The 57,671-nt window shown below is 73.9% G+C and carries 43 protein-coding genes (2 of these 43 cut by a window edge); 18 read left to right on the top strand and 25 right to left on the bottom strand.

What is annotated here, in order from left to right; genetic code table 11:
• A protein-coding gene (locus PT931_RS09295; protein WP_456245292.1) for a cellulase family glycosylhydrolase crosses the window boundary here: on the top strand, positions 1–1,316 show its 3' portion. 316 nt of this gene lie to the left of the window's left edge; the window shows 1,316 of its 1,632 coding nt (coding positions 317–1,632); its start codon lies beyond the left edge, outside the window; its stop codon occupies positions 1,314–1,316.
• Positions 1,317–1,386: 70 nt separating this feature from the next.
• Here PT931_RS09295 and PT931_RS09290 read toward each other — a convergent pair whose 3' ends face one another.
• From PT931_RS09290 to PT931_RS09265, 6 genes are all read right to left on the bottom strand, one after another.
• A complete protein-coding gene (locus tag PT931_RS09290; RefSeq protein WP_456245291.1) occupies positions 1,387–1,563 on the bottom strand; it encodes a hypothetical protein in 177 nt (58 codons plus the stop codon).
• Between the two features lie 49 nt (positions 1,564–1,612).
• The gene (locus PT931_RS09285; protein WP_456245290.1) at positions 1,613–2,218 is read right to left on the bottom strand and encodes a hypothetical protein; all 606 of its coding nucleotides are present in this window, start codon (positions 2,216–2,218) and stop codon (positions 1,613–1,615) included.
• A gap of 117 nt (positions 2,219–2,335) precedes the next feature.
• Complete coding sequence (locus PT931_RS09280) at positions 2,336–3,388, bottom strand: hypothetical protein (protein ID WP_456245289.1); 1,053 nt, start codon at positions 3,386–3,388, stop codon at positions 2,336–2,338.
• A gap of 58 nt (positions 3,389–3,446) precedes the next feature.
• A complete protein-coding gene (locus PT931_RS09275; protein ID WP_456245288.1) occupies positions 3,447–4,625 on the bottom strand; it encodes a sensor histidine kinase in 1,179 nt (392 codons plus the stop codon).
• A gap of 89 nt (positions 4,626–4,714) precedes the next feature.
• The gene (locus PT931_RS09270; protein WP_456245287.1) at positions 4,715–5,341 is read right to left on the bottom strand and encodes a LuxR C-terminal-related transcriptional regulator; all 627 of its coding nucleotides are present in this window, start codon (positions 5,339–5,341) and stop codon (positions 4,715–4,717) included.
• A gap of 283 nt (positions 5,342–5,624) precedes the next feature.
• Positions 5,625–6,308: a DUF998 domain-containing protein gene (locus PT931_RS09265; RefSeq protein ID WP_456245286.1), complete on the bottom strand. Its 684-nt coding sequence runs from the start codon at positions 6,306–6,308 to the stop codon at positions 5,625–5,627.
• 144 nt (positions 6,309–6,452) lie between these two features.
• On the opposite strand from PT931_RS09265, the gene PT931_RS09260 reads away from it, so the two are divergent.
• Positions 6,453–6,773 carry a YciI family protein gene (locus PT931_RS09260; RefSeq protein WP_456245285.1) on the top strand — a complete coding sequence of 107 codons (321 nt, stop codon included), beginning with the start codon at positions 6,453–6,455 and terminating at the stop codon, positions 6,771–6,773.
• Between the two features lie 108 nt (positions 6,774–6,881).
• Positions 6,882–8,900, top strand: coding sequence for a sigma-70 family RNA polymerase sigma factor (locus PT931_RS09255; RefSeq protein WP_456245284.1), 2,019 nt, complete (start codon positions 6,882–6,884; stop codon positions 8,898–8,900).
• Between the two features lie 93 nt (positions 8,901–8,993).
• On the opposite strand, the gene PT931_RS09250 is transcribed toward PT931_RS09255, so the two are convergent.
• On the bottom strand, positions 8,994–10,343 hold the full coding sequence (locus PT931_RS09250) for an acyltransferase family protein (protein WP_456245283.1): 1,350 nt from the start codon (positions 10,341–10,343) through the stop codon (positions 8,994–8,996).
• 162 nt (positions 10,344–10,505) lie between these two features.
• Here PT931_RS09250 and PT931_RS09245 point away from each other — a divergent pair, with 162 nt between their 5' ends.
• Positions 10,506–11,348, top strand: coding sequence for an LLM class flavin-dependent oxidoreductase (locus PT931_RS09245; RefSeq protein WP_456245282.1), 843 nt, complete (start codon positions 10,506–10,508; stop codon positions 11,346–11,348).
• A gap of 50 nt (positions 11,349–11,398) precedes the next feature.
• On the top strand, positions 11,399–12,181 hold the full coding sequence (locus PT931_RS09240; RefSeq protein WP_456245281.1) for a GNAT family N-acetyltransferase: 783 nt from the start codon (positions 11,399–11,401) through the stop codon (positions 12,179–12,181).
• A gap of 156 nt (positions 12,182–12,337) precedes the next feature.
• On the opposite strand, the gene PT931_RS09235 is transcribed toward PT931_RS09240, so the two are convergent.
• Positions 12,338–13,207, bottom strand: a complete 870-nt coding sequence (locus PT931_RS09235; protein ID WP_456245280.1) for a hypothetical protein — start codon at positions 13,205–13,207, stop codon at positions 12,338–12,340.
• A 193-nt stretch (positions 13,208–13,400) separates the two neighbouring features.
• Here PT931_RS09235 and PT931_RS09230 point away from each other — a divergent pair, with 193 nt between their 5' ends.
• Complete coding sequence (locus PT931_RS09230; protein WP_456245279.1) at positions 13,401–14,642, top strand: hypothetical protein; 1,242 nt, start codon at positions 13,401–13,403, stop codon at positions 14,640–14,642.
• Positions 14,643–14,730: 88 nt separating this feature from the next.
• Here the strand turns inward: PT931_RS09230 and PT931_RS09225 are convergent, their stop codons facing one another.
• The 3 genes from PT931_RS09225 to PT931_RS09215 form a co-directional block, all read right to left on the bottom strand.
• Positions 14,731–16,026: a hypothetical protein gene (locus tag PT931_RS09225; protein ID WP_456245278.1), complete on the bottom strand. Its 1,296-nt coding sequence runs from the start codon at positions 16,024–16,026 to the stop codon at positions 14,731–14,733.
• A gap of 154 nt (positions 16,027–16,180) precedes the next feature.
• Complete coding sequence (locus tag PT931_RS09220) at positions 16,181–17,071, bottom strand: SMP-30/gluconolactonase/LRE family protein (RefSeq protein WP_456245277.1); 891 nt, start codon at positions 17,069–17,071, stop codon at positions 16,181–16,183.
• A 137-nt stretch (positions 17,072–17,208) separates the two neighbouring features.
• Entirely contained in the window at positions 17,209–18,021 is an 813-nt protein-coding gene (locus tag PT931_RS09215) for a S1 family peptidase (protein ID WP_456245276.1), read from the bottom strand.
• 314 nt (positions 18,022–18,335) lie between these two features.
• On the opposite strand from PT931_RS09215, the gene PT931_RS09210 reads away from it, so the two are divergent.
• Together PT931_RS09210 and PT931_RS09205 are read left to right on the top strand one after the other, a co-directional pair.
• Positions 18,336–18,611 carry a hypothetical protein gene (locus PT931_RS09210; protein WP_456245275.1) on the top strand — a complete coding sequence of 92 codons (276 nt, stop codon included), beginning with the start codon at positions 18,336–18,338 and terminating at the stop codon, positions 18,609–18,611.
• A gap of 72 nt (positions 18,612–18,683) precedes the next feature.
• Positions 18,684–18,992 carry a hypothetical protein gene (locus tag PT931_RS09205; RefSeq protein WP_456245274.1) on the top strand — a complete coding sequence of 103 codons (309 nt, stop codon included), beginning with the start codon at positions 18,684–18,686 and terminating at the stop codon, positions 18,990–18,992.
• A 59-nt stretch (positions 18,993–19,051) separates the two neighbouring features.
• Here PT931_RS09205 and PT931_RS09200 read toward each other — a convergent pair whose 3' ends face one another.
• The 3 genes from PT931_RS09200 to PT931_RS09190 are packed head-to-tail and all read right to left on the bottom strand — an operon-like array spanning position 19,052 to position 22,424.
• A complete protein-coding gene (locus PT931_RS09200; protein WP_456245273.1) occupies positions 19,052–21,487 on the bottom strand; it encodes an FtsX-like permease family protein in 2,436 nt (811 codons plus the stop codon).
• Positions 21,484–22,182, bottom strand: coding sequence for an ABC transporter ATP-binding protein (locus PT931_RS09195; protein WP_456245272.1), 699 nt, complete (start codon positions 22,180–22,182; stop codon positions 21,484–21,486). Before PT931_RS09195 ends, PT931_RS09200 begins: the two co-directional genes overlap by 4 nt.
• Positions 22,179–22,424, bottom strand: coding sequence for a hypothetical protein (locus PT931_RS09190; RefSeq protein ID WP_456245271.1), 246 nt, complete (start codon positions 22,422–22,424; stop codon positions 22,179–22,181). The genes PT931_RS09195 and PT931_RS09190 overlap by 4 nt, the downstream gene beginning before the upstream one ends.
• Before the next feature lie 174 nt (positions 22,425–22,598).
• Between PT931_RS09190 and PT931_RS09185 the strand changes: the two genes are divergently transcribed.
• The 3 genes from PT931_RS09185 (at position 22,599) to PT931_RS09175 (ending at position 25,502) form a co-directional block, all read left to right on the top strand.
• On the top strand, positions 22,599–23,846 hold the full coding sequence (locus PT931_RS09185; protein ID WP_456245270.1) for a sensor histidine kinase: 1,248 nt from the start codon (positions 22,599–22,601) through the stop codon (positions 23,844–23,846).
• The gene (locus PT931_RS09180; RefSeq protein ID WP_456245269.1) at positions 23,834–24,487 is read left to right on the top strand and encodes a response regulator; all 654 of its coding nucleotides are present in this window, start codon (positions 23,834–23,836) and stop codon (positions 24,485–24,487) included. The genes PT931_RS09185 and PT931_RS09180 overlap by 13 nt, the downstream gene beginning before the upstream one ends.
• A gap of 103 nt (positions 24,488–24,590) precedes the next feature.
• Positions 24,591–25,502: a hypothetical protein gene (locus PT931_RS09175; protein ID WP_456245268.1), complete on the top strand. Its 912-nt coding sequence runs from the start codon at positions 24,591–24,593 to the stop codon at positions 25,500–25,502.
• Positions 25,503–25,651: 149 nt separating this feature from the next.
• Here PT931_RS09175 and PT931_RS09170 read toward each other — a convergent pair whose 3' ends face one another.
• On the bottom strand, positions 25,652–27,994 hold the full coding sequence (locus tag PT931_RS09170) for an immune inhibitor A domain-containing protein (RefSeq protein ID WP_456245267.1): 2,343 nt from the start codon (positions 27,992–27,994) through the stop codon (positions 25,652–25,654).
• Between the two features lie 101 nt (positions 27,995–28,095).
• A complete protein-coding gene (locus PT931_RS09165) occupies positions 28,096–28,962 on the bottom strand; it encodes a hypothetical protein (RefSeq protein WP_456245266.1) in 867 nt (288 codons plus the stop codon).
• A gap of 289 nt (positions 28,963–29,251) precedes the next feature.
• Here PT931_RS09165 and PT931_RS09160 point away from each other — a divergent pair, with 289 nt between their 5' ends.
• Positions 29,252–31,390 (top strand): hypothetical protein, encoded by a 2,139-nt coding sequence (locus tag PT931_RS09160; protein WP_456245265.1) that lies wholly within the window; start codon positions 29,252–29,254, stop codon positions 31,388–31,390.
• 141 nt (positions 31,391–31,531) lie between these two features.
• Here PT931_RS09160 and PT931_RS09155 read toward each other — a convergent pair whose 3' ends face one another.
• On the bottom strand, positions 31,532–34,234 hold the full coding sequence (locus PT931_RS09155; RefSeq protein WP_456245264.1) for an ATP-binding protein: 2,703 nt from the start codon (positions 34,232–34,234) through the stop codon (positions 31,532–31,534).
• 177 nt (positions 34,235–34,411) lie between these two features.
• Here PT931_RS09155 and PT931_RS09150 point away from each other — a divergent pair, with 177 nt between their 5' ends.
• Positions 34,412–38,095: a M28 family peptidase gene (locus PT931_RS09150; protein ID WP_456245263.1), complete on the top strand. Its 3,684-nt coding sequence runs from the start codon at positions 34,412–34,414 to the stop codon at positions 38,093–38,095.
• A 120-nt stretch (positions 38,096–38,215) separates the two neighbouring features.
• On the opposite strand, the gene PT931_RS09145 is transcribed toward PT931_RS09150, so the two are convergent.
• From PT931_RS09145 to PT931_RS09130, 4 genes are all read right to left on the bottom strand, one after another.
• Positions 38,216–38,458, bottom strand: a complete 243-nt coding sequence (locus PT931_RS09145; protein WP_456245262.1) for a hypothetical protein — start codon at positions 38,456–38,458, stop codon at positions 38,216–38,218.
• Positions 38,459–38,622: 164 nt separating this feature from the next.
• A complete protein-coding gene (locus PT931_RS09140) occupies positions 38,623–38,835 on the bottom strand; it encodes a DUF4287 domain-containing protein (RefSeq protein ID WP_456245261.1) in 213 nt (70 codons plus the stop codon).
• Between the two features lie 29 nt (positions 38,836–38,864).
• On the bottom strand, positions 38,865–40,037 hold the full coding sequence (locus PT931_RS09135) for a hypothetical protein (protein ID WP_456245260.1): 1,173 nt from the start codon (positions 40,035–40,037) through the stop codon (positions 38,865–38,867).
• Positions 40,034–41,110 (bottom strand): HesA/MoeB/ThiF family protein, encoded by a 1,077-nt coding sequence (locus tag PT931_RS09130; RefSeq protein WP_456245259.1) that lies wholly within the window; start codon positions 41,108–41,110, stop codon positions 40,034–40,036. The genes PT931_RS09135 and PT931_RS09130 overlap by 4 nt, the downstream gene beginning before the upstream one ends.
• Before the next feature lie 342 nt (positions 41,111–41,452).
• On the opposite strand from PT931_RS09130, the gene PT931_RS09125 reads away from it, so the two are divergent.
• Positions 41,453–45,115: an AfsR/SARP family transcriptional regulator gene (locus tag PT931_RS09125; protein WP_456245258.1), complete on the top strand. Its 3,663-nt coding sequence runs from the start codon at positions 41,453–41,455 to the stop codon at positions 45,113–45,115.
• A gap of 334 nt (positions 45,116–45,449) precedes the next feature.
• On the opposite strand, the gene PT931_RS09120 is transcribed toward PT931_RS09125, so the two are convergent.
• Positions 45,450–46,025, bottom strand: coding sequence for a hypothetical protein (locus PT931_RS09120; protein ID WP_456245257.1), 576 nt, complete (start codon positions 46,023–46,025; stop codon positions 45,450–45,452).
• Positions 46,026–46,452: 427 nt separating this feature from the next.
• Positions 46,453–47,817 carry an alpha/beta hydrolase family protein gene (locus PT931_RS09115; protein WP_456245256.1) on the bottom strand — a complete coding sequence of 455 codons (1,365 nt, stop codon included), beginning with the start codon at positions 47,815–47,817 and terminating at the stop codon, positions 46,453–46,455.
• Between the two features lie 171 nt (positions 47,818–47,988).
• On the opposite strand from PT931_RS09115, the gene PT931_RS09110 reads away from it, so the two are divergent.
• The 3 genes from PT931_RS09110 to PT931_RS09100 all read left to right on the top strand — a co-directional run bounded on the left by PT931_RS09110 (position 47,989) and on the right by PT931_RS09100 (position 50,922).
• Positions 47,989–49,485 (top strand): sensor histidine kinase, encoded by a 1,497-nt coding sequence (locus tag PT931_RS09110; RefSeq protein WP_456245255.1) that lies wholly within the window; start codon positions 47,989–47,991, stop codon positions 49,483–49,485.
• Positions 49,482–50,243 carry a response regulator transcription factor gene (locus tag PT931_RS09105; protein ID WP_456245254.1) on the top strand — a complete coding sequence of 254 codons (762 nt, stop codon included), beginning with the start codon at positions 49,482–49,484 and terminating at the stop codon, positions 50,241–50,243. The genes PT931_RS09110 and PT931_RS09105 overlap by 4 nt, the downstream gene beginning before the upstream one ends.
• Positions 50,244–50,481: 238 nt before the next feature.
• On the top strand, positions 50,482–50,922 hold the full coding sequence (locus tag PT931_RS09100; protein ID WP_456245253.1) for a hypothetical protein: 441 nt from the start codon (positions 50,482–50,484) through the stop codon (positions 50,920–50,922).
• Positions 50,923–51,009: 87 nt separating this feature from the next.
• On the opposite strand, the gene PT931_RS09095 is transcribed toward PT931_RS09100, so the two are convergent.
• The gene (locus PT931_RS09095) at positions 51,010–53,544 is read right to left on the bottom strand and encodes a serine/threonine-protein kinase (protein ID WP_456245252.1); all 2,535 of its coding nucleotides are present in this window, start codon (positions 53,542–53,544) and stop codon (positions 51,010–51,012) included.
• Between the two features lie 287 nt (positions 53,545–53,831).
• On the opposite strand from PT931_RS09095, the gene PT931_RS09090 reads away from it, so the two are divergent.
• Positions 53,832–57,320, top strand: coding sequence for a hypothetical protein (locus PT931_RS09090; protein ID WP_456245251.1), 3,489 nt, complete (start codon positions 53,832–53,834; stop codon positions 57,318–57,320).
• A 54-nt stretch (positions 57,321–57,374) separates the two neighbouring features.
• Here PT931_RS09090 and PT931_RS09085 read toward each other — a convergent pair whose 3' ends face one another.
• A protein-coding gene (locus PT931_RS09085; RefSeq protein ID WP_456245250.1) for a hypothetical protein crosses the window boundary here: on the bottom strand, positions 57,375–57,671 show its end. Its footprint extends 597 nt past the window's final position; 297 of the gene's 894 nt are visible here — the last part of the coding sequence; its start codon lies off the right edge, out of view — the gene reads right to left on this strand; it ends in the stop codon at positions 57,375–57,377.

Raw genomic sequence — 57,671 nt, 5'->3', positions numbered from 1 at the left:
CCGTCCGGATCGCCGGGATCAACTGGTTCGGCTTCGAGACTTCCAACAAGGTCGCGCACGGGCTGTGGATCCGGGACTACCGGTCCATGATCGACCAGATCCGGGCGACCGGGTACACCACGATCCGGCTGCCCTACAGCGACGACATCTTCACCGGTACCCCCGATGGCATCGACTTCTCGAACGGCCGCAACGCCGACCTGGCCGGGCTGACCTCGCTCGGCGTGCTGGACCGGATCGTGTCCCACGCCGGGGCGGTCGGCCTGCGGGTCATCCTGGACCGGCACCGGCCGGACTCCGGCGGCCAGTCCGCGCTCTGGTACACCGCCGGGGTGCCCGAATCGACCTGGCTGGCGCACCTGCGGGACCTGGCGGCCCGGTACCGGGGGAATCCGACGGTCGTCGGCATCGACCTGCACAACGAGCCGCACGACCCGGCCTGCTGGGGCTGCGGCGACCCGGCGACCGACTGGCGGCTGGCCGCCGAACGGGGCGGCGACGCGGTGCTCGGCGCGAACCCCGAGCTGCTGGTCTTCGTGGAGGGGGTCCAGTCCTACAACGGCGACGCGTACTGGTGGGGCGGCAACCTCCAGGGCGCCGGCGCGCACCCGGTCCGGCTGCCGGTGGCCCACCGGCTCGTCTACTCCGCGCACGACTACGCGACCAGCGTGTTCGCGCAACCGTGGTTCAGCGACCCGTCGTTCCCGGCCAACATGCCGGCGCTGTGGACGAAGAACTGGGGCTACCTGTTCCAGCAGGGCACGGCCCCGGTGTGGCTCGGCGAGTTCGGCACCACCCTCGCGTCGACCACGGACCAGACCTGGCTGCGCGCCCTGGTCGGGTACCTGCGCCCCACGGCACAGTACGGCGGGGACAGCTACGGCTGGACGTTCTGGTCCTGGAACCCGAACTCGGGCGACACGGGCGGCATCCTCAACGACGACTGGACCACGGTCGACACGACCAAGGACGCCTACCTGGCCCCGATCAAGACGGTCACCGGGGGCGGTGGGGGCGGCTGCGCGGCGGCGTACCGGATCGACAGCCAGTGGGGCACCGGCTTCACGGCCACGGTGACGGTGACCAACACCGGCGCGGCGCCGACCCGTGGCTGGCGGGTCACCTGGACCTGGCCCGGTGACCAGCGGATCACCGGCATCTGGAACGCGGCGGAGCAGCACGCGGACCGGGCGCAGACGGCGACGAACGCCCCCTACAACGGGGTCCTCGCGCCCGGGGCGGCCACGAGCTTCGGCTTCCAGGCCGGCCACTCCGGCGCGAACGCGGTCCCGACGCTCGTCTGCGCGGTGACCTGAGCGGCCGCTGACCGCGCGGTGACCTGAGCGGTGGTCGCCCGCGCGGCGACGGGGGCACCCGGGTGGCCGGTCAGTGGCCGGCCACCCGGGTCCACCGGTCGGCTCCGGCCAGCAGGAGCCAGCCCCGGGGGCCGGGCAGGTAGCGGGCCGCCTTGCGCCCGGCGGACGACCAGGGCGCGACCCCGGCGACGAGCAGTCGCACCGTCCCCGTCACGACGGGGCGGGCGAGCAGAACGGTCGGACCCACCGGATTCCTCCATCCTCGACAGCCGGTCCACCCGGGCACGCCCGGGTGCTCAGCCTGCGATGGCCTTGGCCGCGACCACGCCCAGGACCTGTTCGGCGGCCTTCTCCAGCGCCACGTTCGAGGTGTCGTCCTTCGCCTTGGACACCTGGAGGGCGTAGTACCGGCCGTCGACCGCGAAGAGCAGCATCGGCGTGGTGCCGTCCGGGCGCCCGCCGATGTACGCCCGCGATCCGATGCCGTCGACCCGGGTGAACTTCCACGTCGACTCGCTCGTGAACCCCAGGTACAGGCTGAACTCGAGCTCACGGAGGGACGCGTAGGACTTGCCCGTGACCCAGATGCAGCCCCAGTCCTTGAAACCCTCGATCGGTTCCGTGGCCACGCCCTTGAACGGTCCCGGGCTGTCGAGGGCCGCGCTGATGATGTCCGAGGTCAGCACCGTGCACCCGTCCATGGGCCGGCGGTCGACCGGACTGGGGGACGGGGAGGGGGCCGTGGTGCGCGGGGCCGCCACGGTGGTGGGACCGCCGGACCCGCGCGCCGGTGGCCGCCCGACCGGGCCGAGGCAGCCCGAGGCCAGGACCACCGCCAGGGCCGCGACCACCGTGCGGGACAGGATCCTCAGGGTGGTTCGAGGAGCGGGGGCAGGCGGCATGCTGGTCCCTCCCGGGAAGCCGAGGCGGCTGGGCGACGTCGACGGAACCCCGGCCGCGCGCACGGCCGGGGATGAATCGAGGTTGTCAGCCACCGGCCCCGTTGGCATGTCGGGTGTTTACCGGACGGGAGCCCACAGCTCCAGACACTCCGGCTCGGACACCAGCCGCCCGCCGGCCCCGGCCAGCAGCCGGCCGGCGTGCCCCGGGGCGCCGATCCCCTCGCCGACCACGGTGATCCGGACGCCGCCGTCGCGGGGCGTGGCCCGGACGGTCACCGGTCCCGTGCCACCGTCGAGGACGGCCGCGACCGCCGCCACCAGCTCGGGCGGCGCGGTCACGGGGCCCGCGCGCAGGGCGGCGTCGTGCAGCCGGACCGGCCGGCCGGCCCCGTCGGCGAGGGTCCGCAGCGTCGACAGCAGGTCCGGCTCGGCCCGGCCGGTGTCCACGAAGTCGCGCAGCCACGCCGCCACCCGCCGGACCCGCGCCGCCTGACCCGGTTCGGTGACCACGCCGTCCGCCGCCAACAGCTCCATGATCTGCAACGCCCGGTCGTGCAGCGCCGCAGCGTACGCCTCGCGCTCGGTGGCTCCCGCGAGGTCGGCGATCCGGGTGACGGCCTGGCGCTGGGCGGCCCGCAGCGCCCGGGTCGACGTGAGCAGGTACCGGGCCGCCGCCCAGCCGACCAGCGGATTGACCAGGAAACCCGCCGTACCCGCCAGCTCGGCCGCCCACGGCTGGTGGCGCACCAGTACCCCGACGGCCACCACCGTCGCCGCCCACGCCGCGCCGACGCCGAGCGCCCGCCACAACTCGCCGGCCGTCAACCCGACGGCGAAGCTCAGCAACTGGGTGTACGCGGCGGCGAAGTACAGCCAGCCCGTCCCGCCCGGCGGCAGGATCAGGCCGCCCACGACGAGCATCGCCACACCCAGCGGCAGGTCCACGGCCAGCCCGCCGAGCCGGGCCCGCCCCGCCCGCCACCACCACGCGGCCACCACCGCGCTGACCGCCGTGACGCCCGCCAGCAGCGCCACCGGCTGCCACGGCCGCTCGAACAGGGGCGCGATCCACGGCAGGGTCAGCCACATGACCAGCAGCGCCGACCCCCGCACGGTCAGGCTGGACGTCAGCAGCAGCGGGAGCGGCTCGGGGGTGTCCGGCCGGCTCACCGGGCGGCTCCGGGGCCGAGGGCGGACCCACCGGGCGCCTGCGGGGTCCGCGGCCGGCTCACCGGGGTGCCCACAGTCGCACCACGGTGCCCCGGCCAGGGGCGGAGAGCACGCGGGACCGGCCGCCGGCCCGCGCCATCCGGTCCCGCACCGACCGGGTCAGCCCCAGCCGGGCCGGCACCGCGTCCAGGTCGAAGCCGCGGCCGTCGTCGGCGACCTCGACCAGCCAACCGTCGTCCTCGGGGCGCAGCGTGAGCCGGGCGGAGTCGACCCCGGCGTGTTTGCGCACGTTGGTCAGCGCCTCGCGGGCGGCCTGGACGAGGGCGGCCGTCCCGCGCCCGCCGGGCGGCAGGACCCCGGACGGCAGGTCCAGCAGGACGAGGAGGCCGTCGTCGGCCCGTTCGGCGGCCAGCGCGCGCAGCAAGTCCGGCAGGTCGCCGTCCGGCGCGTGCGGGCCGTGGCTGAGGAGGCCGCGCAGCCAGGACAGTTCGCGGCGGGACTGCTCGGCGAGCCGGGGGTCGGTGATCGCGCCGGACTCCACCACTTCCGCGAGGGTCACCAGTACCCGCCGTCGCAGCGGTTCGGCGTGCCGTTGGCGCTCGGCGGCGGCGGAGATGGCGGCGGCGCGTTCGGCGGCCTCCCGGTGGTACGCGTCGGTCGTCCGGGCCACCGCGCGCACCTGGTGGGCGACCGCGAACGCGATCGTCGCCGAGCCGTAGAAGGCCGAGGCGTCGGGCAGCGCGTTCCACGCCGGGTTGCCCAGCGCCAGCTCCCCGACGGCGGACGTGGCCACGAGCAGGGTCACCGAGGCCAGCACGGCCTGCAGCCGCCACGGGGCCAGGCCCGGGACCAGGGAGGACATCAGCAGGTAGCCGTACAGCGGGCTGTTGTCCCGGCCGGTGGTGACCGCCAGGCCGCCCTCCTGCCAGATGATCAGGTCGGACGCGGCGAGCAGCGCCGGGCGGACCAGGCAGTCGGCGGCGACCCAGACCCGCGACAGCCGGCCCCGCCGCCAGGTCACCGCGGCCAGCAGCCCGGCCGACAGGGCGGCGAGCACGCACACGACGAGCAGCGGGCCGCGCGCGGGTGAGGCCGGCAGCGCGGCGGCCTGCCCGGCGACGAGGAGCACCCCGGCCACCGGGCCCGAGAACACCCCGACCGACAGGGTGCGCTCGGCCCGGTCCCCGGCACTGGTCGCGGGCCCGACCGCGGCCTCGCGGAGCGGCTCCGGGCCCACGGACCTCCGGAGGCGCCCCCGGGCGGGGGTCGTTCCGCGGCGGCGCTCCGGCCCAACGGCCGGTTCCCGGCGGCCCCCCGGACCGGCGGTCACCGGACGTCGGACGGCGGGAAGTCCGGGTACTGGTGCCGCAGCGCCTCCAACGCGAGGACGACCCTGTTCCCGCGTACCCCCAACTTGCGTTTGACCCTGTCGATGTAGGTGTCGACCGTGGACGTGTCGATCGACAGCCGGGCGGCGATCTGCTTGTTGGCGAGGCCGCTGGCGATCAGCTCCACCACCTCCAGCTCGCGCGGGGACAGCCGGGGGTCGGTGTTCTCGGCGGCGGCGAGCAGGTCGGCGAGCTCGCCGGTGAGGTAGACGTCCCCGGCCGCGACGGTGCGCACGGCCGGCAGGAACTCCGCCAGCGGCGCGCGTTTGGTCAGGTAGCCGCGCGCGCCCCGGGCCAGCGCCGAGCGCACGTCCAGCGGGCGGCCGGAGCGGGACACGACGAGGACGTGCGCGCGGGCGGCCAGCCGTTCGATGACGTCGAGGGAGGGCTGCTGCCCGCCGTCGAGGTACAGGTCGCACAGCACGACGTCGAACGCGTCGCCCGCCGGCAGGTCGTCGGGGTCGGTGACGCCCGCGACCACCTCGACGTCGGGGGCCGCCACGAACGTCTGCTCGAAGCCGAGCACGTTCATCGGGAAGTCGTCGACCACCGCCAGCCGGATCATTCACACATTATGGTCCGGACCGGCCGCACTGTCCTGTTCGGACAGCTGTCATGAGCCTCATGACGGACATCCGACGGGTACCGGGGGCCCGCGGCCGTTCAGGGGGCGCACCGTCCGGGCCGCGCGGCCCGCTGGGACACCGGTGAGCCCCGTGCGTCGTTCGCACGGGGCTCACCGGAGGGTCGGGACCGGGGCCGGCCTCGGGCCGCCGGGCCGTCGGGCTGAGGGGCCGCCGGGCCGTCGGGCTGAAGGACTGCCGGGCTGCGGAGCCCGCCGGTCCGCGTCAGGCGGTGCGCCGGAACCGGGCGGTGGCCGCCGCGACCCACAGCATCGCGGAGATCGCGCCGACCGCCAGCGTCAGCGACCCGGCCTTCCCGCCGGCCATCGCCCACAGGTCCCCGACGAGCAGCGCCGAGCCGGCGACCCGGGAGGCGACGGCCAGCCCCCGGTTCCCGGCGCGGCGGTAGTGCCGGCCCAGGACGTAGCAGGCGGCGATCAGGGTCGCGAACGTCAGCGTCCCGGCGATCATGTGGCCGAAGCTGTGCCAGTGCAGCACACCCATCCCTTCGGGGGTACCGACCGGGAAGCCGTCCGCCGCGTCCATCACGAACACCCCGGCGCCGACCAGCCCGACCCCGGCGGCCCGTACCAGCCGGGGCGCCCACGTACCGCCCGGGGTGCCGCGCATCGCCCGGTGCAGGCCGGACGCGCCGAGCAGGGTCAGTACCCCGGCGAGGACGAAGTTGGTGATCTGGAGCCAGCCGAGGGAACCGTTGCTCAGGGCGCTCAGCGGGTGCCGGGTGATGTCGAAGCCCTCGCGGGTGGCGGCCTGGGTCAGGGAGACGACTGCCCAGAGGGGCGCGGCGACGACCCCGCAGGTGAGCAGGGCCCGGGTGGTCGAACGCGACGTCCGTGCCGACGCGATCCTGCCGGCGGCGGAGGTGGTGGGGAGCTGGGTGGCGGTCATGGCGGGTGCCTCATTCCGGTGTGCTGCGGGGCGGTGTCGCTGACGCGTCGTCCGGGAGATGTGACAGGGAACGCCACCGTTCCCTGTCGGATAGGCTGGACGACGCGTGGGCAGTACACCGGAAGACGTTGAAGGAGAGTTCCCATGCGGTACCTGATGATGTCCAAGCCGTCCGACTCCGTCCCCGACGAGAAGCTGTTCGCCGAGATGGGCGCGTTCATCGAGGAGCTCACGGCGGCGGGCGTGCTCCTGGCCACCGGCGGCCTCGAGGCGGGCGGCGTCCGGATCACCTCGGTCGGCGACCAGATCACCGTCACCGACGGGCCGTTCGCCGAGGCCAAGGAGGCCGTGGCCGGCTTCGCGCTGGTCGAGGTCCGGTCGAAGGAGGAGGCGGTCGAGCTGGGCCGCCGGTTCCGCCGGATCGTCGGCGACGGCGAGAGCGTGATCCAGCAGGTCTTCTCGTAGCCGCGCCGTGTCCCGCGACGGAGCGCCACGGACCAGGTCCGGTCCCGGAACCTGGGGGACGACCGTGGACCGGGGCGCCCGGCCCCCGACGGTCGCGGTAGCCGAGCCATGTCCGTAGCGGAGACCCGCCGCACGGTCGACGCGGTCTGGAAACTCGAGTCGGCCCGGATCATCGCCGGGCTGACCCGGGTGGTCCGCGACGTCGGCCTCGCGGAGGAACTCGCCCAGGACGCCCTCGTCGCGGCCCTCGAACAGTGGCCCGACGAGGGCGTCCCGGACAATCCCGGCGCCTGGCTGATGGCGATCGCCAAGCGCCGGGCCGTCGACCACGTCCGCCGCGCCCAGCGGCTCGAACGCCGGCACGAGCAGCTCGCCCACGAGCTCGACCACCCGCCCGAGGCGGAACCCGACGACGTGCTGCGGCTGATGTTCCTGTCCTGCCACCCGGTGCTGCCCGCCGAGTCCCGGGCCGCGCTGACCCTCCGGCTGCTCGGCGGCCTGACCGCCGGGGAGATCGCCCGCGCGTTCCTGGTCCCCGAACCGACCGTCACCCGCCGGATCGCCGACGCCAAGCGCACCCTCGCGGCCGAACGGGTCCCGTTCGAACTCCCCGCCGGGGCGGCGCTGGCCGACCGGCTGACCTCCGTGCTGGAGGTCGTCTACCTGATCTTCAACGAGGGGTACTCGGCCACGTCCGGCGACGACCTCATCCGCGCCGACCTGTGCCTGGAGGCCCTCCGCCTGGGTCGCCTGCTCGCCGAACTCGCCCCGGACGAACCGGAGGCGCACGGCCTCGTCGCCCTGATGGAGATCCAGGCGTCCCGCTCGGCGGCCCGCACCGGCCCGTCCGGGGAACCCGTCCCGCTGCACGAGCAGAACCGGGGCCGGTGGGACCAGCTCCTGATCCGGCGCGGGTTCACCGCCATGCTGCGCGCCCGCGCACTCGGCGGCCCGCCCGGCCCGTACGTGCTCCAGGCCGCCATCGCCGTCTGTCACGCCCAGTCCCGCTCCGCGGCGGACACCGACTGGGCCCAGATCGCCGCCCTGTACGAGGCCCTGTCCCGCCTGCTGCCCACCCCGATCGTGCAGCTCAACCGGGCGGTGGCCCTCGGCATGGCGCGCGGGCCGCGGGCCGGGCTGGCCCTGGTGGACTCCCTGACGTCGGAGCCGGCGCTGCGCGACTACCACCTGCTGCCCGGTGTCCGGGGCGACCTGCTCGAACGCCTCGGCCGGTACGGGGAGGCGCGCCGCGAGTTCGAACGGGCCGCCGCGCTGACCCGCAACGCCGCCGAACGCGCGTTCCTCCTCCGCCGCGCGGCCGCGACCGGCACCGGGCCGACCCCCGTGGCCCCTGACGCGGGGACTGCCGCCGCCGGCGAGGATCCCGGTACCGGGACGGGAGCCGGGTCGACGCTCGCGGCCGCCGCCCGGGACTTCCTGGCCCGCGACGACCTGGACCCCGCCACCCTGCGCTCCTACACCCAGACCCTCCGCCGCCTGCGCCTCGCCCTCGGCGACAGCGTCCCCCTCGCGGACCTCACCGCCGCCGACGTGGCCCGCGCCTGCGCCACGGCCTGGGGGAGCGCGGCCGCGAGGACCTGGAACCGGCACCGTTCGACCGTGCGCTCGTTCGGCGCCTGGGCCGGCACGGACACCCTGGCCGACGGCCTGGAACGCCGCGCCGAGAGCCGCCCCCCGACCCCACCTGCGGACCCGGACCGGCTGGCGGCACTGTGGACCCGGCCCGACATCGCGCTGCGGGAACGCACCCTGTGGCTGCTCCTGCACGAGTCGGCGGCCCCCGTGACCGCCGTCCTCGCCCTGGACGTGACCGACCTGGACCTCGACGACCGCCGCGCCCGGGTGGGCGGAAAATGGGTCACCTGGCGCTCCGGTACGGCCCGGCTGCTGCCCGAACTCCTGGCCGGCCGGACCCGGGGCCCGCTGTTCCTCGCCGACCGCCGGCCGGGGCCCGCACGGACCCCGCCGGCCGCGGACGTGTGCCCGGAGACGGGGCGCACCCGGCTGTCGTACCCCCGTGCGGAGTTTCTCTTCAAACGGGCGACCAGGGAACTGGACCCGACCGGCGGGGGCTACACCCTCCGTCAGTTGCGCCCCGGCACCTGAGCCCGACGGGCCCGGGTGCGACCCGCGACCGCCGGGCACGGACCGGCCGCCCGACGCGGTCCCCCGGGGACCTTCGCCGGGCGGGGCCGGGACTCACCGTCCGGCGCCGACCGGCTCCCGTGGGGCCAGCAGCACGGGCGCCGCCACCTGGCCGGTCACCGTCGGGGCCGGGCCCGCGACCTGGGCCGACGCGGGGGTCGGGCGGCGGGCCAGCACTCCGAGGGCCACCCCGAGCGCCCCCAGCAACACCGCCAACGCCTGGTCGCTCCGCACCACCGCGTCCACCCCCCGGTCCAGTGGCGGCAGCGTCCCCCCGGTCACCACCAGCAGCAACGCGACCAGCAGACACGCCAGCCCGGCGTACCCGAGCAGCCCGACCCGGGGGCGCGGCAGCCGCACGTCGCGCTGCTCGGCCCACCGGAACGCGAACACGAACACCGCGAGGAGCACGGCCAGGCCGGCGAGCCACAGCGGGCGGGTCAGCCACCACGCGGTGCCGCCCGGCGCGGGCGGCGTCCAGCCCAGACCCAGCAGGAGCACGCCGAACACGAGGAACGCGGCGGTGAGGTGCCACAGGTAGACGGTCATGCTGTGCCGCTGGATCCAGTCGACCGGGCGGCGCGGGAGCCGGAGGATCAAGGGCTTCAGGAGCAGGACGAGCGCTATCTGGTACCCCGTGAGCGCCACCAGGCACACGGTCGGCGGGTTCATGTTCGACATGGCGGCCCCGGGCATCCCGATCATGCTCGCCGGGTACGGCCCGAGCACGACGAGCCCCGTCAGGACCGCGATCCCGCCCCCGGCCACCGCCGCGAGCCGGCCCCGGGACCAGCGGCTCAGCGTGCCGTCGGCGTAGAAGAAGCCGAGCTGGTGCGGGATCAGCCAGACGAGGACGGCGTTGAGGTAGCCGAGTTCGGTGACCCCGGTGCCGAACCGGGCGACGTCGACGGCGACCGCGCAGGCCGCGAGCCCGACGAGCACGCCCCACCGGTACTTCTCGTGCAGCCGGCCGAACACGGGGGCCAGGGCGAGCACCAGCAGGTACACGGCGATGAACCACAGCAGCTGCGGGGCGGTGCCGGCCGCCCGGCGCACGGCGGACCACGGCACCCCGGCGGCGACCAGGGCCGGTCCGGCCACGGCCCACACGGCGAGGAACACCCCGATCGGCCACAGCAGCCGGCCGAGTCGGCGGCGCAGGAAGGACCAGCCGTCGGTGGCCCGGCGCAGGGACCCGTACGTGGCGCAGCCCGCCGCGAAGAACATCATGGGCATGATCTGGGCCACCCAGGTGACGGCCCAGCCGCCCTCCCCGGACAGCGCGTTGCCGATCTCCAGCCGGTGGCCGTCCCAGGTCACGACGGGCATCAGCCAGTGCAGCAGTACCACCGCCACGGTGCCCAGTGCCCGCAGCGCGTCGACGAACCGGTCCCTCGTTTGCATACCCCGAGCCTCGTCGAACCGGGTGGCCGTCGCGATCCAGCAGCCACGACTCTTCGTGGTACCGCTAGCCCTACCCGTAGGGGGCCGCACGGAGCGGCGGCGGTGCGCTCCCCGGCCGTTCCGGCGATCCTCGCGGCCACGGGGGTCGGATAGTCTGCGCGGATGCGGATTGGCGTGATCGTTCCGATGACCCGGCTCGACGACACCGGGAAGCTGTCCACCTGGGCCGAGGTGCGCGGGTACGCCCGGCACGCCGAGGCCGTGGGCGTGGACTCGCTCTGGGTGTTCGACCACCTGTACAGCGGCCACGGCGACGTCCCGCCGGACGACATCCACGAGGCGTGGACGATGCAGGCGGCCCTCGCGGCGGTCACCGACCGGGTCGAACTCGGCCAGCTGGTCACCTGCATGGCGTTCAGGCCCCCGGCCCTGCTGGCGAAGATGGCGGTGACGGTCGACGAGATCAGCGCCGGCCGCCTGACCCTCGGGGTGGGCGCGGGCTGGTACGACCGGGAGTACGAGGACTTCGGGTACCCCACCGACCAGCGGGGCGGCCGGTTCGCGGAGGCGCTGGAGCTCCTCGTGCCGCTGCTGCGCGGGGAGTCCGTGACGTTCGAGGGCCGCCACCACCGGGCCGCCGGCGCGACCCTGATGCCCGCGCCGGCCCGCCGGATCCCGCTGCTCATCGGAGGGTTCCGGCCCCGGATGCTGCGCCTGACCGCCCGGTACGCCGACGCGTGGAACACCGCCTGGTACCCGGGCCCCAACGAACGCCTCGCCGAGCGCCTCGCGGACCTGCGCGCCGCGCTCGACGCGGAGGGCCGCGACCCGGAGACCCTGCGCGTCACGGTGGGCATGCTGGCCCCGCAGACCGACGCCGGCGAACTGGCCACGACGATCGACGCGTTCGCCGCGCTCGGGGTCGTCGACGACCTGATCGTGATGCAGACCCAGCAGAACCCGGCGGCCCTGGACCTGCTGGCCGGGGCCCTGCGCCTCCGCTAGCCGGCCGGAAACCGGGTGCGGGGCCGGGGCGGCGGACGTAGCCTGCGGGGATGAGTACCCCGGAGCTGGACCGGTCCCTGGCCTTTCTGCGCGCGTTCGCCCGGCGCCAGGCCGAACGGGTGGTGGACCTGCCCTACGGCTTCGGCGCCTTCGACGACACGTTCGCGCACTCCTACGCGCACAACAAGCTGTACCTCGATGGCCCGGCCGATCCGGGGGCGGTGGACGCGGTGTTCGCCGACGCGGGCCGGGCGCACCGGCTGGTGCAGGTGTGGGACGGGGACCTGGCCGCCAGGGTGGGTCCGGCGTTCCTCGGCGCCGGGTACGAGCACAGCGCCACCGTCGTCATGCGGCACACCGGCGCGGAACCGGACCGTCCCGCCGACCCGGGCGTCGTCGTGGAGGTCGTGGACGTGGCCACCCGCACGGAGGCCGCCCGCCGGGAGTGGCGGGGCGAGATGCCCGACGCGGCGGACGAGGTGATCGAGCAGCTGGCCGGGCGCGGGGCGGCCACGGTGCGCGGCGCGGACCAGGTGCTGTTCCTCGCGGTGCGCGCCCCCGACGGCGAGGCGGCCTCCCGGGGGGACCTGTACCTGGACCCGGCCACCGGGGTCGCGCAGATCGAGGACCTGATGACGCTGCCGGCGCACACCGGACGCGGGTACGCCCGGGCGCTGCTGGCCGACGGGCTCTCGCGGGCGCGCGCGGCGGGCTGCGACCTGGTGCTGGTGCAGGCGGAGGAGGACGACTGGCCGCGCGAGCTGTACGCCCGCCTCGGGTACGCGACGATCGGCCGCACGCACAGCTACCTGCGGATGCCGGCCGACTCGTAGCCGGCCGCCCCGGGGGCGCGCTCGGCGGACCTGGCGCCCCGGCGGGTCCGGCCAGGCTCGACCCATGACGATCATGGCTGCCGACATCGCCGCCGGGTCCCTGCTCCGGTCGGACCGGCCCGACGCCACGGTCGCGCCGCCCGCCTGACCGCCGGGTCACCCCGGGCCGCCGCCCCACTCCCACCGCGCCCCCGCCCGCCCTGCCGGCAGGTCCCGCGTCACCACCTGCACCGTCCGGGTGCCGTCCACCACGAGCCCGCGGTGCTCCTCCACGCCCGTGCCGTCGTCCGTGAACCACGTGCAGTAGACCGGCACCGCGCCAGGATCGAAGGCGATCTCCAGGGTGTACTGCCGCACCGGCCGGCCGAACCCGCGCTCCCAGGACGTCGCCGCCGGCCCCGGTCCCGGGCGGGTCAGGCTGTAGTCGACGATGGTCGTCTCGCCCCGGGCCAGGGGCCGGTCCAGCACCAGCTCGATCCCGCGGCGGCCCGCCCGGTCGGTGTGCGTCGCGCCCGGCCGGCACCTCCACAGCGGCCCCAGCGCGGGCGGCCCGTCCCCGCCGGCGGGCGCGAGGACCACGAACCGGTCCACCCCGTCCTCGTCGGCGCGCAGCAGGAACCGGGTCTGGACGAGGCGCTCGTGCCGGGTGCCGCTGAGGAGGACCCGGTCGTGGGCGTCGACGAGCGTGAACCGGTCGTTGACGGCGGGGTCCACGCGACCGGGGGCGGCTGGCTCGGGGGCGGCCGGCTGGTCGGCGGCCGGCTGGTCCGCCCGGCCCTTGGGCGTGGGCGCGGTCAGCAGGTCGTACAGGGCGCCGGAGGTGAGGCCGAGGATGCTCTCCAGGTGCCGGAGGGCGACCAGGGACGCGCGGCGTTCGGGGCGGCTGCGGCCGTTCTGCCAGTAGCTGAGCGTGGCGACACTGACGGGGGCCCCGCGCTGGGCGAGGCGGGCCTGGATGCGTTCCAGGCTGATGCCCCGGGAGTCGATGGCGGCGCGCAGCGTACCGGCGAAGGATTGTTCTTGCACGGTTCACTGTCGCACTCACACCTTTAAGGAGGGATTAAGCGGATCCTAATCGTCCATAAAGCGGGGGCCGTCCGGAGTGGAGAAGAGGGGATCCGCAAGGGTTTTCCCTCGAAGTCGCCGTTCGCCGGCAAACGACAGGCAATTCCGGTGCTCCCGTATTGACCCCGGCCGCGACTTCGCTGAGGATCGGCACATGTTGAGACCATTAGCGCGCGGCGTCGCGCTGCTCACCCTGTTCGGTGGAATCCTGGTCGCGGCGCACCCCGCCGCGGCGGCCCCCTCCTGCCGGGACGCCCAGGTCCCGCTCACCGTCGAGGAACAGCGCCTGACCCGCACCCTGGGTTCCGATCCCGCACCCGTGCCGGCCCGGCTGATCGCCCGGGGCGGCCTGACCGGGCACGTCACCGCCTTCGAGCGCTCGTTGTGCGCCCTGCGGAACGTCGCGGCCGCCGAACGCTCCCTCGACGCGCAGGGCCGGTCGCTCTGGGAGGCGGCCGTGGCCCGGGGCGGCGACGACCGGCCCCTGTACTGGGCCCGGGTCACCATGACCCGCGCGCTCCGCCAGTGGACCCCCGGCTTCACCGTGGACCGCGCGGCCCTCGAACGCCGCCTCGAACGCGCCTCCCGGGGCATCACCAGCACCGACTTCGCCGACGTACCCGGCGTGAAGAAGCTCTTCGTCTCCGGCTTCGACCCGTTCGTCCTCGACGCCGAGATCCGGCGGAGCAACCCGTCCGGGGTCAACGCCCTCGCCCTCGACGGCAAGTGGCTCACCGTCGGCGGCGAACGGGTCCAGATCCAGGCCGCCATGTTCCCGGTCCGGTACGCCGACTTCGACAACGGCATGGTCGAGGAGGCGTTCCGGCCGCACATCTGGGTACAGGGGCCGCAGCGCGCCCACCTCGTGGCCACGGTCAGCCAGGGCCGGCCGGGACAGTTCGACCTGGAGGTGTCCAACGGCCGGCGGCGCTCGGTCACCTCGATCGGCGACAACAACAACATCTGGGGCGGCGGCAGCCTCACCGAGCCGAGAACGTTCCCCGGTGTGATGCGGGGTAACGAGTTCGTGCCCTCGACCCTGCCGGTGGACCAGATGAAGACCGCCGCCGGCCGGTTCCCGGTCCTGGTCAACCGGTCCGTCACCGAGATCCCCGCCGGCCAGACGGCCCCGGTGTTCCGGCCCGACGGCCCGACCCCGGGCTCCATCGCCGTCAACGGCGGCGGGGGCGGCTACCTCTCCAACGAGATCGCGTACCGGGCCACCCTGCTGCGCAGCACCTTCAGCGGCCCGCCCGGCGGCCACGTGCACACCCCGGTGCTCGACTTCGCCGCCGACAACACCACGGAGCTGAGCGACCCGACGTTCGAGCGGAACCGGGCCGACATCATCGCCCAGCTGCGGGCGATCCTGCTGGCGGGCGTGGCGGCCGTCTAGTCTCCCGGTCCCGGGCGGGCCCCGGGCAGCCGCCGCCGGCCGTGCGTCACCACAGCGCACGGCCGGCGCGGCCCGTCGGGTCACCCGGTCAGGGCTTCTTCTCGTCCGCCAGGTACGCCGGCCCCGCCAGGCAGTCGCGGTACTCGTGCCGCGGCGTCGCCCCGCCCACGGTCCACCCCAGGATGCCCGCCGAACGGTTCGCGAACCGGGCGCCGTCGTAGAACACCTTGCCGGCCGTCGTCGGAGTGGTCGACGTCGTGACCTCGTGCTTGCCCATCAGTGCGCAGTCGACGTAGCGCACCATCGGCCCGCGTGAACCGCTGGCCGTGAAGTCGTAGACGTGCGTGACGGCGTCGCCCGCGAACCCCTGGAACGCCCGGGCCGTGTCGTCGCAGGACACGAAGCTGATGTGCCCCTTGTACCAGGCCGAGTCGATCACCTTGTGCTGGTTGCAGCGCAGCTCGAAGCGGATGCCCTGGGCGTACAGCCGCATCACCGAGTCGGCCCGGCTGGCCACGGCGCGTTCCAGCTTGAAGAACGTGCCCGGCTTGTTCTCGTCGATCAGGATGTAGGAACCGCCGATGAAGTTCATCGACCCGCCCCGGTTGTTGCGGACGAACACCCCGGACTGGAACTCGACCTTGCAGTCCCGGAACCAGTAGTTCAGGAACTGGTCCTGCTGGCTGATGCCCGGCGTCATCCCGATCACGAGGAACGCGTCGGAGTAGGTGCCGCCGACCTGGCAGTGGTCCCAGCCCATCTCGCTGTTCAGGTTCGATGTCGGCGCGGGGCCGTCGAGCCCGATGCCCCGGGTCCAGTCGCCCCGCCACTCCACATCCGTGTACCAGGTGTCCTGCACGCCCAGGCCACCCGCGTCGGAGTAGGCGTAGTTGAAGCTCGACGTCGGGTTGGTGCTGACGAAGGTCAGCCCCGAGATCCGGATGTTCTTGTACCGGCGCCGGTTCGTCCACAGTGTCGTGTCGTTGGCGGCGGGGGAGTAGGTGATCCGGCTCAGGCGCTTGCCGTACCCGGTGATGCTGATCCCGTCGACGATGCCGCCGTTGCCGGCCACCCCGCCGTCGACGTTGGGCAGCAGTGAGTCCGGCTGGGTGAGCAGGTAGTTGCCCGGCGGGATGACCAGGACCTTCTTCGGTACCGCGCCGCTGATCGGGGCGCCCTGGAAGCTCGCCAGCACCTCGGCCGCAGCGGCCCGGAACGCGGCGTCGCTCGGCCGGGCGCCGGTCGGGTCGGCCCCGTGGTTCATGACGTCCACGCTGTACGGGTCGTCGCCCCCGCCGGCCGCTGAGGCGGGCACCCCGCCCAGCACGCCGGCCACCGCGCCGACCCCGACGGCCCCGACCAGGAACGCACGCCTGTTGTCCACCACTGCTGCTCCAGCCACCACGAGGGATAAGTTGATCAATAGTAGATGATCATGAAAACCCGTGCTCCGGGTACCGTGCCCGGGGGTGTCCGCCCAGGTGGAGGTGCTGGAACGGCACCGGTCCGGGCGGAGGCTGGCGTGTGGAGCGGCCCGGTCAGGCGTCCGGCCCCAGCTTCCCGGCGTAGGCGACGCCGGCCGGTCCCGTGACCCCCGGGTCGCAGGCGAACACGGCGCCGGCCAGCGGGTGCGGGGTGTCGGAGCGCGCGGTGGTCACCAACAGCACGCCGCCGGCGAAGCAGCAGCTCGTGGGCCGGGCGACCGGCAGCTCCACCACCGCGTCGAGCAGACCTCCCGGGGTGTACCGGTGCACGGCCGCCCCCTCCCACAACGCGACCCAGATCCCGCCCTCGTGGTCGACGGCCAGCCCGTCCGGCTCGACCGGGGCGGGAAACTCCACCAGCACGCGGCGCGCGGTCGGAACCCCGGAGCCGGGGTCGAAGTCGAGCACGTCGAGGGTGCGGCGGGTGCTGTCGACGTAGTACATCCGGGTGCCGTCGGGGCTCCAGCCGAGGCCGTTGGAGATGCCGATCCCGTCGAGGACCCGGTGCACCGTGCCGTCGAGGTCCGTCCGGTACAGGGAGCCGGCGGCGGTGTCCGAGTCCCCGCAGCTGCCGGCCCAGAACCGGCCGGCCGGATCGCACTTGCCGTCGTTCATCCGGACGCCCGGGTTGCCCGCCTCGGGCTGCGCGAGGTCCGTGACCGTGCCGTCGGGGGCGAGGTGGACGAAGCCGTCGCCGGCCGCGCACAGCCAGCCGCCGGCCAGGGCGGGCACGGCGGAGCCGAGCGGGCGTCCGACGGCGAGGGATCCGAGCCGTTCGAGGCGGACGGGTGCGGCCCCCGGCCCGCGGTCGGCCCCGAGGGTCGCCCGGTGCAGGAGGCCGGCGGGGATGTCCACCCAGGTGAACTCTCCGTCGGCGTGCACCGGCCCCTCGGCCAGCTCGCTGTCGGCGTCGGTCACGGGGTACGGGGTGAGGGTGCGCATCATGCTGGCCAATCGGGTGGATTCGGTTCGGGGTGCTCCCCGGCCACCACTGTGCCTGGCGACACCGGATCCGACCCCGGCACCTTTCCGCCCCACGGGAAGGGCCGGCGACGGTGTGACCCGCCGCCGGCCCGTACCCGTCAGAGGTTGTTGCTGATCCAGCCCGAGTAGCTGGTCAGGCGGGTGTAGATCCCGGGGACGCCCGGGTCGGCGCACCCGTCGCCCCAGCTCACGACGCCCGCGAGCTTGCCGTTGATCACGAACGGACCGCCGGAGTCACCCTGGCAGGTGTCCACGCCACCCTCGGGGTACCCGGCGCAGACCATCTTCGCCTTGAGGTACCTGCGGCCGTACGCGTCGGTGCAGTCCGCGTTGGACGTCACCGGCACGGTCGCCGCGAGCAGGGTCGGCGAGCCGCCGCCCTGACCGGCGTACGTGTCGCCCCAGCCCATGATCGCGGCCGCGGTGCCGGCGGCGTACAGGTTGGTGTCCGTCGAGGCCACCACGGGCAGGGTGCGCCGGTTGAGCGCCTGGGACAGGGTGAGGACGGCGACGTCGTCGCCCTTCTCCACCGAGCGGTAGCTCGCGTGCACGGCGATCGCGGACACCTGGCGGACGTCGCCGGCCTGGGTGCGCAGGTCGGTCCGCCCCGCCACCACCTGGACGTACTTCGCCTGCAGGCCGCTCACGCAGTGCGCGGCGGTGACGATCTTCGTGGGCGTGACCAGGGTGCCGCCGCAGAACTGGTGGCTGACGTTGGCGCGGTTCGGGTAGTACTTCGCGCTGACCAGGGCCACCAGCCACGGGCGGTCGGCGGTGCTGGCCTCCTCGCCGCCGACGATGTTCGCCGGGGGCGCGGCGAACGCCGTCGCGGGGGCGGCGAGGGTCGCCGTGGCCGCCGCGAGCACGAGAAGGGTACGGCGGAGGCGGGCCCAGCCGGGGTTCGGGGACATGAGGGGTTCCCTTCGGATTCCGCCCGGAGGCGGAGTGGACGGACGCGGCCACCGGTTCTCCCGAGCGGCGGCCGCCCGGCGGTACCTGTGTGGAGCGTGTCCGCCGGTCCCCAGAGCATTGTCAGTGTTGCGTTAAGGGCACCGTTGCAAATCCTTAAATTGCCGTCAAGGTTCCCGATTGCCTCACCACCACCGCAGATCCATGGAAATGCCATTCCCCCACCGGGCGGGGGCGCCCGGGTAGCTGGCCGCCGCCGCCCCGGGGCCTGAGCCTGCAACGGCTCCGCCAACACCTCGCCGAACGCGGCGTCCGGGTGAGCGTGTCGACCCTGAGCAACTGGCAGCGCGGCGTGAACCGGCCCGACAGACCGGACTCCCGACGGGTACTGGGCGCCCTGGAGGACATCCTGCGCGTCGACGGCCTGGGCACCCTCGTGGAACCCGAGCCGCGCCGGCACTACCCGGGCCCCGGCATGTCCCGCCGCCGGGGCAACGCGCTCCGCGCCGAGCTGCGGCTGATCGGCGGGCACCTGGTGCATCTCGCCGACTTCGACCTGCCGCCGGGGTTCCACGGGGTCCGCTGGGAGTGATGCCCTCCCGGAATATCCACCAGGGGCGATGCGTTCCGGCACACGTACCACCGTTGTGACATAGGGGGAGAAATGCGTGACTTCGGCGCGTCCGAGCAGATCACCATCCTGATGGGCGGCGAGGCGGGCGCCGACTGGGCGGACGTCGCGGCCCGGGTCGGCGGCTCCGTCGCCGACGTCCAGCTCGCGTACGCGGACCTGCGCGCCGACGCGCTGCGGCTCAAGGTCGCGCTGCTGCGCCGCCGGGTGGCCGCGGAGGTCGGCGCGGAGAAGTACCGGGCACCGGACGCGCGCCGGTCGCTGCGGTTCTACGACAAGGACGCCGGCGACCGGTTCATCGACGCGGACCTGGTCGCCGCCGTGCCGGAGGACCCGCGCTAGCCACCGACGCCGCCGGCCACCCCTCGTCCCAGGGGTGGCCGGCGGCGTCTCCGCTGGTGTCAGGCCCGCATCGCCCGCCGCGCCGGCACCATCGTCGCCGCGTACGCGGTCCCCAGCACCACCGCGCCCACCGCCGGCACCAGCCACCACGGCCCCGCCGCGACGGGCGTCCCCAGCAGCCCCACCCCGAGGAACAGCACCGGCAGCGCGGACAGCGCCAGGCCGGCCACGCACGCGCCGACCCCGTACAGCAGGCTCTCGCGGCGCACCATCGCCCGCAGCTGGCGCGGGGTGGCCCCGGCGAACCGCAGCGCGCCGAACTCCTCGCGCCGCCGGGACGTCGCGGCCACCAGGCTGTTGACGACGCCGATCAGCACGTACCCGAGCAGGCCGCCCACGACCACGAAGTTCAGCGACATCGAGGGCGTGACCTCCGGGGCGGCCCCGGGCGGCGTGGCCGAGACCCGCACCCCGGGGACGTCCGCGAGCGCCGCGCCGACGGCCGCCGCGTCCACCCCGCCGACGAGGACGGTCGGGACCAGGTGCCGGGGGCCGTACGCGAGGTCGGGGGAGACGACGAGTTCGCCGTAGCCGAGTTCGCGGGAGTACACGGCCGCCACGGTCGCCGTGGTCCGGGTCCCGTCGGCGAGGATCAGTTCGTGCCGGTCACCCGGCGCGAGCCCGTTGAACAGCGCGAACGACTTTCCGACGGCGATGCTGTCGCCCTTCAGCGCGCCGAGGCCGCCCGCCGTGACCCCCAGGTCGACCATGCCCTCGGCGTCCGCGCCGACGACGGCCGCCTGGTGGCTCCTGGCCTTGGCCTTGCCGTTCTCCACGCCCGGCCACACCACGGTCGTGGCGTCCAGGACGGCGGCCCGCGCCCCGGGCAGGGCCCGCAGCCGGTCCAGGGCGTAGGCGGGCACGCCGCCGAGGTCCGGTGCGGTCACCGTGACGCCGCCGACCACGCTGTCGGCCCGTTCCCGCGCCGCGCCGTGCTGCGGGGTGGTCTGGGTGAAGGTGTAGGTGATGGCGAAGGTCACGGCCATCGCGAGGCTGGTCAGGGCACCGGCGTTCCGGCCGGCGTACGCCCGCATGTTGTGCGCCGCGATCCACCCGGTCACGCTCCGGCCCCTCCCGTCCGAGGCCCTGCGCACGAGCAGCCGCCCGGCCGCGCGGACCAGCTGCGGCCCGGCCAGGGTCAGGCCGATCGCGGCGAGGATCCCCGACGTGCCGGTCCCGGCGACGGCCACCATGCTGCGGGTGAACAGGGGGACCGCCGCCATGGTGAGCGCGAGCAGGATCAGCCCGTACCCGATCCGGGCCCGCACCACCCCGCTCGGCGGCTCCGTGTTCGTCTGCGCCATGGCCTCGGTCGCCGGCAGCGCCGACACCTTCCGCGCCGCGCCCCGGGCGGCGATCCCGACCACGGCCAGGAACAGCACCGCCGTGATCAGCGCGGGGAACGGGCCGCGGACCAGCGCCAGCTCCTCGGGGATGATCCCGAGCCCGACGAACCAGTCCCGGACCCGGTCGGCCAGCAGGTACCCGCCGCCGATCCCCAGCGGCAGCACCACCAGCGCGGCCAGGGTGCCCTGTGCGGCGGCGAGCCGGCGGACCTGGCGCGGGGTGGCCCCGACGGCCCGCATCAGGGCCAGTTCGCGGCGCTGGCCGGCGACGTTCACCGACAGCGCGCCGGCGACCACGAACCCGACCATCATCAGCACCACCCCGGCCAGCGAGGCGGACAGCGCGATCAGGGTGCCCCGGCCCGCCCCGGCGGCCATGTGCTCGACGTCACCGCGGCCGGCGCCGGTGACCACCCGCAGGTCGGTACCCGCGAGCGCGGCCCGCACGTCCTCGGCGGTCCGGCCCCCCGGCGCGGACCACAGCGCGACGAGGTCGACCTTCCCGGCGTGCCCGGACAGCTCGGCGGCCCGCGCGTCGGTGAAGTACAGCCCGGCCGGCGCGCCGTCGAGGACCGCCGAGACCCGGTAGCTGCCCCGGACACCGCCGGCGACGATGTCCACGGTGCCGCCGGGCGCGAGCGCGATCCCGGCGACCGCGACCTCACCGGGCCCGGCGGGCGCCCGGCCGGTCAGCCGGGGCGCGTCGGGCAGCGCGGCGGAGGACCAGCCGTGCCCGCCGACCGGCACGGGGGCGCCGTTGACGATCGGGGTCGCCGGGAAGCTCCGGTCCCCGACGACGTGTGTCACGCCCGGCAGCGCGCCGAGCCGCCCGACGAAATCGGCGGGCACTCCGGCGCGGCCGGGCAGGGCGACGTCGATGTCCTCGTCCTGCACGACCTCCTGGGGCGCGGCGACCAGCACCGACGCGCCGCCGAACCGGTCCGTGGGAGCGTGGCCGCGCACGCCGGTCTCGGCGAGCAGCAGGGTGGCGCTGACGGCGACCGTGCCGAGCAGCACGGCCAGCGCCACGGCGACGAGTCCGCTGATCCGCCGCCGGGACATCGGCAGGGAGAGGGAGACGAGGTTCACGCCGCCGCCCCCACCGCGACCGGCCGGCCGACGACCCGGCTGATCCGGCCGCCGGCCATCAGCACGGTGTGCTCGGCCCGGGCCGCCGCGCCCGGGTCGTGGGTGACCATGACCACGGTCTGGCCCAGGTCCGTCACGAGCGAGGACAACAGATCGAGGATCCCGTCGGCGGTACGCGCGTCCAGCGCCCCCGTCGGCTCGTCGGCGAACACGACGGCCGGCCGGGCCACCAGTGCCCGGACCACCGCGACCCGCTGCCGCTGACCGCCGGACAGCTCGTCGGGGGCGCGCCGCAGCAGCCCGGCCAGGCCGGTGCGCTCGACGAGTTCGGCGATCCACCGCCGGTCGGGGGCCCGGCCGGCGAGCCGGAGCGGCAGGGTGATGTTCTGCTCGACGGTCAGGGACGGCACCAGGTTGTACGACTGGAAGATGAAGCCCACCTGCTCGCGGCGGACCTTGGCGCGCCGGGCCTCGCCCATCCGGCCGATCTCCACCCCGCCGATGGCGACCGAGCCCCGGGTCGGCACGTCGAGCCCGGAGGCGACGTGCAGCAGGGTGCTCTTGCCGGAGCCGGATTCGCCCATGATGGCCAGGAACGCCCCGCGCGGCACCCGCAGCGACACGTCGTCGAGGCCGGTGACGCCGCCCGGGTAGGCGCGGGTCACGCCGGTCAGGACCACCGCGTCGGCGCTCATCGGCGGCGGCCGAGCACGTAGGAGACGATCAGGCCGACGAGGCAGGCGGAGGCGACGATGCCGGCCGCGAGGCTCCACCCGTTCTGCCCGGCGAACGACTGCACCGCGTTGAACCCGGCCGCCGGGATCATCACGGCCCACAGCACCAGGCGCAGCATCCGGTGGCCGAGGCTGGCGACGGGCCTGGCGAGGGGCCGGTCGGCGGGCGCCTGCTGGTCGGTGAGGCGGTACTGGTCGGTCATGTCTTCCCCTAGCTCACAGTGACGTTCTGCTGTCCTGCACAACGCTAGGGAAATCGCCCTCCGCGCCCAATGCCGCCAGCTACCGACCCTGGGGTACGGCCAGCTGTACCTTTCGCGGCCGGCCGGTCACGCGTCACGGTCCGTGACGTACGGTGGCGGCGGACGGAGGTGGACATGACCCACTGGTGGACGTATGTCCGGGACAGGACCCGGGTGTTGGTGACCGCCTGGCTGCGCCTGGTGGCGGGCCTGGTCACGGACCTGCTGGCCCTCGGGGTCGCGGTCCTGTTCCTGTTCGTGGCGGCCGTGTCGGTGATCAGCGTGGGCCTGCCGCTGCTCCCGCTGGCCCTGCGGCTCCTCCGGGCGTTCGCGGACCGGGAACGCCGCCGCCTGTCGCGCGTCGGACCCCCGGTCGCGAGCCCCTACCGGCCCAGCCCGGACGGCTGGTGGCCGGCGCTGTGGAGCACCGTGACCGACCCGGCGACCCGGCGGGACCTGGGCTGGGCCCTGTCGCGGGCCGGCATGTTCTTCGTCGGGATCATCGCCGCCGCGCTGCCGGTGTCGGCGGTACGCGACCTGACGTTCCCGGCGTGGTGGCGGCTGCTCCCGGAGGGCACGGCGACCGGCGGGTTCGGCTTCCCGGTCGACGGCTGGGCCGGGGCGTTCACGGTGGCCCTGGTCAGCCCGGTCTGGATCGCGCTGAGCATCCTGGTCATCCCGGGGCTCGTCCGGTTTCACGACCACCTCGGCCGCCGGCTGCTGACGGCGCGGCCCGGTACGGACCTGTCGATGCGGATCACGGAGCTGACCGCGACCCGGGCCGCCGCCCTCGACGCGCACACGGCCGAGCTGCGCCGGATCGAGCGGTCCCTGCACGACGGCGCGCAGAACCGGCTGGTCGGGGTGGCGATCCTCACCGGTACCGCCCGCCGCGCCCTGGCCCGGGACCCGGCCGCCGCCGACGCGCTCCTCGAACGGGCCCAGCGCAGCGCGGAGGAGGCCCTGGCCGAGCTGCGGTCGGTGATCCGGAGCATCCTGCCGCCGATCCTGGACCAGCGCGGCCTCGACGGCGCGCTCGCGGCGCTGGCCGCCTCCTGCGCGGTGCCGTGCGAGGTCAGCGTCGACGTGCGGGACCGCTGCGCGGCGTCGGTGGAGGCCACGGCGTACTTCGTGGTCGCCGAGGCCCTGACCAACACGTCCCGGCACAGTGGCGCGGCGCACGCGGCGGTCGACGTCCGGCGGGTCGGCGACGTGCTGCGGATCCAGGTCCGTGACGACGGCCGGGGCGGCGCGGACGAGGGCGGCGGGTCGGGACTCACCGGCCTGCGCGGGCGGGTCTCGGCACACGACGGGACCCTGCGGGTATCGAGCCCGGCCGGTGGGCCGACAATTCTGGACGTGGAGCTGCCATGCGGATCGTGATCGCCGAGGACGACGCCCTGCTGCGCGAGGGGCTGTCGCTGCTGCTCGCGGGGGAGGGCTTCGAGGTGGTGGCCGCCGTCGGGGAACCGGCCGCGTTCCTCGCCGCCGTCCGCGAGCACCACCCCGACATCGCGGTCGTGGACGTGCGGATGCCGCCCACCCACACCGACGAGGGGATCCGGGCAGCCGTGGAGGCCCGCCGGGTCCAGCCCGGCCTGGCGGTGCTGGTCCTGTCGGCGTACGTGGAGCAGAGTTTCGCCACCGACCTGCTCGCCGAGGGGGCCGGCAAGGTGGGCTACCTGCTCAAGGAGCGGGTCGGCCGGGTGGAGACGTTCCTGTCCGCGCTGCGCCGGGTCGCCGAGGGCGGCACCGCGATCGACCCGGAGGTGATCGCGCAGCTGTTCGCGGCGCGCCGGGCGGGCGACCCGCTGGAGACTCTGTCGGCCCGGGAGCGCGAGGTGCTCGGCGCGATGGCCGAGGGCCTGGGCAACGGGGCGATCGCGGAACGGCTGTTCGTCACGGACAACGCGGTGCACAAGCACATCCGCAACATCTTCTCGAAGCTGGGCCTGACCCCGGAGGACGGGACGGACCGCCGGGTGGCGGCGGTGCTGCGCTACCTGGACGGCACCCGGCGCTGACACAACCCTTTTCCGGGTACCGGGGACCGGCCGCTCCGTCCTGTACGCCGGTCGGTCGCCGATCTAGACTCGTCGCACGCAGGCGCTGGTCGCTGGGGGTGACATGTCCGACCTGGAGCTCGAGTTGGTGCGGGCGCTGGCGTCCGGCCCGTTCCACCACGCGTTGTCCCTGGCCGTCCGCCGCCGGGGCCTGACCCTGGACCGGTTGTGCCACCGGCTGGCCGAGCGCGACATCCACCTGAGTACGGCCGCGTTGAGCTACTGGGCGAGCGGCCGGCGGCGCCCCGAACGCGGGGACTCGTTGAAGGGCGTCGCGGCGTTGGAGGACGTGCTCGGCCTGGCGCCGGGCGCGCTGACCGCGTTGCTGCCGCCGCCGCGCCCCAGGGGCCGGTACAGCACCGGGCTGGAGCCGCCGTTGCGGCCGTGGCGGGCCGGGATCCTGGAGCGGATGGCCGAGGACCTGGCGATGCCGGCGCACTCGGGGCTGCGCCGGCTCAGCGTGGACGAGCACGTGACCATCGACGCCGAGCGCTGCGAACGCACCCGGCGGGTCCGCGAGGTGATGCGCGCCGAACGCGACGACCTCTCCCGGTTCTACCTGTTCTGGCAGGTCGACGACCCGACGGCGGGCCGGCCCGGGTTCACCGACCTGTGGGGCTGCCGGCCGGGCCGGCACCGGTGGGACCCGGCGTCGGGGTACCTGATCACGGAGATGCTGCTCGACAGCCGGCTGGACGTGGGGGACACGGCCATCGTGCGGTACACCCTGGATCTGCCGGGGCACACGCCCGTCACCCGGTGCACCCGGACCGTGTCGAGGACCGTGCACGCGTTCGCGCTGGAGGTGACGTTCGCGCCGGGGACGGTGCCGGTCCGGTGCGCCTCGTTCCACCAGGCCGCCGCCGACGAGGCCGACGAGGACCTGCGCGATCTGCGGGTCGACCCGTCGGGCAGCGTGCACCTGGCCCGGATCGAGGCCCGCCCCGGCGTCTACGGCATCCAGCTGTACTGGTGAGGGCGGCCGGGTGACTCCGTTGGCACCCGACCGCCCGGACCGTGCGCCCCGGCCGGCGGAGGTCGGAGCCCCGCCGGCCGGGACGGTGCGCCCCGGCCGCACAGCCGACCGGGGCGCTCCCGGCCGCGCGGCCGACCGGGGCCGTGCGGCTAGCCGGCCCTACCGATCCGCACGGTCGTCTCCCGACCCTGCGCGTGCTCCTTGACGACCTCGATCCGGGTGTTGGTGTCGGGCACCTTCACGCCCAGGTCCGGGTTCTCCGCGTACCAGTAGGTGCCGGTCCGGTCGTTGAACGCGGCGACCGGGGCCTGCTTGCGGAACGTGGTCGCCACGCCGGCCCGGTGCAACGTGACCGCGTCGGTGTACTTCAGCCCGAGCGTCGCGTCGAACACCTGCGCGCGCGGGTGGGCGAACGCCCCGTCGGCGTACCGCATCGGGGTGGCCCGCACGTCCACCGGCAGGATCAGGCCGGCCCCGGGGTGGTCGCGCGTCGTGTTGTCGCTGTAGTACGGGTCCCACAGCCAGACGAGCACGCCGTCCTGGTAGGGGTACCGCTCCACCTGGTCGGCCTTCCCCGCCACCCCGGCCCAGCCGAAGTTGTACGGCCCGGTCTGGAGGAACTGTCCGAACGCGACGTACCGCCGGTTCTCCACGAGGTAGCTGCGGGGGTAGGTCTTGACGCCGGTGTCCCCGATCCGGGTGAACCCGCGCGCCGTCCAGCCGTTGTCCCCGCCCTCGATGTCGTCGGACAGCACGACCCGGTCGCCGGCCTTGACGGTGACGGTGTCGAGGAGGAAGCCGTTCTCGGCGGTGTTGGTGTCGGTGACGTAGCGGACGCGGAAGAGGACGGTGCCGCCGGCGTACCCGTCGAGGTTGTAGTTCAGGTCCACCCAGCCGGTGGAGGTGCCGGTCAGGCCGGGGCGGCCGCCGACGTTCGGGATGGGTGCGCCGTCGACGGTGCCGCCGACGCCCTTCCAGGTCGCGCCGTTGTCGGTCGAGACCTCGCCGTAGAGGTAGTCGAAGTCCTGCTCGATCCAGTAGCGGCTCTTGGCGGAGACGCTCGCGGTCGTCGCCCCGGACAGGTCCAGGGACCGGGTCAGGGTCTCGTCGAGGTAGTCGCCGCGCCCGCTCCACCACTGCGCCGCGCCCTGGAACGGTGCGACCAGGGGCGTGTTCACCTGTCGGGGCGGCAGGTTGACGAGGACCGCCTGCTTCTCGGCCGTGTTGTAGGAGGACACCCCGAGCACGTGGGTCGACTCGGTGGCCGCCTGCGCGGTGTCGTAGTTGAGCCAGCCGAGCTGCAGCTTGCTCCACGCGTCCAGGTCGCCCGGGTACTCGCCGGTCGGGCCGTTCTCCCTGCCCAGGTACGAGGCGTCCGACATCAGAGACCAGAAGTCGACGCCGTTGCCGCCGGTGGCCGCGTACAGGTCGGGCAGGCCCAGGAGCAGGTGGGCGTTCTCGTGCGCCACGAGCCCGAGGCCGCTGTTCTCGCCGGCCGTCAGGTAGTCGCCCACCCAGATCCCGGTGTCGGCGACCTGCGTGCCGCCCTGCTTGTTGCCCTCGGGTCCCGCGGTGCCGCGCGTGGGCCAGTACGCGAACCAGCGGTGCGCCCACAGCGCGCCGGCGCCCTGCGCCCCGCCACCCCACGTCTGGTCCACCCCGGCGTGGATGACCTCGTAGTTGTCGATGTAGCCGTCGGGCTCGTCGAAGTCGCCGTCCCGGTCGTGGTCGTACTGGTCGCGCTGGTCGTACTCGGCGAGCTGGGCCTTGATCTGCGCCGGGGTGCGGCCCTTGGCCAGCTCGGCGGCGTGCCAGGCGGCCAGGGAGTCGCGGACCAGGTCCCAGCTGTTCGGACACTGCCGGCCGCCGTCGCACAGGTCGCTGCCGTACCTGGCCTCGTTGTGGGGCAGCTTCACCCAGTCGGAGACGTACCCGGAGATGTCGTAGCGGCCCGAGGACTGGACCTGGAGGTAGTTGCGCAGCGAGTTCGCGCCCTTGGCACGGCTGAAGTACATGTCCTCGTAGTAGGCGCGGTCGAAGTTGGGCCGCCACAGCGTGTGGTTGTCGCTCGTGCCGGCCGGGTCCGGGATCGCGTTGTGCAGCGGGCCGGGCGCGCCGCCGTACTTGACCTGGCCCCGGTACATCGTCGTGTTGTCGACCTGGTCGCCGAACTCGGCGAGCACCACGAACACCTTCGCGGTGCCCTGCTGGGCGACCTCGACGTAGTCCTGGCCGACCCGCACCGTGCCGGCCGGGGCGGGCGCGACGGACCGGGCCTGCGGCGTACCCGCCGTGAGCTGTTCCATGGCCTTGCGGCGCAGCGACTGCTGCTGGGTCTGCAGGGGGCTGACCGGCTCGGGGGCCGACCGGCCCTCGGGGGCGGAGTCGGGCGCGGGGGAGGGTGGCGGTCCCGCTGAGGCCGGGCCGACGAGGGCCATGGCGCCGAGCAGCGTCGCCGTGAGCCCCGCCGCGATCGCGGTGGTTCTGCGCACTGGGATTCCTCTCACCTGGGCGGCCGGGAAGGGGAGAGGCCGGCCACCGGATCGGTGAAAGCTAACAGCCTGTGACGCCCCGCACGGCGCTCCCGACCGCGTTAACTGTTACCGGAATTGGGCCAGCACCACCGGATGCCGTGGAAGCCGGGCGTGACGTCGTGGTCGATCAGGTGCGCGCGGCACGCGTCGAACAGCCGGAGCCGGGTGAGGTCCTTGTGCGGGGAGCGGGGATCCTGCCGCCAGATCCGGTACGCGCGCTCGACGCCCGCGTCCGGGCCGAACCGCAGGGTCATGTCGAAGTGCTGGCCGGCCCGCAGCCACATCCCGTGGTACGGCTCGGTCACGGCCCCCGACACGTGGTACTGCAGCGCGTACTCCTCGCCCCGGCCCAGCGCGGGGAACACCAGCTCGGTCGCGACGAGGCCGGCCTCCCGGTCGGTGCGCGCCCGGCCGAGGGCGCAGTCCCGACCGGCCCGGACGGTGGGCACCGAACCCTGGGTGTGGGTGAGGACGACGTGCCGGCGCACGCCCGCCTGCCGGGCCCGGACAGCGACCCGCACCGTGGAGTGCCAGTGTCCCGGCCCGAGCACGGTCACGTCCTCCTGCACGGCGAGCACGTCGAGCCCGGGTTCGGCGGCCGCGTCGAGGGTGGCCCGCAGCCGCTGGGCGACCACCGGGGACGTGCCGGGCACCACCGGGGCGCGCGACCGGCCCTGGTGCGCGGGCTCGTCGAGCAGCCGCCCCAGCGACCCGGGCGGCAACCGCAGCACGGTCTCCAGCTCGGCGAGGACGCGCAGGCTCTCGGCCCGGTCGGGCCGGCTGACGCCGCGCTGCCAGTTGCTCAGGGTGGCCACGCTGACGGACAGCCCCGTACCGGTCAGCCGGTCGCGGAGCCGGTCGAGGCTCAGGCCCCGGTCGGCGATGGCCCACCGCAGCGCGGTGTGGAACGGGCCGGCCCGGAGCACGTCGTCGAGGTCGTAGATAAGAGTCCCTTAAGTCACGCAAAGTTACTGGCCGGTTCTGAATTTTCAGTGACAGTCGACCGCGTCGATCGAAAGCGCTGTCGTTCCATCGCAGGTCAGAGGCAGTTTCCCCCTCCAGGGACAGGGCGCGTTCCCGCTGAACGGCGTACCCGAAGTATGAGGTGTGATATTGCACGCAGTCGAGAGGGGATCCATGCTGGCCTCTCCCCAACCGGTTCGCCGGTAGCCCGGGCGCCCCTCGCCCGGCCTGGACGGGAAAGGAAACCCCCTCATGACCCCCTTCCGACTGTTGTCCGTGGGCGCGGCGCTCGCCCTGGGAGCCGCCGTCGTCCCGGTCACGATCGCCGCGGCGACCTCGAAGGCCCCCGCCGCGGTGTGCGTGCCCGCCGACTCCGACCACCGGCACGACGAGGCGGCCCCGGACTGCGTCTCCGCCGCCGTCAGCATGGACCGGCTCCCCGCCGTGGGCGAGACGGCCACCGTGAAGATCGAGCTGGGTACCCAGGTGCCGGTGGACTCCGCCCGGCTCGCGGTCCGGCTGCCGGCCACCCTGCGCCTCGACGCCGCGGGAACCGGCCTGTCCGCCCCGCGCGCCGTCGGGCTGGACCAGGTCGCCGAGCAGACGTTCGCGCTGCCGACCGGCGGTCGGACCGTGACCCTGAAGGTCACCGCGCTCGCCGCCGGCCCCGCCCAGGTCGAGGCCGACCTGACCGACGCCGGAGCGCCCGACCAGGCCCGCTCCGCGCACGCCACCACGGTGTTCACCGTCGGCGACCGGCCCGGGACCTCCGTGGCCGGCGTCGCGGGGACGGACAGCGCGGCCGTGGACGCCGGGACCGCCCGGCCGGCGACCAACGGGCACTCGGTGCCCCTGGTCGGGACCGCTCCCCGGTCACCGGCCGCCCGGGCGGCCACGGCCGCGCCCGGACAGATCTGCGCGACCGGCCAGTTCACGGTCGCGGACAAGACCGGCGCGTGGCTGGCCGGGCGCAACATCCCGGTGACCGTCATCGGGAAGACGACCTCCTCGGCGGGCAGCCAGACCTACGCCACGGGGCTGACGGGCGCCACCGACGGGAAGTACGCCCTGTGCTTCACGTCCCCGGTGACCACCATGTACTCCGTGCAGGTCAGGTTCACCTCCGACTCCAGCGTGTGGCGGGTGACCGACAACGCCGGTCAGAACACCTACAGCGTCACGACCGCGGCGAGGAGCAACGTGCCGTCGGGTACCGACCAGAACTTCGGCACCACGTCGCCGACCAGCACGTACATGCGCGGCTGGCACGCGTTCGACACGCTGAACCTGCTGTGGGGGATCCGCGCCTCGGGCACCAACTGCTGGACGGCCCGGGAGACGTCCAACTGCACGAAGATCACGATGCACTGGCAGCCGGGCAGCACCGACGGCACGTACTTCGACCCCGACGGCCGGTACGTGGCGTTCGAGGACGCCGACCCCGACTCCGAGCACCTCGTCCTGCACGAGGCCGGGCACCACTTCATGGACCTGCTGTACAACCGCTGGTGGCCGGTCTTCGACTGCCCCGACCCGCACTACCTGCACAAGAAGTCCGGCCCGACCTGCGCCTGGACCGAGGGCTTCGCCAACGCCATCACCGGCTACGCCAAGGGTGACGGCATGTTCTACTGGCCCGACGGCGAGTCCGTGAACCTGATGAGCACCAAGCCGTTCGACCCGTCCAAGCCGGCGAGCCGGACCAACATCGAGGACGGCGACCAGGTCGAGTGCCGGGTGGCCGGCTCCATGATCGACCTGTGGCGGCAGGTGGACAACGGGCCCGCCGCGACGTTCGACCTGATGCGCCGGTACACGTCCAGCACGTTCCGCGAGCACTTCAACGACGACCGGCCGCTGACCGGGATGAGCACGTCCGCGACGGCCCGCAACCTGGTCTACACGCACACGATCGACTACCGCACCTCCACGCCGCCCGGCACCGGGATCGCCAACGGCGGCTTCGAGAGCGGCACCGCGAACTGGACCATCACCGGCGGCGTCGTCGGCAACTGGCCCACCTACCCGGCCCAGCAGGGCTCCTGGTACGCCTGGATGGGCGGCAACGGCGTCGTCAACACCGACACCCTGTCCCAGCAGATCGCCGTCCCGTCCACCGGCACGAGCACCCTCACCTACCACCTGCGGATCGCCACGCAGGAGACCGGCGGCACCGTCTACGACACGTTCAAGGTCCAGATCGTGGACGGATCGACGACCACCACGCTGGGTACCTACTCCAACGTGAACGCCGGCAGCGGGTACGTGCTGCGCTCCGCCAGCCTCAACAACTATCGTGGCAGGACCGTGACGCTCAGGTTCGTCAGCGTGGAGGACTCGTCCCTCACGACCGACTTCCTGCTCGACACGATCGCACTGAGCACCACCTGACAGACCTGTGGCCGGGCCGGGGGACAGCGGCGCGGTCACTGTCCCGCTCCCGGATCCGCGCACTGACCCGGGAGCGGGAAACCCCTTTTCCGGGGTACGGGAGCCACCCGTACCCCGGAAAAGGGCCCTTTCTGGTGGGTACTAGGCGTTCCTGACGGCCCGGCGCAGGGCGGCCCGGTCCCGGACCCCCAGCCGGCGGTACAGCCGGGTCAGCCCGGCCTCCACCGTCTTCACGGACACCCGCAGCTCCCGGGCGATCTCCTGGTTCGTCGCCCCGGCCTCGATGAACGCGATCAGCCGCCGCTCGGTGTCCGGCGCGGGCAGCCCGGCCGCGTCGAGCCGCCCGACCCGCCCGGCCGCGTACCGGGCCCACGGCCGGCACCCGGCCCGGGCGTACAGCTCCCCGGCCCGGACCAGCGCGCTGCGCGCGGCCCCGACCCGCCGGGCCCGGACCTCCAGCTCGCCGAGCGTCAGCCAGGCCCGCGCGATCTCCAACGGATACGGGTGCCGGCCGGGGATCAGCCCCCGGAGCCGGTCGGCCGCGTCCCGCGCGGACCCGGTGATCCCCTCGACCAGGGCGGCGACCCGGTCGAGCCCGAGCAGCACCACCCGGCGGTGGAACCGGTCCGCGCGGGCGCGGGCGTCGGCGAGCACCGCGGCCGCCCGGTCCGGCGCGCCCGACAGGGCGAGCGCCTCGGCCAGGTCGGCGTCGATCAGCACCAGGGCCGGGTCGTGCACGCCCGTGCCGTGCAACAGTGCCACCGCCCGGTCGAACCGCCGGGCGGCCTGGGCCGGCTGGTCCAGGAGCAGGTCGGCCCGCCCCCGGGACATCAGGGCCCCGGCGAGCCACTCGGTGTCGCCGACCCGCTCCTCCAGGGCCACGGCCTCGTCGAGCAGCTCCACGGCGCGTTCCACCGTGCCGTCGGCCAGCTCTGCGGTGCCCCGCTGGTAGAGCGCCCGGCCCGGGGTGGGCTCGATCTCGATCCGCAGCCGGGCGGCGAGCCGGCCGGACTCCGCCGACGCGGCGCACAGCCCCGCCCGGTCCTGGATCCGGGCCACCGCCTGCAACACGTCGCACAGCGCCACGGTGCTCCCGGCCCGTTCGGTGTCGGCCAGCACCCGGGTCACGGCCTCCAGGGCGGCGGCCACCTCCCCGGCCCGGACCAGGCCGAGCGCCACCACCCGCCGGATCGACAGCGCCGCCCGGGACAGCTCCCGGCCCTCGGCGAGCGCCGCCGCCCGGCGGAGCAGGGCCGAGAAGTCCACCGGGTCGGCGACGTTCTCCAGTTCGTACCGGAAGTCCAGGCACTCCAGCAGCGCCTCGTCGTCGCCGGCCCGCTCCGCGTACGCCTCGGCCCGGGCCAGCTCGGCGCGCACCAGGTCCGGACGGGTGCGGCGCAGGGCCAGTTCCGCCCGGACCAGATGCACCCGGGCCAGCAGCGCCGGGTCGCCGTCCGCGTCGGCCTCCGCCGCGTCGAGGAGGTCCGGGGCGTCGGTGAAGTCCGCGTTCGCGAGGTCGATCAGCAGCAGCCGGGCGTGCACCCGCGACGGCCGGTGGTCCGCGCGCAGCACCGACGCGCACGCCTCCCACGCCTGGTCGGCGAGCCCTGCCGCGTGCGCGTACCGGCCCGAGGCCAGCAGCCGGGCCGTGGACGCCGCCGGGTCGTGCGCGCCGTGTTCCGCCGCGAGCCGGGCGAGCTGCGCGGCCGCCGCCGGGACGCCGCGCCGCTCGGCCTCGACCGCCGCCCCGAACAGGGTGTCCGCGAGCCACGGGTCGGGGCCGTTCGCGGCGAGCGCCAGGTGCCGGGCCCGCTCCACCGGGTCGGTACTGCGGCCGGCGAGCAGGGCGTGCGCGGCTCGGCGCACCCCGGGGGAGGCGTCGGTGTAGAGGAGGTCGCCGAGCAGGGGGTGTCCGAACTGGAGCCGGCCGTCGGGCTGGGCGACCAGGACGCCGGAGTCCAGCGCGGGTCGGAGCGCGTCGGTGGCCGGGTCGAGGTCGGGATGGCTGGACGCGGCGGCGAGGACCAGCGCGGAGCGGGTGGCGGCCGGCAGCGCGCCGAGCCGGTCGGCGAGCACCAGCCGCAGCCGGTCGGGGACGGGCAGCGGCTCCGTGGGCCACGGCAGGGTGGGTCGCCGGCACAGCAGCCGGCCCAGCTCCAGGGCGAGGAACGGGTTGCCCTCGCTGGCCGCGTACAGCCGGTCCAGCACCGGGGCGGGCAGCGGCAGGTCCAGGCGGTCGCGGACCAGCTCGCCGACGACGTCCGGCGGCAGGGGCAGCAGCTCGACCTCCTCGCCGGGGGCGGGTAGCAGACCGCCCAGCTCCGGGATCGCGCCGCCCGGAGCCCGTTCGGAGGCCAGGACCCGCAGTCGGCCGTCCGTACAGCGCCGGGCGACGAAGGTCAGCACCTCCCGGCTGGGCTGGTCGAGCCACTGCGCGTCGTCGAGGACGAGGAGCACCCGGCGGTCCCCGGTGAGCCGGCGGACCAGTTCGAGGACGGCGAGGCGCACGGCGAGCGGGTCGACCCGGGTGCCGTCGAGCGGCGGCCGGCGGAGCAGTGCCGTCTCCAGGGCGGCCCGGAGCGGCCCGGGCAGCGGGGTGTCCTCGCGGTAGGCGGAACCGAACAGTTCGGACAGCGCCAGGTACGGCACGGCCGCCTCGGCCTGGCGGGCGGTGCTGCGGGCCACGAACTCGCCGCGCGCGACCGCCTCGGCCGTCAGTACCTCGATGATGCTGGTCTTGCCCAGGCCGGCGGGTCCGTGCAGCAGCACGCCGCCACCGCCCTCGATCCGGGCACGGCACCGTGCCAGGACCTCGGCGCGGCCGAGCACGCCGGCAGCCTCCACCCGGCCGATTCTGCCCCTCGGGGCCGGTCGGGGGGAAGGGCCGTGTAACGCGATCGTTATCCGGGGCGAGGGATGCCCAAGGGTGCTCCCCCATGTCGCTGTCCGTCGATCTCCGGTTGGCTCGGGGGAACCGCGCAACCCCTCTGCGCGGTACCCCTCACCTGAAGGAGCTTTTCCATGAGACGTCGACCCGGGTTACCGGTCGCGGCGGCGGGCCTCGCGCTCGCCGTCGTCGCGGGAACGGCGGTGGCACTGTCCGTGTCCGCCACCGCGACCCCGCGAACGCCCGACCCGTCAGCGCGCGCCCTCGCGGCGGCCGACCTGGCGGCGCAGTCGGGCCTGGACGCCCTGGCCCAGGGCCCGGGCGAGAGCCTGCGCCGGGTGCACGCCTTCGCCGGCGAGCGCGGCCTGCACTACGCGGCCTACGAGCGTACCTACAAGGGCCTGCCGGTGATCGGCGGCGACGCCGTGGTCACCACGGACGGCGACGGGAAGGTGCGCGGCATCGAGGCCGCGAGCACGGCCCGGATCACCGTCGGCCTGGAGCCCACCGTGTCGGCGGCCGCGGCGGCGGCCACGGCCCGCGCCCTGCTGCCCACGGTCACCGACGCGACCGCCCCGACCCTGGCCGTGCTGGCCGGGGACAACCCGAAGCTGGTCTGGCAGACCCTGGTCACCGGCCGCACCGCGACCGCGCCCAGCAAGCTGCACGTCTACGTCGACGCCCGCACCGGAGCGGTGGCCGACAAGACCGACGACGTGAAGGCCGACACCGCCAACACGTACTACGCCGGCTCCGTCACCATCGACACCTCCGGCTCGGGTACGACCCGCACGCTGTCCGACCCGGGCCGCCCGGGCCTGCTCTGCGGACCGAACTCGACGAAGCAGGCCTACACCAACACGTCCACGACCTGGGGCAACGGTTCCGGCACCGACCTGAAGACGGCGTGTACCGACGCCTACTACTCGGTCGAGCAGGAGTGGAACATGCTCCGCGACTGGCTGGGCCGCAACGGGGTGAACGGCTCCGGCCGCGCGTTCCCGCTGTACGTGGGCCTGTCCGACGTGAACGCGTACTGGGACGGCAGCGCCGGCACCTTCGGCCACAACCAGGCCAACAACCGGCAGGCGACGAACATCGACGTCGTGGGCCACGAGATGGGCCACGCGATCTTCCAGTTCTCCGGCTCGGGCAACCCGACCTCCAACGAGGCCGGCGGCATGAACGAGTCCACCGGTGACATCTTCGGCGCGTTGACCGAGGCGTACGCGAACAACCCGAACGACCCGCCGGACTACGACGTCGGCGAGGAGGTCGACCTGGTCGGCCAGGGCCCGATCCGCAAGATGTACAACCCGTCGCTCGTCAACAACGACCCGAACTGCTACAACCAGCTCAGCAGCAACACCGAGGTGCACGCGGCGGCCGGCCCGCAGAACCACTGGTTCTACCTGCTCGCCGAGGGTTCGACCCCCGGCGGCGGCAAGCCGAACAGCCCGATCTGCTCGGGCGGCTCCGCGGTGACCGGGATCGGCATCCAGAAGGCCGGCAAGATCTTCCACACCGCGCTGCAGACGAAGACGAGCAGCTGGAACCACCTGGCCGCGCGCAAGGCCACCCTGCTGGCGGCGAAGAACCTGTACTCGCCGTCCTGTGTGGAGTTCAACGCGACCAAGGCGGCCTGGCTGGCCGTCGCCGTCCCGGCCCAGTCCGGTGAGGCGACCTGCACGGCCACCTCGAACGACTTCTCGATCTCGCTGAGCCCGGCGTCCGGCGGCACCATGCCGGGCAACGCGGTCACCACCACGGTCGGCACGACCACCACGTCCGGCAGCGCGCAGACGGTGAACCTGACCGCCTCGGGCCTGCCGAGCGGGGCGACCGCGAGCTTCAACCCCGCCTCGGTGCAGTCCGGCGCGTCGTCGACCCTGACGATCACCACCTCGACGGGTACGCCGGCCGGCGTCCACACCGTCACGGTCACCGGTACCGGAGCCGTGACCCACACGGCCACGTACCAGCTGACCGTCGGCACCACGAACCCGAACCCGACCGCGCCGGACATCGACGTGGCCAAGGTGCAGGCGCACCTGACCCAGCTCAACACGATCGCCTCGCAGAGCGGCGGCAACCGGCGGGCCGGCTCGGCGGGCTACACCGGTTCCGTGTCCTACATCAAGGCCAAGCTCCAGGCCGCCGGCTACACGGTGTCCGAGCAGAGCTGCACCAGCTGCACCTACGTCTCCAACAACCTGATCGCCGACTGGCCCGGTGGCGACACCAACAACACGGTCATGTTCGGCGCGCACCTCGACAGCGTCTCGGCCGGCCCGGGGATCAACGACAACGGCTCCGGCTCGGCGGCGATCCTGGAGGTGGCGCTCGCCCTGGCCGCCCAGAACCCGACCATGACCAAGCACGTCCGGTTCGGCTGGTGGACCGACGAGGAGCAGGGCCTCAACGGCTCCAAGCACTACGTCAACGCGCTGTCGGCCACCCAGCGCTCCGCCATCAAGGGGTACTACAACTTCGACATGATCGGGTCGAAGAACGGCGGGTACTTCATCAACAACCTGAACTCGGCGACCTCGGTACCGATGAAGGAGTACTGGACCTCGCTGAACCTGCAGCCCGAGGAGAATGTCGAGGGCCAGGGCCGCTCCGACGACTACTCGTTCCAGCAGGGCGGCATCCCCACCTCCGGGTACGCGGCCGGCGCCAGCGCGGTCAAGACCGCCGCCCAGGTGACCAAGTGGGGCGGCACCCGCGCCGCGTACGACGCCTGCTACCACGCGGCGTGTGACACGACCAGCAACATCAGCGCCACGGTGCTCGACCGCAGCGCGGACGGCATCGCGTACACCCTGTGGAAGCTCGCGGTCGGGGCCTCGCAGAGCAACGACTTCTCGATCTCGGTGAGCCCGACCTCGGGCAACACCCAGCCGGGCGGTTCGGTGTCGGCGACGGTCTACACGTCCACGATCTCCGGCAGCGCGCAGACGGTGAACCTGACCGCCTCGGGCCTGCCGAGCGGGGCCACGGCGAGCTTCAACCCCGCGTCGGTGAACTCCGGCGGCTCGTCGAGCCTGACGATCACCACCACGGCGGGTACCCCGTCCGGCAGCTACCCGGTGACCGTCACCGGTACCGGCAGCGTCTCGCACAGCACCAGCTTCACCCTGTCGGTGGGCACCGTGGCCAACGACTTCTCGGTCGCGCTCAGCCCGACCTCCGGCAGCGTGCAGGCCGGCGGCTCGGCGAGCTCGACGGTGTCCACGGCCACCACCTCCGGCAGCGCGCAGACGGTGAACCTGACCGCCTCGGGCCTGCCGAGCGGGGCCACGGCGAGCTTCAACCCCGCGTCGGTGACCTCGGGGGAGTCGTCGAGCCTGACGATCGCCACCTCGGCCAGCACCCCGGCCGGCACCTACACCGTGAACGTCACGGGCACGGGCGGCAGCGCGACCCACTCGGCCGCGTACACCCTGACCGTGACCACCACCAACCCCGGTGGGCGGACCTTCACCAACGGCACCGACTACACGATCGCCGACAACCAGATCTTCAGCGCCGTGTCGTCCAACGCCACCGGACCGGCGGCCTCGCCGGTGACGGTGTCGATCACCATCAACCACACCTGCGCCGAGGACCTGGGGATCAGCATCCTGGCCCCCAACGGCGTGTACTACCCGGTCAAGTACTCCGGGACCGGCGACTACTCCTGCACCGAGTTCGGCGGGACGCGCACCTACAGCGTGCCGGTCAGCTCGGCGGCGGCCGGCGTCTGGTACCTCCGGGTGACCGACTACGGGCCCGGTGACTACGGGGTGCTCGACACCTGGTCGATCACCGTATAGCTCCTGAGGGGAGAGGCCGTCCCCGGTCCGGTTCGCCGGTCCGGGGGCGGTCCCCGTCGGTGGTGGCCCCGTTCCGTGCCCGTGCGGGCCGTCGTCCCCGTGCGTGCCGTCGTCGCCCGGTCAGGCGGCTTCGGCGACCCGCAGGTGGGCGGTCCAGGCGCACGGTCGCGCCGGGTCGGGTTCCCAGCCGCCCTCGACCGTGAGGCCCTCGCAGCACCTCAGGTCCCGGGTGGCCTCCGCGAGTGGCGCGGGATGGTCGAGATCCCAGTGCAGCGGGTACCGGTGGGTCTCCCCGTCACGCTCGACTGTCAGCGTGACGCCGGCCTCGTCCAGGTCGACACGTGCCGTGGTCTGTGCGCTCATGGCGTTTCTCCTCTGCCCCTGATTCGAGGCTAGGCCCCCGGGCGGATGGGATCTGTCGACACGCGGACAGGTGGGTTGTCGATCCTGCGTCGTTCCGGGGACCGGTTCCGGCGCGCCCGACAGCGGGTTCGCCGGGGTCGGGAGGTCCCGGGCCGTCGCGGGAGTCAGGCGGCGGGGTCCTCGGCCAGGGTGTGCGCGACGAGGGCGTTGGCGTGGCCGTGGCCCATGCCGTGCTCAGCCTTGAGCCACGCGACGAGCTCCATGTGCTTCGTCAGCGGCGAGGCCCGGATGAGGTCCTTCCATTCCGCGAGCGGCCGGCCGTACTTCTTCTCGATCGACGGGAAATAGCTGGCCGGACCCTTCACTACGTCACTCATGCCCACAAGTATGCCACCGGGGTACGCCGTCACGAGGCCCCGCGACGGCGGCGCAGCGCCCCGAGCAGCCGGCGCCCCAGCAGCCAGAGCAGCGTGCCGTGGAACGCCGCCAACACGGCCAGGCCCACGACCCCGTCGGCCAGATCCGCCCAGTGCGGCCCGGACACCCCCCGGGCGACGTCGCCACCCGCCACCACCAGGAGTCTGACCAGCACCGGGATCGAGACCACCAGGAACGCGCCGACCGTGAGTACGGCGCCGACGGCCATGAAGGGCGCGTACCCGGAGACGAAGCGGCGCTCCCGGGGCGGCAACCCCGGGCGGGGGTCGGGACCGCGCCGGACCCAGAACCGCAGCAGCCGGCCGGCGTCGCCGTACAGGTTCCGGCAGCCGCTCAGGTCCTGGACCAGGAAGTACCCGTCGGTCCGCAGGAACAGCGCCCACTGGAGCAGCGCGCCCAGCCCGATGGTCAGCACCACCGCCCGCAGGCACGTCGCGACCATCCCGTCGGCGGCGAACCCGAGACCCGCGAACACGCACCCCGCCGCGACCAGCAGATCCGTCGCCGTACCCGCCAGGTAGACCAGCACCCGCCGCCGCCGGGGCAACGCCCACGCCCCCGTGACATCGGTCTGCGCGACCAGGACGGTCAACCGGGTGGACAACGTGACGGTGCCCGGCACCCCGAAGGCGCGGGCCACCGCCAGGTGCCCCAGCTCGTGCAGGGAGATCACCACCGAGGCGACCACCGCGTCGACCAGCAGCACCAGCGCCGCCGAGTCCGCCCACACCAGGTCGGCGAGCCCCGGCCGGCGCTCCGGCGACCGGACCAGCAGCACGACCGCCGCCAGCACCGCCGCACACCAGACCACGGCCGCCGGCCAGCGCACCAGCCAGCGCAGATGCCCGGACCGCAGCCAGGGCAACGAGGGCCGGGGCTGGGCCACGGTCGCCCCCGGCCGCCCGTCGATCTCCGCGACGAACCCGATCCGGTCCAGGCTCGCCACGAACGCCGCGACGTCCACCTCCTCGCCGTGCCGGCGGTGCAGCTCGTCGTGCACCTCCGCCGTACTCCGGCCCGCCGACAACAGCTCGATCGTCTCCATCCCCAGATCGGGCAGGGCGACGAACGGACCGGCGGGGGCCCGCCCGACGATCCATCCGTCCGCCTCCCGGTGCGCCGTCAGCTCGACGAACGTCACCGACATCGTGGCCCGCCGCAGTCCGGACAGTCGGGCCGGTGCGCCACCGGCACCGTGAACGCGTGCCCCAGCCGGACCGTGTTCCAGACCACGGGCTCACCCACGGGCGGCGGGGACACCCCGGTGAGCTGCGCCAACGCGATGTGCGCCGCGAACTGACCGGTCAGGTTGGCGGTGGCCGCGGTGACCATGTGCATCAGCGGGCCCGGGCCGGCGGTCGACTCGCCCTCGTAGTGGCTGCTCAGCCGCAGGCACCGCCAACAGGGGCCCGCGCCCGGCACGTACAGGGTCAGGCACACGTGCGGGCCGTCGTAACCCCCGTTCACCCAGGGGGTACCCGTGGCCAGCGCCGCCCGGTTGCACCAGTTGTCGATCTGGTCCGGGGTGTCCGCCCCGAGCACCACGAGGTCCACCTCGGCGAACAGCGCGCGCACGCCCTCCTCGGAGTCCACGGCCACCTGCCGCGCCCCGATCGGGCAGTCCGGCCGCAGCAGCCCGATCCGCGCGGCGGCGGCGTGCACCTTCGGCTTGCCGATGTCCTCGGGCAGATACAGCAACTGGCGGTTCAGGTTCGAGGACTCGACCACGTCGTTGTCGATCAGGGTCAGCCGGCCGATGCCCGACGCCGCCAGGCTGTACGCGCACGCGGCGCCCACCCCGCCGACCCCCAGGACGGCGACGTGCGCGGCACCGATCAGGTCCTGGACGTCCCAGGGCGAGGAGCGCGGGGCGCGGTCGATGTAGCTGTAGTAGGCCACCGAGCGGGAGTACCGTTCCCGGCGCTCCGGGTCGACGTCGGCGGCCACCGCGCCGTCCTCGAAGTACCCCGTGGCCACCAGGCCGCCGATGGCCGCCGTCAGCGCGTCCACACTGTGCTGCGGAAACTCGCGGTGTACGTGCTGGGCGACCTGCTCGGGCCGTCGTACCCCGTCCATGGCCGTGATGAGGGACCACAGCACTCCGTCGGCGTCGGTGATCTCCGAGGCCACTCCGAAGGCCGCGCCGCCGATCCGGATCGCGCCGGAGGCGGTCCGGAAGGGAGTGTGGACCCGCTTCACCCTGGGCGCGCGCATGGTCGCACCTTTCTGTGTCCGGAGGGGAGGTTCGGATCCGGGCCCGGGGGCTTCCGTGTCTTCCGGTCCGTGTCGGGCGGGGAGATATGGGGGCTTTCATTCCATATCAGGGCGTATGGGGGCATCCCCAGGAGGATGCCCCCAACCCGTCACTACCTCGGCAGCGGCCGCTCGTAGGTCGGGGACGTCGTCTCGAGCTTGTCCAGTTCGCGGATCTCGATGATGATCACGTGTTGTGCACCCCCCTCCACAATCGTCGGACCAGGTGTGAAAGACGGTGACACTGGACACTGGACGGAACCAGGATGAAACCTGGTCGGCGTCGGGGCGGCTGGAGGTGCGATGGAGTTCCGGATTCTCGGTCCGATCGAGGTCCACGCGGGTGGCCGGGCAGGTGACGGGCCGGACGGGTCCGGCCGGGACGCGCCTGTGCTGGGCGGCGGCCCGGCCGGTGGGTCGGAGGGTGGCCGGGCCGGGCCCGGCGGTACCCCGGCGGGTGAGTTCTCCGGCGGGCCGGGCGCCTGTCCGGGCGGTGGGCCCCTGCCGCTCGGGCCGCCGCGGACCCGCGCGGTGCTCGGCATCCTGCTGGTCCGTCCCGGCGAGATCGTCAGCGTCGGCCAGTTCGTCGACGAACTGTGGCCCGACCAGCCGCCCGCCGAGGCCCGGCCCCTCGTGCACGGCTACCTGAGCCGCCTGCGCCGGGCCCTGCGCGCGGCCCCGGACGGCGCGGCCCGGCTGGTCACCCGCAAGCCCGGCTACCTGCTGCACGTCGGCGACGGAGAGCTGGACCTGCACCGGTTCGAGGACCTGCTCGGCCGGGCCCGGTCCGCCCGGTCCGCCGGCGCCCTGGACGAGTCCCTGCGGTACTACCGGCGGGCGCACGCGCTCTGGCGGGGCACGCCCTTCGCCGACGCGCCGGCCACCCCCGGGATCGACGGGGCGGTCACCCGGCTGGCGGAGCTGCGGCTCGGCAGCGGGGAGGAGGAGTTCGCGGTACGCCTGGCGGTGGGGGAGGGGGCCGAACTGGTCGCGGCGCTGACCGAGCAGGTCGACGCGTACCCGCTGCGGGAACGGCCCGTCGGCCAGCTGATGCTCGCGCTGCACCGGGCGGGACGGACCGCCGAGGCCCTGGACGTGTACCGGCGGGCCGTCGCGCGGTTGGCCGGGGAACTCGGGATCGACCCCGGGCCGGAGCTGCGGCAGGTGGAGGTGGCGATCCTCCGGGGCGAGGTGGGCACGCCCTCCCGGGGCACGGCGGACGGCCCAGAGCTGGGGCAGGGGAACCGGGAAGCCGCTCCGCCGGGTCCTGGCGGTGGTGGGACGGAGCCCGGTTGGCCCGGTACCCGTCGTGTCGGGTTGGAAGTCGGGCAGTCCGGGGCCGGTCATGACGACGGGTCGCCGGTCGGGTGGCCTGGTTCCGGTCGTGAGGAGCCGGAGGACGGGCAGCCGGCGGCCGTTCGTGACGGGCGCCCGGGGCAGGCTCGTGTCGCACGGGCCGGAACGTCGCGCTCCGGTCCGGTCGGTCCCGAGCCGGCTCCGGACGTCCGTGACGGGGCCGTACCGGGCCCGGAGCCCGAACGGGTCGAACCCGACGCGGCCCGGGGCGACGAATCCGGCCATACCCGGGCGGTGACCGGCGAGACCTCGTGGCCGGGCGAGCGGCCGGCGCAGCTGCCCACCGACCTGGCCACCTTCACCGGCCGGTCCGCCGAACTCGCGCACCTGCTCGCCCCGGCGGATCCCGGCGCGGCGGGGGTGACGGTCGTGGCCGTCGACGGGATGGCCGGGGTCGGCAAGACCGCGCTGGCCGTGCGCGCCGCCCACCGGGTGGCCGGGCGGTTCCCCGACGGCCAGCTCTTCCTCGACCTGCACGGCTTCACCGAGGGCATCGAGGCCGTCGCGCCCGGCGACGCGCTGGACCGGATGCTGCGCGCCCTGGGCGTCCCCGGCGACCGCATCCCGCCGGGCACGGAGGACCGGGCCAGCCTGTTCCGCAGCGCCGTCGCCGGTCGGCGGATGCTGCTCCTGCTCGACAACGCGGCGACCGAGGACCAGGTCCGGCCGTTGTTGCCGGCCACCCCCGGCTGCCTGGTACTCGTCACCAGCCGGCACCGGCTGACCGGTCTGGACGCCGCCCTGCCGCTGTCACTCGACCTGCTGCCGCCGTCCGACGCGGTCGCGCTGTTCGTGCGGATCGCCGGGCCGGGCGCCGCCGCCGACCAGGCCGGTACCGCCGAGATCGTCGAGTTGTGCGGCCGGCTCCCGCTCGCGATCCGGATCGCCGCCGCCCGGCTGCGGTCCCGGTCCGGTTGGCGGCCGGCCCACCTCGCCGACCGGCTGCGCGACCACCGGCACCGGCTGGACCAGCTCGTCGCCGGGCACCGCAGCGTCGGTGGCGCGTTCGAGCTGTCGTACCAGCAGCTCGATCCCGACCAGCGCCGGATGTTCCGGCTGCTCGGCCTGCACCCGGGACCCGACACGGACGCCCCGGCCGCCGCCGCGCTCTCCGGGCTCGGGGTGCCCCGCGCCGACCGGCTCCTGGAGGACCTGACCGACGCGCACCTGCTCGAACAGCCCGTCGTCGGCCGCTACCGGTTCCACGACCTGCTCCGGGGGTACGCCGCCCGCGCGGCCGCCGACGAGGAGCCCGCCACGGACCGCCGCGCCGCCCTGATCCGCCTGTTCGACTACTACGTGGACACGGCGGCCGGCGCCGCGACCCTCGTGTACCCGCACGACGGCGACCTGTGCCTGTGCCGGACCACCACCCCGCCCACCCGGCCGCGCGGTGTGAGCACGGCACCCCAGGCGGCGACGTGGCTGGAGACCGAGCGGCAGAACCTGCTCGCCGTCGCCGCCCAGGCCGCCGGGATCGGGCTGCCGGAGTACCCGAACCGGCTCTCCGACGTCCTCGCCCGCAACCTGCGCAGCCGGGGGACGTTCGCCGACACCCTCAGCCTGCACAACCAGGCCCTGGCGGCGGCCAGCCAGATGGGGGACCGCCGGGGCGAGGGGCACGCCTGGTCCCGGCTCGGCGACCTGTACAAGGAAGTCGACCGGTACGACGACGCCCTCGACGCCTACCGTCGGGCACTCGGACTCTCCGGCGGGGCCGGCGACCGGGGCTGCGAGGGACACGCCCTGGCCGGACTGGGCATCCTGCACCTGCTCACCGGCCGCTCGCAGGAGGCGATCGGCTACTTCGGACGCTCCCTGGCCATCGCGCGCGAGATCGGCGACCGCAACGGCGAGCGCCGCGGCCTCGTCGGCCTCGGCATCCTCGACAAGCTGCTCGGCCGCCCCGAGGCCGCCCTCGACCACCTGGGCAGGGCGGTACGGATCGCCGCCGAGATCGGTGACCTGCCCGGCGAGGCGCACGCGTCGGTCTCACTGGCGGAGCTGCACCGCCAACTCGGCCGCCCCGACCGGGCCGTCGAACACCTGCACCGGGCGCTCGACCTGGTCAGGGAGTCCGGCGACCGGGCCGGTGAGGCGCACGCGTCGGTCTCCCTCGCGGCCTCGTACCGGCAGCTCGGCCTGCCCGACCAGGCCATCGGCCCCCTGCGTCGGGCGCTGGCCATCGCGGACCAGATCGGCGACCGGCAGGCCGAACAGGGCGCACTGGCGGCGCTCGGCGAGGCACAGTTGCTGCTCGGCCGGCACGACGAGGCCCTGGACGCCCAGAGCCGGGCGCTGGCCATCGCGCGCGAGATCGGGGACCGCAACGGCGAACTCGCCGCGCTGAACGGGCTCGGCCGGACCCGCCGGGCCACCGTCCGCCCCGACCTCGCGGTGCGCGACCACACCGAGGCCCTGGCCCTCGCCCTCGACCTCGGCCAGCCGCACGACCAGGCCGGCGCCCTGGACGGCCGTGCGGCCGCACAGCTCGATCTGGGCCGGCCGGACCTGGCCGGGGCGGACTGGCGCCGGGCGCTGGAACTGTTCGAGGCGGTGGATGCTCCGGAGGTGGGGCGGATTCGGGAGGCACTGGCCGCGCTGGCCTGAGACTGGGGCTGTCCGTGATGTGTTTGGTGGGGTGGTCTCGTTGCGATGGGTGGCCTGATGTGCGACTTTGGGGTCCCGGGCTTCCGGAGTCCCGGGGTGCCGGGTGTGCCGGGTGTGCCGGGAATCCCGGGGTGCCGGGTGTGCCGGGTGTGCCGGGAATCCCGGGGTGCCGGGTGTGCCGGGGTGCCGGGAGTCCCAGGAGCGTCGGGAGACCCGGGAGTCCCGGCTCCCAGCTCCCCAGCTCCCCAGCTCCAAGAGTCTCCGAGTCGCGGAGCAGCCCTGGAGTGCCTATCCCCAAGTCCCGATTCTCCTCAGCGGTTCAGCACCTGGTCGGTCAATCGGCGTCGTCGGCGTCCCAATGCCCGCAGCGCCGGCAGCGGTGGCTGTAGTCCGTGGACTCCGGGTCGTGCTGCTGAAACGTTGCGATGGCGCAGTTGCCGCAGTCGACGCAGATCTCCACGACGTCACAGGCCTCGAGTTTCCTCCACGTCGGGATCCGTTCGCGGTCCTCGCTGTCCACGTCGGCGCCGAGGACCGTTCTGATCCGGTGGTCGGTGTCGCGGCGTTCGTCGCCACACCGGAGGCAGGTAGAGATCCGAACGCAGGCCGCGTCCTTCCCGCCGGCCCGGCCGTACTCGTGGATCACCCCGGAAGACCCCAACCGGCCGCAGCTTGTGCACCGCCGCTCATACAGGCACGGGTCCGTCGCGGACTCGGGGTGGGGGTGCTGTCCCTCGAGCGTGTGCTGGCCTACCCGGCACAGCCACCGCCAGCCTCGCGGCCAGGACCTGCGGCCGTCGCGCAGGCGGTCCAGGAGCCACTCGACCGTCGCGATGACGACCCCCAGAAGGACGACGCCGAGGAAGATCGTCAGACCCAGGTGGTCCAGTAGCCATTTCACCTCGTCCATTGTGCTCTCGAAGTTCGATCCACAGTCGAAATGTCGCTGATCAGCCACTACGGCTCGCAGGCCATGGCCGGCCCCACCGCAGCCGAGCCGATCAGCGTTGCGACCGGCCGGTTGGATGTCCTCACCGACGTTCGCGACCGGTGAAGGATGAGGCGGGGGCGGAGTGCCGGAGGGTGATGACGTGCTCGACCAGTTCCGTGTCGGGGTGGTCCCGCCTGAAGGATCGGCTCGGATCCTGCCCGGCGTTCCGCACGTGATCGATTGCCGTGACCTGGTCTGCAGCGCGTTGGACAGGTATCCGGGGAAGGTGCCGGCCAGCCCACTGCCGTCAAACCGCTCGACTCTCTGTCGCCGTCGCCTCGACCACGGCGCGCGCCGCGTCCTCGTCGGCCGCTGGAGCACAACGTTCACGGTGGCGGGTAGGTGCTCAGGACACGAACGTCACCTCCGGGTACCTCGGCGACGGGCCGTCGAACAGGTGCCCGTTCCGTTGGCGCAGGTGCAGGTCGAAGAACGCTCCGACGTAGGCGCGCGCCACGGCCACCGCGCGTCGGCCGTCGATCGGACCGTACACCTCGGCGACCCGCTCGACCGGCACGTCCGCGATCCGGGCCAGTGCGGGGCCCAGCAGCACGGTGTCGTGGAAGCTGAGATGACGAGCCCCGGTCAGTCGGATCTCGTGGTGCCAGCCGCGCAGGTTGTCGGCGAACGTCCCCCAGGCCGGGTCGTCCACCCGGGAGTGGTCCTCGGCCGCCACCAGCAGGAACGGCCGGTCGAGCCCCGCCGCCGCGTCCGCCCCGTACGGCGTGCCGTCGAGGTTGATCCCGGCGCTGATCCGGGGATCGTCATGCATCAGCTGGGCGGCGGTCGCCCCGCCGAGGGAATGGCCGAACATCCCGACCCCGGTCAGCCGGAGCGCCCCTGTCAGGCCACGGGGTAGCCACCGACCTCCGGCGTCCGGATTGCCGCCCGTGTTGAGCACGGCCAGCCGGTCCAGCACGAACCGGGCGTCGGCTGCCCGCACCTCCACCATCCGGCGCGCGAACGCGGCCAGCTGCGCCGGGTCCTGGATGTCGCGGAGCAGGGGCAGGATCGTGTTGGGCTCGACCCGGCCATCGGGGAACTCCACGGCCATGGCGTCATGGGTGTGGTCGAGGGTGGCGACCACATACCCCCGGCTGACCAGGTCCTCCACGATCGCGGCACTGGAGTTGCGCTGAGCGCCGAAGCCGGGGGAGAACAACACCACCGGCCAGCCGCCGCGCCGAACCGCGACCGGAGCCCCCAGCCGGGCATGGGTCCGGACCGCGGCCAGGCCGGGCACGTCCCGGGGTGCGCCTCCCACGGTCTCGATGAGATCGCGCCCGACCGGCCCGGCCTCGGCGGGGGACAGCCAGGGGGCCAGGAGCCGGTTGTCGGGGTGTTCGGTCGGATACCACAACTGGACCATCAGCTCCCTTCTCCTTCCGGGCGTCACCCACGGATCCGTCCGGTCCGGGTCGACGAGGTGCAGGGCCACGGTGCCGATCGAGTGGTCACCCGTCGTGGAGGGAAGAGCGAACGGTGCCGTGGTCCTGGCCGCGGGGAGCTGGTCTGGTCCGGGCGCCCCCGGCGGAGGGGTGGCGGTGCCGGTCGCGGCGGAGGGCTGGGCGGCCGCCGGGGTGGCGGCCAGGAGCGTGAGGCCGGCAGCCGCCGCGACGGAGAGCACGAACCGGCGACGCGGCATCCGGTCGCGATCGTCTCCGCCCACCGGGGCGTGGCCGTCGAGAAGGTCGTCATTGCTTCGGGTCATCGGGTGTCCCTCGGGTCGGGCGGATGTCACCCTGGACGCTATGTCCGGGACGGGCGGCCGGTCGTCGTCCTGAGGACCGACCCGACGGACTCCGCGACGCCCGGAGTCCTACCCAGGTAGGACGCCTCACGGAGGACGCGCCGTCGCGCGCCGGCCACTATCGTTGTCCGAGTGTGGCGAAGGTGGCACTACCTGCGGTTTCAGTCCTGGACCTTCGACGTCGGCGTGGCGACGGGCGTCGCGCTTCTCGCGCTCCTGGAACAGGGGCTGACCTCTCCCGCCGTCGTCGGCGTCGGCCTGTTGATGGCGGTGGCGCTGCTCGGGCGCCGGAGCCAGCCCGTGTTCACGATGGCCGCCGTCGGCCTGCTCGCCCCGGCGCACCTGCTCCTGCGGGACTCGGTGCGCTGGTTCGACGTCGCGGTGCTCATCGCCATGTACTCGGTCGTCAAGTACCGCCCGCGGTTGTCCTGGGGCGTGCTGGCCGGGGCGGGTGCCGGGGCCGGCGTCGTGGTGGCGGGGCTGGTGGAGGCGCGGCAGTCCGACAACTTCTGGACCATCGTCTGGGTGGTCGGGGCCACGACCCTCGCCGTCTGGATCACGGCCTACAGCATGCGGACCCGCCGGTTGTACGTGGCGACGCTGGAGGAACGGGCCGTCACCCTGGAGCGCGAGCGCGACCATCTCGCCCGGCTGGCCGTCGCCGACGAACGGGCCGTGATCGCCCGGGAGCTGCACGACGTGGTGGCCCACAGCCTCAGTGTGATGATCGTGCAGGCCGACGCCGCCGGCTACCTGGTCGACCGCTCGTCGACCCGGGCCCAGGACGCGTTGGCGACGATCGCCTCCACCGGCCGTGACGCGCTGTACGACATGCGCCGGGTCGTCGCGGTGCTGCGCGGCGCGTCCACCGACCCCGACCCCGGCGGTGACCCCGGATCGGGCTCCGAGGCCCGGCGCCAGCTCGGCCTGGCCGAACTCGACGGCCTACTGGCGCGCACCACCTCGGCCGGCCTGCGGGTGACCAGGGAGACCATCGGTACGCCGACGGGGCTGAGCGCGGCGGAGGAGTTGACGGCGTACAGGATCGTGCAGGAGTCCCTGACGAACGTCCTGCGCCATGCAGGGCGGGACGCGGCGGTGACGTTGCGGCTGGAGTACACGCCGGAAAGGTTCTTCATCGAGGTGCGCGACGACGGTGCGGGACGGCCCGCGAACTCTGGATCGACGTCGGAGGGTCGACAACTGGCGTCGGGTGGTCACGGGCTGGTGGGGATCAGGGAGCGGGTGGCTGTGCACGGCGGCGAGCTGGCCATCGGTCCGAGCCCCGGTGGAGGGTGGCGGGTCGCGGCGACGATCCCCCGAGCCAAGGCAGCCGTCCGCCCAGGTGATCAGGACAGTTCGTCCAGCTCTGCCAGCCCCGCCGCCGCCACTTCATCCTCATCGGGCTCTACCAGCTCCGCGAGTTCCACCGGTTCCCAGGGCTCTTCCGGTTCTGCGAGTTCCACCGGTTCCCCGGGCTCATCCGGTTCCCCGGGCTCATCCGGTTCCCCGGGTTCTACCGGTTCCTCAAGTACCTTGAGTTCCGCGAGTTCCTGTCTCACTCGACCGAGTGCTCCAGGCGGTCGTGCCGCGCCGCCGGTTTTCGATGCGAACGGTGGCCGCGCGTGATCCGGCTGGTCGTGGTGGACGACCAGGAGCTGGTCCGGGCCGGTTTCCGGGTGATCCTGTCCGCCCAGGACGACATGGAGGTGGTCGGCGAGGCCGGCGACGGGGCCGAGGCGCTGCGGCTGCTGCGGGACGTCGTCGCCGATGTCGTGGTGATGGACATCCGGATGCCGGTCATGGACGGCGTGGCCGCGACCCGGGTGCTGTGTGCCCGCCCGGAGGGTCCCCGGGTCCTGGTGCTCACCACCTTCGACACCGACGAGGACGCGTTCGCGGCGCTGCAGGCCGGCGCCAGTGGATTCCTGCTCAAGAACGTGCCGTCGGCGGAACTGCTCGCGGCGATCCGGATCGTGGCCAGCGGCGACGCGGTCGTCGCGCCCCGGATCACCCGACGGCTGCTGGAACGCTTCGCCGGCCAGCTCGTCCAGGCTCCGTCCGACACTCCGACCCTGCCCGGACTGAAAACAGAAGGGGCAACGGAGTCGGCGGAGGGCACGGGCCCGGTGGCCGGGGCGACTATCGGGGCGACCATCGGGGCGACGGGAGCCGCGCGGCTGGCCGCCCTGACCGACCGCGAACGGCAGGTGCTCCTCTTGGTGGCGGAAGGGATGTCCAACCTCGAGATCGGTGCGCGACTCTTCGTGGCGGAGACGACAGTGAAGACGCACGTCGGACGGATCCTGGCCAAGCTCCAGCTCCGGGACCGGGTCCAGGCGGTGGTGCTGGCCTACGAGACCGGCATGGTCAGACCCGAACCGTGAGCCTGACCGCGACGCCTGCCCGGTGAAACCACCCCATGCCGGGCGAGGAACCGCGGTACCCAGTGCCGCCAGGCGGGCGACGACACCGTAGTGCGACCGGCCATCCGGACGACGACACCTTCGGGTGCGACCGGCAGGGCGGAAGGCGACACCTTCGAGTGCGACCGGCCGGGCGGCCCTAGATCACGATGGGGGAGCGGGGCCCCGTAACCGTGCCGGCCCGCGCTAGGCTGCGCCCATGTTGAACGTGTTCAAAGGTCGGGCGTGGTTCGCCGCCCGCTGGACGCTCATCGCGGTCCTGTTCGGCGGCTGCAGCCTCGCCTCGTGCTGCTGTTGCGGCTGGGTCGGACCATCCCCGGACGTCGTGGCCGCCGACGTCGTCGGCAACTGGAACGGCCCGCACGGCGGCACCCTCACCATCAACGCCGACGGCACCTTCACCAGAACCGACGTCCTCGAGTGTGGCGACGACCGCGACATCCCGGGGACGGTCCGGATCAACGACTCCGGTACCTGGACCCTGGAGGAACCCGAGAGCTTCGACCCCGAACAGGTCCTCACCCTGGAGACCGGGCCGCCCCACCAGACCTTCCAGATCGTCGACGACCAGCACCTCTACGACTTCATCGGCGACCCCGACGAGTACGAGATGTGCACGTACACCAAAGCCAGGAAGTGACGAGTTCCCGGTGGCGGCCAGGTGGCGACTGCAGCGGAAGGTGACCGTGCCTGATGTCGGACCGGGCCGGTGGGCGTTGTCCGCGAGCTAGGCCATGCGCTGGCTGTCGATGGCCCACTGGCCGTTCACCTGCACGAGGCCGTACACGTGCCGCTCCTGGGAGGTCTCGCCGGACGAGGTCGTGTACGTGATCGTCGCCGACACCGTCTTCTCGTCCACAGCGGTCACCTCGGTGGCGGTCACCGACCGGATCTGGCCCCAGAATGCCTGGTAGTCGCCGTACGATCGCGCGCGGTCCTGCTTGAAGCGGTCCGAGAGCCGGGCGTAGCCAGCCTGGGTGTCGCCCGGCATCAGTGCGTAGTAATCCGCGATCGCCCGCAGCGGAGTGATGGCCGCTCCCTCCGGAGCCCGGCCCGACGGGGAGGCGGACGGGGCGGAGGGGGAACCGGCGGATGATCCGGGAGGCGAGGGGCTGGTGGACCCGGCGGGCGTGGGCCGACCGGCGGAGCTGAACCAGGTCGGCTGTGGCCCGGTGGCACCGGGAGTGTCGTCCTTGTTGGCGAGTACGGCCACGAGGCCGGCGGTGGCGAGTACCGCCACGACGGCTGCGACCAGCACATACTTTCGCCGGGAACCCGAGGCCGTCTCCGATCCCGACGCCCCGGCCACGGCCGAGCCCCGGGTCCGGGCCGACGCCCGGGCCCCGGCCCTCGCCGCCTCCACGACGGCCGCGACCCGTGCCGCTTTCGCCGCCGCAGTCGTAGTGCCTGAACCCGAACCCGAAGCCGAGGTCGAGGTCGAGGTCGAGGTCGAGGTCGAACCCGAAGTCGAACCCGACGCCGGAGTCGGCCCCGAGGTCGAAGCAGACCCAGAGCTCGAAGCCGAATCCGAGGTCGCCCCCGAGCCAGAACCCGAACCAGAGGCCGAACCCGAACCAGAGGCCGAAGCCGAGCCAGAGGCCGAGCCAGAGGCCGAACCCGAAGTCGCCCCCGAACTCGGCGCAGAGGCTGGCTTCTGAACCGACACCGAATCAGAACCGACAGTCGATCCCTGGTCCGCCCCTCCGCCCGCAGCAGCCAAAGACCCCTGCCCCGATGCGGATCGAGCGCCCGACCCGGACTCCATGTCGGGCGTAGTCGCTGCACCCGCCCCGGCCTCCGGCACGACTGCCAACGCCGATTCCGATTCCGAGAAGAGGTTCACGGCCGACCCCGCATCGGAGTCCAATTCCGCAACCGGCCCCTCACCGGAGCCCAGGCCCGAGCCCCGAGCCGTTCCGGACTCCAGGTCCGGGTTCGGATGCGGAGCCACGCCCCGATCCGGACTCAGGTCGGGGCCGGACGATGGTTCGACCTCACGGCCCACATCCGGGGCCACCGCCCCAGCCCGCACCGAATCCGAGCCCCGGGACGAGGCCGGAGCCGACGCTCCAGCCGCCCCCGATTCCGCATCCAGGGTGGAAGCCACGGCAGGCGCGGACCCCGACTCAACCTCCGCGGCCAAGGTACCGGCCGAACCCGCCCCAGACTCAACCTCCCCGGCCAAGGTCCCGGCCGCACCCGCCCCCGACGCCAACTCCGAAGCCCCGGCGGACCGGGCCACAGCAGCCGAGGCCTCGGCCGAATCCGCCGTCGGACGACCGGCAACAGAACCCAACCCCCCGGCCGAACCCAGAATCGACCGACCCCCAGGCCCCAGAGGAGAAATCAGAGTGGGCGCCAACCCTTCCTTCGCCAACCCTTCCCCAGCCAGACCAGCCCCCGGCAGACCAGCCCCCGACCTGCCCCGCGCCCCCGGCCGACTCCCCCCAGCCAACCCCCCCAACCGCTCAGCCACCTCCGCCATCCCGGGCCGCGCCCCCGGATCCCGGTGCAGCATCTCCAACAACACCGGCGTCAACACCCCACCCTGCACCGGCGGCCGCAGCACACCCCCGGCCACCCGGTGCAGCAACGCGATCAGATTCGTGTCGGTCCCGAACGGCGGCATCCCCTCGACCGCGCTGTACAGCGTCGCCCCCAACGAGAACACGTCCGACGGGTGGTCGGCGTCGCCGCCGCGCGCGACCTCCGGCGCCAGATACGCGGGCGTCCCGGAGATGATGCTCGCGGCGGTGATGGTCGCGTCCCCGACGGCGCGGGAGATCCCGAAGTCCGTGATCTTCACGGTTCCGTGCGGGGTGACCAGCACATTCCCCGGCTTGACGTCCCGGTGCACGATCCCGGCGGCGTGCGCGGCGGCGAGCGCGGAGGCCAGCTGCCGGCCGATCCCGGCGACTTCGACCGGTGACAGGGGGCCGCGTTCGGCGAGGACCATGGTGAGGTTCTGCGAGGGCAGGTACTCCATGATGAGCCAGGGCTGGTCGGAGTCCTCGACGACGTCGAACAGGGTGACGGCGTTGGGGTGGTGCAGCCGGGCCGCGATCCGGGCCTCCCGGATGGCGCGGCGCTTGGCCTCGGAGACGGCGATCGGGTCGCCGGCGCCGCGGAGCAGGAGTTCCTTGATCGCGACCACCCGGCCGAGGCGCAGGTCCTGGCCCCGCCAGACGACGCCCATCGCGCCGGCGGCGATGCGTTCGCCCAGGCTGTAGCGTCCGCCGACGATCCGGGTTCCCTCGACCACGCCACGCTCCAGTACTCGTCGAATCCTCCCCGGCCGAGCGGCGCGGGACGCCTGGCGACGCGTCGGGCCGGGCCGCCGCGCGCGGTGCCGAGCCTACCCGGAACCCGCCCACCGCCCGACCGCCCGATCACGGAAACCCCGAAAGATCAACACCCTTCGACGGGTACGCACAGTGGACGGCCCTCCGGTACCGCGCAAATGGGGTGAAGGATTGTGGAAGCCGCGTGGCAGCGGCATGACAGGAGGCGTTCCTACGGTGACCTGGTGGATCCGAACATGGAGGCCCGATGCGTTTCGTGAGATCTGCCCTGTCCCTCCTACTCCTCAGCACGTCGGCGGTCGCCCTGGCCACCGCCGTCACCCCTCCGACGGCCGCCCAGGCCGCGTGTCCCCAGCCCAACTGGCGCATGGTGGCCGGCTCGCAACAGAAGGTGTTCCGCGGCCGGGGCGAGATCCAGTCCCGCAGCGCGCCCGACGGCGTCTCGGGCAAGAGCATCTTCAAGTTCACGTTCACCCAGACGGAGACCCTCGAGATGTCCGTCAGCGGCGGCGTCGAGCTGGGCTTCGCCGTCGCCAAGTTCAAGGTGGACGGCGGGCTGAAGAACACCACCTCGCTGTCCTTCACCGGCGAGAAGACCGATGAGTTCAGCTGGTCGGGCGTCGTGGGCGGGCGCACCTTCAACGTGCAGTACGGCGGCTTCTCCCAGCGGGCCATCTACGAGCGGGACCGGACCAACTGCGGTCTGGACGTCTTCCCGTGGATGCCCACCCGGTACACGGTCGAGGTGCCGGAGAGCGTCGGATTCAACATCTGGTACGACGGGTACCCGGTCCGGGCCGAGGGCGGGGGCGGCGGTGGGGTCACCCCGCCGTCCCCGGGACCCCAGCCGGTCGAGTCCGTGTACGGCCTGGCCGACGGCACGGTCCTGCACACCACCGACACCCGGCGGATCTACAAGATGGTCGGCGGCGCGCCGGTCTGGCAGGCCACCTGCGACGGGGGCATCTGCCAGCCGCAGTCCCGGCCGACCCGCCAGTCGGTGATCGACGCCGGGCCGGCGACGCCCCGCAACGGGTCCTCGGCCGTGGACCAGCGCGGTCGGGTGTACCTCTTCGTCGGCGGCGCGCCGCTCTGGCAGTCGCACTGCGACGCGCCGGTCAACTGTGGCACCCCGCCGCGGATCTCCGACTGGTCGATCGACGCCCGCGAGCACATGAACCTCGTGCCGGCCGACGGGCAGCTGCTCCAGGGCTGGGACGGCGGCGTGGGTACCCCGGTCGCGGCCACGGTCGGCGGCGCCCGGATCAACTTCGCCAACGAGGCGGAGGTCGTCGACACCGGCCACGGCGCGGACTGGTCGAGCCGGGTCGTCGCGGTGTCCACGTACGCGTTCCAGGGCCTGGGGGAGCAGCCGGCCGACGGCACCCTGGTCCAGGGCGCGGGCGTCGGTGGGGACACCCCGGTGGCGATGTTCGTCGCGGGCGCGCGGATCAACTTCGCCAACCCGCAGGAGGTCATCGACGCCGGGTACGGCACGGACTGGCGGTCGAAGGTGCGGGCCATCCCGACCCGGGCGTTCACCCTGATGCACGCGAACATCCCGCCCGACGGTTCCCTGGTCCAGGGCACGAACGGCTCGACGCCGGTGGCCATGATGGTCGGCGGTTCCCGGGTCGACTTCGCCAACCCCCAGGAGGTGATCGACGCCGGGTACGGCACGAACTGGCCCTCGAAGGTGCGCGGCATCCCGGTCCGGGCGTTCAACATGATCCCGGCGGACCTCCCGGCCGACGGCACCCTGATCCAGGGCACCGGGGGCGGCGCGTCCACGGCGGTCGCGGAGATGGTCGGCGGCGGCCGGGTGGACTTCCACTCCCCGGAGGAGGTCGTGGCCGCCGGGCACGGCACGGACTGGGGTACGAAGGTGCGCGCGATCCCGACCCGGGCGTTCCACCTGATCACCACGAGGATCGCCGACCGGACCGTGTTGCGGGCGCCCGACGCGACCGCGGGGTCCGGGATCAGCCCGCAGTCGGTGTTCCTGGTCGTCGGCGGCGCGCGGGTCGGCATCGCCACCGAGCAGGAGCTCTTCGCCCTCGGCTACCAGTGGTCGGACGTCGATCTGGTGCCGGTCCGCACCCTGCGGGCCCTGCCCACCCGGATCGCGAACAGCACGGTCTTCCGCGCGCCGGACGCGACCCCGGACTCCGGGATCAGCCCGCAGTCGGTGTTCGTCGCGGTCGGCGGCGGCCGGATCGGGTTCCACACCGAGCAGGAGTTCCTCGGCCTCGGCTACCGCTGGGAGCACGTGGTGCCGCTGCCCGCCCGGGTGGCGAGGACGATGCTCGCCCGGGTCGGCGACGGCGGCGTGTTCCGGGCCCCGGACGCGACCCCGGAGTCGGGCGTGGACCCGAGTTCGGTGTTCCTCGGGGCGGGCGGCGCCCGGATCGGGTTCCACACCGAACAGGAACTCTTCGCCCTCGGGTACCAGTGGTCGGACGTGACGCTCCTGCCGGTCCGGGTCGTGAAGGCCATGCCGACGACCCTGCGCGACGGCACCCTGATCCAGGGCTGGGCCGACGGCACCGGCACCGGGACCGCCGACGTGTACGGCGGCAAACGGTTCGTGTTCGGCAACCCGAACGAGGTGGTCGCGTCGGGCTTCGGCACGTCCTGGTCCGCCCAGGTGGTCCGGGTGCCGGTCCGGGTGTTCGACCAGCTCCCGACGGCGCCCGGCGCGCCGACCCTCGCGGTCCGGGCGCCCGGCAGGCTCACCGCCGGGCAGTCGCTGGCCGCCGGTCAGTCGGTCGCCACGGCCAACGGTCAGTACCGGCTGGTCATGCAGGCCGACGGGAACCTCGTCCAGTTCACCGGGGACGCCGACCCCCGCGCGCTCTGGTCGTCGAACACCGCCGGGCACCCCGGGGCGACGGCGGTGCTCCAGCGCGACGGGAACCTCGTCGTGCGGGGTGCCGACGGCGCGGCGCTGTGGAACTCGGGCACCGGTGGCCGCCCCGACGGCGACCACGTGCTGGCAGTGCAGAGCGACGCGAACCTCGTCGTGTACGCCGCCGGCGGGGCCGCGCTGTGGTCCACCGGCCGCACCAACGGCCTGCTGCCGGCCGGCTCGACCCTCCGGCCGGGCTGGTCGCTGCGCGCGCCGGGCGGGCGGGGCCTGCTCCTGATGCACGAGGACGGCACCCTGGTGCTGTACGCGCCGGACGGCCGGGCGCTGTGGTCGTCGGAGACCGGCGGGCACCCCGGGGCCTCGGCGGTGCTCCAGCGGGACGGCAACCTGGTGGTGCGCGGTGCCGACGGCGCGGCGCTGTGGAGTTCGGGCACGGGCGGCAACGCCGACGCCGCGTACACGCTGACCGTGCGGGACGACGGGACCGCGGCGGTCAGCCCGCCGACCGGGTCCGCCCTCTGGGTCGACAACCGGGTGGACCGGGTGCTGGCTGCGGGGCGCACGCTGCTGGTGGGCTGGACGGTGCGGTCCGCGGACCGGCGGTACTCGCTGACCATGCAGTCCGACGGCAACCTGGTCGAGTACGGGCCGGACGGGGCGGACGTGTGGAGCACCCGCACGACGGTCCCGGGCAGCCGGGTCACCCTGCAGCGGGACGGCAACCTGGTGCTCACGACGAGCACGGGCCACCCGGTGTGGAACTCGGGCACCGGCGGCCGTCCGGACGCCGCGTACCTCCTGGCGGTGCAGAACGACGGCAACGTGGTCGTCTACGCCCCGGACGGCTCGGTGGTGTGGAGCCGCTGACCGGAGCGCCGACGGAACCCCGGTGGCCACCCGGCCGCCGGGGTTCCGGCACCGCTAGGCGCGCAGTTCCATGTCGGGCCAGTACGCCCGCACCGGGTGCGCGTCCACCGCGCGTTCCACCTGCTCGACGGTCGGCTCGCCGGCCCCGTCGCGGGTCCACTCGACGTCCCAGATATCCGTCTCGGCCCGCCAGGTCGCGCGCACCTCGATCCGGTACCCGGCGGCCAGGTCGGCGCAGAACCGCCGGATCGCGGCGGCGCGCTCGGCGGGCAGCCGGGTCCACTCGGCCAGCGGCGACGGTACCCCGGGGCGGGCGGCCCGGACCTCGGCCCAGTCCACGCCGTACACGTC

This window comes from Longispora urticae (assembly GCF_053902585.1).
Note: the sequence above shows the minus strand (reverse complement) of the source record. Positions and strands in the feature narration are given on the sequence as shown.

Excerpts from the sequence above, each read along its gene's own strand:
- PT931_RS09285 (WP_456245290.1), bottom strand. The coding sequence starts at position 2,218 with ATGCCGCCTGCCCCCGCTCCTCGAACCACCCTGAGGATCCTGTCCCGC.
- PT931_RS09270 (WP_456245287.1), bottom strand. The coding sequence starts at position 5,341 with ATGATCCGGCTGGCGGTGGTCGACGACTTCCCGATGAACGTGCTCGGC.
- PT931_RS09265 (WP_456245286.1), bottom strand. The coding sequence starts at position 6,308 with ATGACCGCCACCCAGCTCCCCACCACCTCCGCCGCCGGCAGGATCGCG.
- PT931_RS09260 (WP_456245285.1), top strand. The coding sequence starts at position 6,453 with ATGCGGTACCTGATGATGTCCAAGCCGTCCGACTCCGTCCCCGACGAG.
- PT931_RS09255 (WP_456245284.1), top strand. The coding sequence starts at position 6,882 with ATGTCCGTAGCGGAGACCCGCCGCACGGTCGACGCGGTCTGGAAACTC.
- PT931_RS09250 (WP_456245283.1), bottom strand. The coding sequence starts at position 10,343 with ATGCAAACGAGGGACCGGTTCGTCGACGCGCTGCGGGCACTGGGCACC.
- PT931_RS09245 (WP_456245282.1), top strand. The coding sequence starts at position 10,506 with ATGCGGATTGGCGTGATCGTTCCGATGACCCGGCTCGACGACACCGGG.
- PT931_RS09240 (WP_456245281.1), top strand. The coding sequence starts at position 11,399 with ATGAGTACCCCGGAGCTGGACCGGTCCCTGGCCTTTCTGCGCGCGTTC.
- PT931_RS09230 (WP_456245279.1), top strand. The coding sequence starts at position 13,401 with ATGTTGAGACCATTAGCGCGCGGCGTCGCGCTGCTCACCCTGTTCGGT.
- PT931_RS09220 (WP_456245277.1), bottom strand. The coding sequence starts at position 17,071 with ATGATGCGCACCCTCACCCCGTACCCCGTGACCGACGCCGACAGCGAG.
- PT931_RS09215 (WP_456245276.1), bottom strand. The coding sequence starts at position 18,021 with ATGTCCCCGAACCCCGGCTGGGCCCGCCTCCGCCGTACCCTTCTCGTG.
- PT931_RS09205 (WP_456245274.1), top strand. The coding sequence starts at position 18,684 with ATGCGTGACTTCGGCGCGTCCGAGCAGATCACCATCCTGATGGGCGGC.
- PT931_RS09195 (WP_456245272.1), bottom strand. The coding sequence starts at position 22,182 with ATGAGCGCCGACGCGGTGGTCCTGACCGGCGTGACCCGCGCCTACCCG.
- PT931_RS09190 (WP_456245271.1), bottom strand. The coding sequence starts at position 22,424 with ATGACCGACCAGTACCGCCTCACCGACCAGCAGGCGCCCGCCGACCGG.
- PT931_RS09185 (WP_456245270.1), top strand. The coding sequence starts at position 22,599 with ATGACCCACTGGTGGACGTATGTCCGGGACAGGACCCGGGTGTTGGTG.
- PT931_RS09180 (WP_456245269.1), top strand. The coding sequence starts at position 23,834 with ATGCGGATCGTGATCGCCGAGGACGACGCCCTGCTGCGCGAGGGGCTG.
- PT931_RS09175 (WP_456245268.1), top strand. The coding sequence starts at position 24,591 with ATGTCCGACCTGGAGCTCGAGTTGGTGCGGGCGCTGGCGTCCGGCCCG.
- PT931_RS09160 (WP_456245265.1), top strand. The coding sequence starts at position 29,252 with ATGACCCCCTTCCGACTGTTGTCCGTGGGCGCGGCGCTCGCCCTGGGA.
- PT931_RS09150 (WP_456245263.1), top strand. The coding sequence starts at position 34,412 with ATGAGACGTCGACCCGGGTTACCGGTCGCGGCGGCGGGCCTCGCGCTC.
- PT931_RS09145 (WP_456245262.1), bottom strand. The coding sequence starts at position 38,458 with ATGAGCGCACAGACCACGGCACGTGTCGACCTGGACGAGGCCGGCGTC.
- PT931_RS09140 (WP_456245261.1), bottom strand. The coding sequence starts at position 38,835 with ATGAGTGACGTAGTGAAGGGTCCGGCCAGCTATTTCCCGTCGATCGAG.
- PT931_RS09130 (WP_456245259.1), bottom strand. The coding sequence starts at position 41,110 with ATGCGCGCGCCCAGGGTGAAGCGGGTCCACACTCCCTTCCGGACCGCC.
- PT931_RS09125 (WP_456245258.1), top strand. The coding sequence starts at position 41,453 with ATGGAGTTCCGGATTCTCGGTCCGATCGAGGTCCACGCGGGTGGCCGG.
- PT931_RS09120 (WP_456245257.1), bottom strand. The coding sequence starts at position 46,025 with ATGGACGAGGTGAAATGGCTACTGGACCACCTGGGTCTGACGATCTTC.
- PT931_RS09115 (WP_456245256.1), bottom strand. The coding sequence starts at position 47,817 with ATGACCCGAAGCAATGACGACCTTCTCGACGGCCACGCCCCGGTGGGC.
- PT931_RS09100 (WP_456245253.1), top strand. The coding sequence starts at position 50,482 with ATGTTGAACGTGTTCAAAGGTCGGGCGTGGTTCGCCGCCCGCTGGACG.
- PT931_RS09090 (WP_456245251.1), top strand. The coding sequence starts at position 53,832 with ATGCGTTTCGTGAGATCTGCCCTGTCCCTCCTACTCCTCAGCACGTCG.